This window comes from Bacillus cereus group sp. BfR-BA-01349 (genome assembly GCF_022663795.1).
Taxonomy (GTDB): domain Bacteria; phylum Bacillota; class Bacilli; order Bacillales; family Bacillaceae_G; genus Bacillus_A; species Bacillus_A cereus.
Genome location: NZ_JAKUGE010000031.1, coordinates 1 through 57,671 on the forward strand (window position 1 = coordinate 1; position 57,671 = coordinate 57,671).

Below are 57,671 nucleotides of genomic sequence, written 5' to 3' on the forward strand. Positions count from 1 at the left end.
GCTAGCCCAGCCATTTACGAGCCATTAGCTCAGTTGGTAGAGCATCTGACTTTTAATCAGAGGGTCGAAGGTTCGAGTCCTTCATGGCTCATCATTTTTGCGGAAGTAGTTCAGTGGTAGAATACAACCTTGCCAAGGTTGGGGTCGCGGGTTCGAATCCCGTCTTCCGCTTAATTAATAAGGGGCCTTAGCTCAGCTGGGAGAGCGCCTGCCTTGCACGCAGGAGGTCAGCGGTTCGATCCCGCTAGGCTCCATCTAAATAAAAAAGCTTACATCATACGATGTAAGCTTTTTTTGTGTTTAAAAAGACAACTTTTATACTTGTCGTTTAAAATGAAGAAAACGTAAAAATAAGGGATGGGGAGATAATTGTGAAAGTTGTTATTGCATCTGATTCATATAAAGAAAGCCTAAAAGCTATAGAAGTATGTGGAGCTATTGAAAGAGGTTTTAGAGCAATTTTTCCTAATGCAGAGTATGTGAAAATACCAATTGGAGATGGAGGAGAAGGGACGGTTGAATCACTTGTTGATGCTACAGGGGGGAGAATTATATCAATTAGTGTGACAGGACCGCTTAGAGAAGGTATACAAACTTTTTATGGCATTTCTAAAGATAAAAAGACAGCGTTTATTGAAATGGCAGCAGCATCAGGATTACAGCACGTTCCAGTTGAAAAGCGCAACCCACTTATTACAACGACAAAAGGAACAGGAGAACTTATATTACATGCGTTAGATCAAGGAGTGGAGTACATAATTTTAGGACTTGGAGGAAGTGCTACAAATGATGGTGGGGCAGGTATGTTAGCAGCTTTAGGAGTAAGATTTATAAATGACAAGGGTGAAGTAATAGATCCATCTGGAGGCACATTACATTCGATTGTTGCTATTGATTTTTCACGAATGGACCCACGCTTAAAGGGGGTAAAGATAGAAGCGGCATGTGATGTGGATAATCCATTAGTCGGAATGCAGGGAGCATCTTTCATATTTGGGAGACAAAAGGGTGCAAATGTAGAGATGATGAAAGAGCTAGATGAGAATTTACAACATTATGCGAATATGCTTAAACGATATGTATCTTTTGATGTATCTGAAATACCTGGTGCAGGGGCAGCGGGAGGAATGGGAGCGGCTGTTATTTCAGTGTTAAAGGGAGACTTGCGGAGGGGCATTGAAATTGTATTAGATTATACAAATTTCAATAAACATATAGAAGATGCAAATCTCATTATAACTGGTGAAGGTAGAATAGATAAACAAACTGCATATGGAAAGGCTCCTGTGGGTGTTGCGGGGCGTGCGAAACGTTTTTCGGTGCCTGTAATTGCTATTGGAGGGTCTGTATCATCTGATTATTCAGCTGTGTACGAGAAAGGAATAGATGCGGTATTTAGTATTACAACGAGACCGATGACACTAGAAGAAGCATATAAAGTAGCAGAAGAAAATATCGAAATGACAACAAAAAATATTGCAATAGTATGGAAAATAGCATCAGAAAAACACTTCTAAATGTAGGAGTGTTTTATTATTATTATTATTTAATAATAGTGATTGCGATTGTTTCATTAAGTTAACTTTATACATAGAATAGTCTTGAAATTTGGTTTTCAGCATAAATATAAGTGAATAAATTGTATATCCATACAGAAAAATGTCGAATTGAGTCAGACTATATAAAAGATTTAAAATATTTAGTGAAGGCATAAAAGGGGGATACTATCTATGAAAAAAGAAATCTCAGTTATTGAAGTTCCAATGGATTTAGGACAGATGCGTCGTGGAGTTGATATGGGACCGAGCGCGATCCGTTATGCAGGGGTAATTGAAAGAATTGAAGAAATTGGATATGACGTTAAAGATATGGGAGATATATGTATAGAGAGAGAAAAAGAGATAGATGAAAATACAAAATTAAGAAACCTTACACAAGTTGCAACTGTATGTAATGAATTAGCAAGTAAGGTGGATCATATTATAGAAGAAGGTCGTTTTCCACTTGTATTAGGTGGTGACCATAGTATTGCTATCGGTACATTAGCTGGTGTAGCAAAACATTATAAAAACTTAGGCGTTATTTGGTATGATGCACACGGTGATTTAAATACAGAGGAAACTTCACCATCTGGAAATATTCATGGTATGTCACTTGCAGCAAGTTTAGGTTATGGACATTCTTCACTTGTAGATTTGTACGGAGCATATCCAAAGGTGAAAAAAGAGAATGTCGTAATTATCGGTGCGCGTGCATTGGATGAAGGAGAAAAAGATTTCATTCGCAATGAAGGTATTAAAGTGTTCTCAATGCATGAAATTGATCGTATGGGGATGACGGCTGTTATGGAAGAAACAATCGCATATTTATCTCATACTGATGGTGTACACTTATCATTAGATTTAGACGGTCTTGATCCTCATGATGCACCAGGTGTTGGAACGCCTGTAATTGGCGGTCTATCTTATCGTGAAAGTCATTTGGCGATGGAAATGTTAGCAGAAGCTGATATTATCACATCTGCTGAATTTGTTGAGGTAAATACGATTTTAGATGAGAGAAATAGAACGGCAACAACAGCAGTTGCTTTAATGGGTTCTTTATTCGGTGAAAAACTAAAATAAATGTAAGAAAAGCAACTGAGAAGTTGCTTTTTTTATTTGAAAATAGGCGTATAATAATGATTTATATTATACTGTACAATAAAAATGTTTGACATCTTACCAATTTGAGCTAAAGGGGGTTGTTTGTAATTGTCGTTGGTTTCATGTATGGTATAATTAACTAGTTGTTGGAAATACATACAGATAGAGCATAAAACAATATTTCAATATATGGATAGAATTGCTCGTAAGTAGGAGGAAGGGATAGCATGCCTTTTGAAGATACGACCATTTTGAAATATCTTAGTACGGCATTAGATATTGCCATTGTATGGTTTATTATATATAAGCTAATTCTTATAATCCGAGGGACGAAAGCTGTTCAACTTTTAAAAGGGATTACAGTTATTATCGTCGTTAAGATGATAAGTATTTTCCTTGAATTGCGTACGCTATCTTGGCTAACTGAACAAGTATTAACGTGGGGATTTTTAGCCGTTATTATTATCTTTCAGCCAGAATTGCGAAGAGCACTTGAGCAGCTAGGGCGCGGAAGTTTATTTTCGCGTGTTGGAACAAATGAGGATGATGAACCTGAAATGGTTGCAACTGCGATAGCAAAAGCAACCGAATATATGGGGAAACGTAGAATGGGTGCATTAATTACTTTGTCAAAAGAGACCGGTATGGGTGATTATGTGGAAACGGGTATTCCGCTTAATGCAAACGTATCATCGGAATTACTTATTAATATTTTTATTCCAAATACACCTCTTCATGACGGAGCGGTAATTATGCAAGGAAGTACAATTAAAGCAGCAGCATGCTATCTTCCATTATCAGAAAGTCCGTTTATTTCTAAAGAATTAGGAACTAGACATCGTGCTGCCATGGGAGTTAGTGAAGTTACTGATAGTATTACAGTAGTTGTGTCTGAAGAAACTGGTCAAATTTCTTTAACGAAAAATGGTAAGTTGCATCGTGATTTGAAGACAGAACAGCTGAAGGATATGTTATTAGCTGAATTTAGTGGAAACGAAAAAACGACTTCTTCGTCTTTATGGAATTGGAGGAGAAAGCGTCATGGATAAGTTAATGGAGAATCATTGGTTTTTAAAAGGGATCTCATTACTATTGGCGTGTATGCTTTTTATGTCAGCGACGTTAACTGAAAAAAATACGACATCAGGTATATTACCTTTTGCAAATGATACGAAAGAAACATTAACTAATTATGCTATTAATCTTAAGTATGATGAGGAGAAATATATTGTAAGTGGTATTCCAGCAGAGGGCGTTAAGGTGAAATTAGAAGGCCCAAAAGCATCAGTTGCTACAGCAAAAGCAAAAAAACAATTTGATATACCGATTGATTTGCGAGATAGTCCAAAAGGAACTTATGAGATTTCTTTAAAAACGAACGGGCTTCCAGATGATGTGAAAGGAACAGTTCAGCCATCAACAATTAAAGTTACTCTTCATGAAAAGGCGAGAAAATATGTTCATGTAGATCTGAAATTATCAAATGAGGATCAGATGCCAGCGGGGACTACACTAGAAAAATCAAGCCTTAAACCGGATACTGTTGAGGTAGTTGGGACGAAAGAAGAAATTGAAAGTATTTCATCTGCCAAAGCGTATGTTGATTTAAAAGGTGTTAATAAAACTGTTACAAAAACGCCCGAAGTTACATTATACAATAAAGAAGGAAAACGTTTAAATGTAAGAACAAGTCCATCTAAGATTAGTGTAACGTTGAATGTGGCAACGCAAACTACAGCCAATAATACTGAAAAAACTGTTCCTGTAACGTATACGAAGAAGGGGAGTTTAGCAGAAGGATTGGCAGTTACAAATATCAGTGTTGAGCCGAGAGAAGTAACTATAGTTGGTCCAAAAGATATTTTGGATAATATACAATCGCTAGAGGGGGTCGAAGTAGATCTTAGTCAATTGACAGAGTCTACAACATTCGATGCCTCTGTTTTATTACCCAAGGGTGTAACAAGTGCAAAACCGAATCAAGTGAAGGTTTCGGTGGGAGTGCAAAAAACAAAACAAACGAAAACAAAAACGATTGATGGTATCCCAATCCAGCAAAATGGACTTTCTAAAGATGTTACTGCTCAGCTACTTTCGCCGCAAGATGGAAAGATAAGTGTTGATATTTCAGGAGAAGCAAGTATAGTAGATAAAATAACAGCTGCTCAAATAACAGCGGTAATTAATCTGCAAAATGTATCTCCAGGAACGAAAGATATTTCCATTCAAGTGAGTGGTCCTGGTAATATTTCAATAGAGCCAAAACAAAAAAGTGCTAAAGTTACTATTGTGAAGAAAGAAAAACCAGATAAAGAAGTACAGGGTAACGGTCAACAACCGGATTCAAACACCGATCAAGAAAATCAAAATGAGAAACCAAAAAATCCTGAACCTGATTCAGAAAAAGAACAGGAAAAGAATCAAAACCAAAATCAAAATCAAGATAAAGATAAAGAAACGAGTCAAGAACCAACAGTAGATAATCACAATCAAAAAGAGCAAGAAAAAGGAGCGAATCATAATGGGTAAATATTTTGGTACAGATGGAGTACGCGGAGTTGCAAATAAGGAGTTAACACCTGAATTAGCTTTCAAAATTGGACGTTTTGGTGGTTATGTATTAACAAAAGATACAGATCGTCCAAAAGTAATTATCGGTCGTGATACACGTGTATCTGGCCATATGTTAGAAGGAGCTTTAGTAGCAGGGCTATTATCAACTGGAGCAGAAGTAATGCGCCTTGGCGTTATTTCTACACCGGGCGTTGCTTATTTAACAAAAGCACTAGACGCACAAGCGGGTGTTATGATTTCTGCATCTCATAATCCAGTACAAGATAACGGTATTAAATTCTTTGGTTCAGACGGCTTTAAATTAACAGATGAGCAAGAAGCTGAGATTGAAGCTTTATTAGACAAAGAAGTTGATGAACTACCACGTCCGACAGGTACTAATCTTGGACAAGTGAGTGATTACTTTGAAGGTGGACAAAAATATTTACAGTACATTAAACAAACTGTTGAAGAAGATTTCTCTGGCCTACATATCGCTTTAGATTGTGCACATGGTGCAACTTCTTCTCTAGCTCCATACTTATTTGCAGACCTAGAAGCTGATATTTCAACGATGGGAACTTCTCCAAATGGTATGAATATTAATGAGGGTGTAGGATCTACACATCCAGAAGGCTTAGCTGAATTGGTAAAAGAAAAAGGTGCGGATATCGGACTTGCTTTTGATGGCGATGGCGACCGTTTAATTGCTGTAGACGAAAAAGGAAACATCGTTGACGGTGATCAAATTATGTTCATTTGTGCGAAGTACATGAAAGAAACGGGTCAATTAAAACATAATACAGTTGTTTCAACTGTTATGAGTAACTTAGGTTTCTACAAAGCACTTGAAGCAAATAATATTACAAGTGATAAAACAGCAGTTGGTGACCGCTACGTAATGGAAGAAATGAAGCGCGGAGGTTACAACCTAGGTGGAGAACAATCAGGCCATATTATCTTACTTGATTACATTACAACTGGTGATGGAATGTTAAGTGCACTTCAACTTGTAAACATCATGAAAATGACGAAAAAGCCATTATCTGAGCTTGCAGGAGAAATGACGAAATTCCCACAATTGCTAGTAAACGTTCGTGTAACAGATAAAAAATTAGCATTAGAAAATGAAAAAATTAAAGAAATTATTCGTGTTGTAGAGGAAGAAATGAACGGTGATGGCCGTATTCTTGTTCGCCCATCTGGAACAGAGCCACTTATTCGTGTAATGGCAGAAGCACCAACACAAGAAGTTTGTGATGCATATGTACATCGCATTGTAGAAGTTGTGAAAGCCGAAGTTGGCGCTGAATAATTAGCTGAATTTATATGAAAAAGGAGCACAAAAAGTGCTCCTTTTTCATATGTTTTATAGACGATGAAAAAAATTTCATTGACGGTTTATCCATGTTTGTTATAAGATGGTCTTGTTCTTTTTCTCAAAGGAAATATTGTAAATTATAAAAGCGCCAGAACTACAAATAGTGTAGTTGACGAGGTGGGGTTTATCGAGATTTCGGCGGATGACTCCCGGTTGTTCATCACAACCGCAAGCTTTTACTTAAATCATTAAGGTGACTTAGTGGACAAAGGTGAAAGTGTGATGAGAGAAGAGGAACGGATGAAAACTAGCTGTATAAGTATATACGGACTTAAACCCAATCGAGAGGAAGGTGAAAGCCGTTACAAGCTTACAGGGCTAGCAATATGTAATCCGTTTTTTAGTATAAATAAAAATGGTATCGGACTATGTCGTTACATGTTCGCAGAGCAGTGTAAGCATTTGTAACGGCGACTAAACATGTGTGGAATCGTAGGATTTATTGGAGAGCAAGATGCAAAGGAAATTTTATTAAAAGGTTTAGAAAAGCTAGAATATCGTGGATATGATTCAGCAGGTATTGCAGTACAAGCAGAGAACGGTGTTGTTGTATACAAAGAAAAAGGCCGTATCGCAAAACTTCGTGAAATCGTAGATGAGAACGTAGCAGCAAGCGTAGGTATCGGACACACACGCTGGGCTACACACGGTGTTCCAAGTAAAGTAAACGCGCATCCGCATCAAAGTACATCAAAACGCTTTACATTAGTTCATAACGGTGTAATTGAAAACTATGAATTAGTGAAAAAGGAATATTTACAAGATGTAATGTTCGTAAGTGAAACAGATACAGAGGTTATCGTACAGCTTATGGAACAACAAGTGAGCACAGGATTAAGTGTAGAAGAAGCGTTCCGTAATACGCTATCTCTTTTACATGGCTCTTATGCAATCGGATTACTTGATGCTGAAAATCCAAACATGATTTATGTTGCTAAAAACAAAAGCCCGCTATTAGTAGGTGTTGGTGACAACTTTAATGTTGTGGCAAGCGACGCTATGGCGATGTTACAAGTTACAGATCAATTCATTGAGTTAATGGATAAAGAAATCGTAATCGTAACGAAAGAAAGTATTACAATTAAAAACTTACAAGGTGAAACGATTGAACGTGCACCGTTTACAGCGGAATTAGACGCAAGTGATATTGAAAAGGGAACATATCCTCATTTCATGCTTAAAGAAATCGATGAGCAACCACTTGTAATCCGTAATATAATTCAAAAGTATCAAGATGAAAATGGCGAAATTGAATTAAATCAAGACATCCGCAATGCGATTTTAGATAGCGATCGTATTTACATCATTGCATGTGGAACGAGTTATCATGCAGGTCTTGTTGGAAAACAATTTATCGAGAAGTTTGCAAAAATGCCAGTTGAAGTACACGTGGCAAGTGAATTCTCTTACAACATGCCATTATTAACAGAAAGACCATTCTTCATTTACATTTCACAAAGTGGTGAAACAGCTGATAGCCGTGCAGTACTTGTACAAACAAATGAAATGGGCCATAAAGCATTAACAATTACAAACGTGCCTGGTTCTACGCTTTCTCGTGAAGCTGATTATACACTTCCGTTATACGCTGGACCAGAAATTGCAGTTGCATCAACGAAAGCTTACACAGCACAGCTTGCAGTACTTTCAATTTTAGCGGCTGATATTGCTAAAGCAAAAGGTGAAGTTCTTGATTTCGATTTAACACACGAACTAGGACTTGTAGCAAATGCAATGATAGAATTTTGTGATCAAAAAGAAGAAATGGACGCATTAGCAAAACAATTTTTAGCAACAACGCGTAACTGTTTCTTCATCGGACGTAGCGTAGACTTCTACGTAGGATTAGAAGGTGCGTTAAAACTAAAAGAAATCTCTTACATCCAAGCAGAAGGATTCGCTGGAGGAGAGTTAAAACACGGTACAATCGCTTTAATTGAAAATGGTACACCAGTTATCGCACTTGCTACACAAGAGCACGTAAACCTTGGAATTCGTGGTAACGTGAAAGAAGTAGTAGCACGCGGAGCTAACCCATGTATCATCTCAATGAAAGGCTTAGAAATGGAAGGTGACAGCTTCGTATTACCAGCTGTACACGAAGCACTAGCACCGCTAGTAGCAGTTATTCCATTACAACTTATCTCGTACTACGCAGCACTTCACCGCGAGTGTGACGTTGATAAGCCACGTAACTTAGCTAAGTCTGTTACTGTTGAGTAGGAGATTGGTAGGTTAATAAATATAGTTATGCGTTTGAAATAAATTTTGATAGTTTATAATAAATTAAAACTAAGAAAAGAACTCTGTAAAAATCATTTTACAGAGTTCTTTTAGTTATTTATTTATTGTTTTACATAACAAATTGTTACTTGTTCGTCTATGTGGAAAATCTGTAATGCTTTACCATCTAAATTTTTAACCTCATATGATGAATAAATAGGTCTTTCCAATTTCACTTCTTGACCATTTTGAGTTCCTTTTTCCACCATTAGCGTTAACTGATGGGAAGAAACGTCTGCTTGGTATGTTCCTGTTAAGTAATTATCTTTATTTGGATAAGAACCATTTGCATATGTTTCAAATGTCTTATCTGCTTTTAGGACTAACGTAGTTTTGACTCCGTCTCCGTAATCAATACCCCAATTACCTACAAGCTCTGTACCGTCTTTATAGTTGTTCTGTACATTCTTAAACTTAGCGGAATCCTCGTCTGGTGTATCAATTTTTCCTTTGAATATACCAGTTGTATCTTGGGTACTGTATGTTTTAACTGTATTACCACTAGATAAACTCGGTGAGTTAGAAGAACTAGTACCACTTGTTGTAGAAGTAGTTGTTGAACCACCCTTAGCTTCCGCTTTTAACTTATCAAATACAGGTTTCCAAATGCGTTTTGCTTCATCTAATTTATTGTTTGCTTTATCTATGATTGCATCATCCGTATCTTTAAGTGTTTTAGAGTAATCAAATAACTTCGATACTTCTTTGAAAGATTCTTTTAACTTTTGAACAGCTTTTACAATTTCCTTATGATCTTCCTTGTATTTTCCTGGTGCATCTATACGCTCTATTTTATTAAATACTTTATCTAAGTCTTTAATACTATCTCGTACCTCTTCATTTGACTTACTTCCCTTTTTATTATCCCTCACAGAAGCATCATAGTAATCTAGACGTCTTAATAAGTCTTCTTCAATGTCTACCATAAGTTGTGGGTAATCCTCAGGTAAAACCATAATCATCTTAACATCTTTACTTTCTTCTTTTGAGTTAGTTGATTTTTCCTTTGTTTCAGATGATTTACCTTCTGTCTTAGTTTCTTTACTTTCTTGTTTACCAGATTCAGCATTTGTTTTTTCTTTTTCTCCAAATAAACTAGTTACACTACAAGCTGACATAGAAACTACTAATCCGGATGCTAGTAAAATTTTACCTGTACTCTTTTTGAAATTCTTCATATGATTTTTCAATTCTCCCTCTAAAAACATAAAATAGATGTGCTTTAGCCCCTTTAAAACTAAAAAACATACCCCTTCTATATTTATTTTATAATACCTTTCTATGTATAATATTTTACAATTAATTACAGATGCAGTCAAAATTTATCTTAGTTTAACGATGTTTACAAAAAAGATGCGAAGCTTTATTCTTCAAGTAAAGATTCTAAGTGAGTTTTGATTAAAATTTTTTTATAAAAATCTCATACTTAGTTAAAAAGAGTAATTCTATTTTGATCAATCGCTTTTTCAAAATGGATTTTTTTGTTGTTAAATAAAGATTTATGACTTCATTTTTATCAAATTTTATTCCAAACCAACATATAGTTATAGCTTTAAAATAAATTTACAAATTTGTATCTAAAAGGGGTATTTTTGTGTCGAAAAAGAACATCTAAAATTGATAAGCGGAAAGAGCCCTATAGATTAAAGTTTTACTTTATCGGATTCACTTTTATTTATCTGAATTTTCCGTTACTATTTTAAGTATCCGTGAACAATTTCCTTTATTACGACAAGAAGAGACGGTAGATTCATGGACATTACAAGGGGGCTTATTATATGAAAGTGAAAGCAAAAACATATTTAAGTATAGAAGAGATTATTTCATTACCAACCGTATCAAGTACAAACATAAGTGATGATGGTAAAAACGTATCATTTGTTAAGAAGACGGCTGATTGGAAAGACAATATATATAGGAATCATGTATGGATATATGAAAAAGATAAGAAGCAGAGTTACCCATTATCAAATGGTGATATAGATAGTACACACCCATTATGGTCTCCAGATGCTAGGTGTATCGCATATCTTAGTCCAGTTGGTGATGGGGGAAATCAGATATTTGTTAAGTCACTAGATGATTATAGAGAGGTTCAAATTACTGATGAGAAAGAAGGAGTCAGTACATTCAAATGGGGTCCTACTGGCAAGGGTCTTTATTATGTTACGCAGTCAAAAGAATGTGAAGAGATAAAGAAACGTAAGGACCTATATGGAGATTTTCAACATATAGGTAAGGAACACCAGAATAATTGTTTATATTACATTGAAATAGAAAAGGTGATACAAAGTGATACAGATGAACACGAGAACAGAGTTGTTTATCAATTAACGGATGGTAAGGATTTTCATATCCATGAATTTGATATTTCAAATGATGGTAAAAAGGTTGTATTTATGGCGACACCAAGCTCAAATATGGCAGATTATATAAATGGAGATCTATACATACTCCATATTAAAGCTGGGGAGCTACAAAAGCTGAATGTGGATAAGTTGTTGGGAGGGAGTGTTTGCTTTTCTCCTGACGGCAGTAAAATATGTTACACAGCAAGCATAAGAGAGAAGGATTACTATAGAAACCATATACAAGATAGTACGTTAGAGATATATGATATGAATACTGGAGAGGTAATTCAGCCTCTAACAAACTTTGATAGTACAGTTATGCCATTACAGTGGACAGCTAAAGGAATTTTAATTAGATGGCAGGATAAAACGAATTATCGTATTGGATTACTAGCTGAAGATGGCACTGTGGAAGCATTAAGCGACAAGGTAGATGGCTTTATAATGGATGCCTCTATAACAAAGGATGGAAATCATATAACCTATAATAAGGCTATAACAAATGAAACCTTTGAAATCTATTTAGACGATAAAAAAATAACGGATGAAAATAGCTTTTTCAAAGGGAAACTTAAAAGTAACAGGGAAATCATCTCGTGGAAAAGTAGTGATGGTCTTGAAATAGAAGGTGTTTTATCAACGCCAGTAGAGTTTGACACTAATAAAAAATATCCTTTATTAGTAGTAATTCACGGTGGTCCGGCTTGGGCATCTTTTCCGATATTTTCAGACTGCTTCAATGAGAAATATCCGATTGAACAGTTTGTTGAAAAAGGCTTTATCGTTTTAGAGCCAAATTACAGAGGAAGTTCAGGTTATGGTAATGAATTTTTAAAAGCTAACTATAGAAAACAGGGGATTGCTGACTACGACGATGTTATATCAGGAGTTGATAAACTAGTTGATCAAGGGGTAGTAGATAAAGATAGAGTAGGAGTTATGGGATGGAGCAACGGTGGATATGTATCAGCTTTCTGTTCTACATTTAGTAGAAGGTTTAAAGCTATTTCAGTTGGCGGTGGAATAACTAACTGGAGTACCCATTATGTAAATACAGATATACCTTACTTTATTAGAATGTATTTAGGAAATACTCCATGGAATGATCCAGATATATATACGAAGACATCACCTATGACGTATATTAAATCAGCTTGTACGCCTACCTTAATTCAACATGGGGAAAAGGATGCAAGAATTCCAATTACAAATGCATATGATCTATATCAAGGATTAATGGATATGGAAGTTGATACAGAATTAATTATATTTAAAGGAATGGCATATAGTTCTGACCAACCAGGAGTTCATGTGGCTATTATGAAGCAGAACTTGATGTGGTTTTCACACTATATGCTTGAAGAGAGTATGGAGGGTTTTAGGACTTTGTAATAGATGTTTGTACAAGATATATGATCGAAACGGTCTTCATATTGAGATGATTTATTATAAAATATATACTTAAACTACTATCAGTACATATATCAGGGAGGACTAATATGACAGGAAATAAAAATGACTTATTAGTAGAAAAACGTGAAGAGTTATTGAAAGTATTGCAAGCTCGTTTTGAGAAAAACATGAACCGCCATGAAGGTCTTGAATGGGCTAAAGTTGAAGCGAAGATAGAAGCTAATGCTGAAAAATTATGGTCACTTAACGAAATGGAAGTAACTGGTGGTGAGCCGGATGTTATTGGTTATGATGAAGAAAAGGACGAATATACTTTCTATGATTGTTCAAAGGAGAGTCCTAAAGGCCGCAGAAGTCTTTGTTATGATCTTGAAGCGTTAGAATCAAGAAAAAAGCATAAACCAGAAAATAACGCTATTGATGTGGCGGCCGCTATGGGTATTGAGTTATTAACGGAAGAACAATATCGAGAGTTACAACAACTTGGAGATTTTGATATGAAATCATCGAGTTGGGTACAAACACCTTCAGATATTAGAGAGCTTGGTGGTGCTCTATTTTGCGATTATCGCTTTGGACATGTTTTCGTGTACCACAATGGAGCAGACTCTTACTATGCTGCCAGAGGTTTTCGTGGTTCGTTAAAAGTTTAAATTAGGATAAATAAGAAAAAGAGCCTATATTCAGGCTCTTTTTCTTATTTATATTTTAAAAGTAAATTGTTACTACGCAGTTTTACTTAATTTATATATTCCGTGGTTGTTTTTACGGAAAAGTTTAGGGAAAACATAGCCATCTAATCCAATACGTCCAGCGTTCTGCCCTGCAACTAAAATGAACATAGTCAAAATAAGCAGGTTTGGGTTTACACTAACAGTTCCGCTTAATAAAAATGAAAGATTCATTATGATTCCGAAAAATGCAGCTGTTTTTGTTAATCCGCCTAAAATTAAACCTAGACCTACTAAAATTTCTCCCCATTGAACTAAAAAGCTAAATAGGTCTGCGTTTGGAAGGACAAAATGTTGAAGGAAATCTGCCCACCAACTTTGTACTGCAGGGTGGTCCCCTGATGCTTGAGCAATAGCACCCTTTAGAAAGCCACTTGCGTCAAAAGATTGTCCGAAGACTTTGCCTATCCCAGCAGCGAACCATGTATATCCTATGTAAAGCCGTAAAAGTAATAATATGAAAGTAGCACGTTTATCAGTTCTTAAAAAATTGATAACCATTGAAATCCCTCCAATATTGTATTTACACGTTTATTATATATCCAATGTGAAAAGATTCACAATGGAGAGAATGTGAACAAGGATAGGTTGTGAATAATTGTTTTATTTTTTGTAACATTTTATCTGCTTTGATAAACTAAGAATAGAGATATATGTAAAGGAGACAAAGACTCAATATGTGGATGAACTTGTAATCATTAGAAACTACTAGATAGATAAATTTTGCTCTCATAAGCGAGGGTTTATTTAGTTATCTGTAAATCATTCAAGGAATGCATATTTGGCTTGTACATCCCTTTTATAAGGATAGGTGTCTATTTTATGTATCTGTCTTTTTTGTGGGAAAGTTTATATCTCTTATATAAAATATGCGTCCTTTAAACTTGGAGGAGTATATGATGAACCAATTAAAAAATAAAGTAGCAGTTATTACAGGGGTAAGTCGTCTAGATGGTATAGGGGCAGCGATTTGTAAAGAATTAGCTGAATCAGGATACGATATATTTTTTACGTATTGGACAGCTTACGATAAAGAGATGCCTTGGGGCGTTGATAAAAATGAACAAATACAATTAAAAGAAGAGTTACTAAAAAACGGTGTTAAAGTATCAAGTATGGAGTTAGATTTAACTCAGAATGATGCACCAAAAGAGCTTATAAATAAAGTTACTGAACAATTAGGGTACCCTCATATATTAATTAATAATGCAGCATATTCTACGAATAATGATTTCTCTACGTTGACTGTTGAAGAATTAGATAAGCATTATATGGTAAATGTTCGTGCGAGTACCCTGTTAAGTAGTCAATTTTCTCGGGGATTTGATAAGAAATCTGGTGGTAGAATTGTTAATATTACTTCGGGGCAATTTCAAGGTCCTATGGCAGGAGAACTAGCTTATGCGACAACGAAGGGAGCTATTGATGCTCTTACTAGTACGTTGTCAGCAGAGGTAGCTCATTTAGGAATAACAGTGAATGCAATTAATCCAGGACCAACCGATACAGGATGGATTACTGAAGAGATAAAACAAGGGTTAAAGCCGATGTTTCCTTTTGGCAGAATTGGTGAGCCAAGGGATGCAGCTAGACTCATTAAATTTCTAGTAAGTGAAGAAGCCAAGTGGATTACTGGGCAAGTTATTCATTCAGAAGGTGGATTTAAAAGATAAAAAAGAAGGCATCTCACCAGGGTGAGATGCCTTCTTTTTTAATCTTTCTTCAATCTTCGTGCAACACCATTCCCTAAAGACTGTAATCCTTGAACGAGGATAATTAAAATAAAGACAGTTGCATACATTACTTCAGGCTCGTAGCGTAAATGTCCGAAGCGGTATGCTAAATCCCCTAGCCCGCCAGCACCTACAAGGCCAGCCATTGCTGTTGCGCCGATTAAGCCGATCGTTGCGATTGTTAATCCGAGTACAAGGGAGGGACGTGCTTCTTTCACCATAACGTGCCAAATGATTTTTATAGTAGAAACGCCCATCGCTTGGTAGGCTTCAATGACACCGCGATCGACTTCTAGTAAAGCTGTCTCCATTAAACGTGCGATATAAGGGGCTGTGAAGACGACAAGCGGTACGATAACACCTTGCACGCCAATGGACGTTCCCATTAGAAACTTTGTAAAAGGTAAGATGAAGAATAATAGAATGATAAATGGAAGAGAGCGAATGATATTAATAATTGTATTAAGAATAGGATAGATGATTTTATTTTCACGTTGCCCACCAGGTCTCGTTAAAACAAGTGTGACGCCAAGTGGCAGTGCAATAAGGATCGAGATGAGTAATGAAATAGATGTCATTTGAAATGTTTGGATTGTTGCTTCCCATATGACTTTACCCCATTCATCCAAAAAGGACTTGTTTCCCATAGTCTGTTCTACCTCCTTCTACGATGATTTCTTGCCCTTGTAAAAATGATAAAACACGGTGGATTTCATTTTGTTCCCCTTGCATATGAACGACTAGTTTCCCATATGTTTCATGTTTTAACTGCGTAATATTACCGGATAAAATATTCGGATACACTTGGAAACGTTTTGTGGCAACGGCTAAGGCAGGTTCCCCTGAAGTAGTGCCAATAAATGAAAGTGTTACAATTTCTCCAGTACTTTGTAGTTCTTTCTGTACCTCTTCTGGAATTTTCGCTGCAAATGCGCTATTTACAAATTTCTTCGTTGTTACATGTTGTGGGTTTGTGAAAATATCTTTTACAGTCCCACTTTCGACTACAGATCCATGTTCCATAACAGCAACGCGGTCACATATACGCTGGATGACATTCATTTCATGTGTAATGAGTAAAATCGTAATTCCGATTTCTTCGTTAATCTTTAATAACAAATCAAGGATAGAATCGGTTGTTTCGGGATCTAATGCGCTCGTTGCTTCATCACTTAATAACACTTCAGGTTCATGTGATAGCGCACGAGCAATTGCAACACGCTGTTTTTGACCACCAGAAAGTTCGCTTGGATACGCATCTTTTCGATTAAAAAGATCGACAATGCGTAAATACTTTTCTACTCTTTTTTCAATTTCTGCTTTTGGAATGCCAGCAAGCCGTAACGGTAATGCGATATTTTCATAAACGGTAACAGTTTTAAGTAAATTGAATCCTTGGAAGATCATTCCGATTCTTTGTCTCGCTTTTGCTAGTTCTTTTGTCGATAATGTTGTTAAGTCTTGTTGGTTTACAATGATATTTCCTGTCGTTGGTTTTTCTAATAAATTTACACATCGAATCAATGTACTTTTACCAGCGCCACTATACCCAATGATTCCAAATACCTCGCCTTTTTCTACTTTAAGGGAAGTAGACTTAAGAGCCTCAACATTCCCTTTTTTTGTTGTAAATACTTTGGATATGTTTTGTAATTCAATCATTATCGTCAGCTCCTACCAAGATGGTAAAACTGAACCATCAAATTTTTTCTCGATAAACTCTTTTACTTCCTTAGACTGATAAGCTTTCTTTAATTTATTTACAACGGCATCATCTTTATTTTCAGTACGAACAACGACCCAGTTCACATATGGTGAATCTTTTCCTTCGCGGAAGATAGAATCTTTCGCTGGACTTAATTTTGCACCTAATGCAAAGTTTGTGTTAATAGCAGCTGCTTTCACTTCACTTAGTTGTGTTGGTAATTGAGATGCCTCTAATTCGACAATCTTTAATTTTTTTGGATTTTCAATTACATCTTTTGCAGTCGCTTTTTCTGTAGCCTTCGGATCAACTTTTAAAACCCCTGCTTTTTCAAATAATTTTAAAGCTCGAAGTTCATTCGTTGGGTCATTTGGTACAGCAATTGCGTCGCCCTCTTTTAAGTCTTTTACATCTTTTATATCTTTAGAATATACGCCCATAGGGAATGTTACTGTTGAAAATACTTCAGCTAATTTCATATTGCGTTCAGCTTTAAATACATCTAAATACGATTTCGTTTGGTAGCTATTTACATCAAGGCTTTTTTCATCTAAAGATACGTTTGGCGCTACATAATCATTAAATACTTTTATATCAATTTCGAGACCATCTTTTGCTGCAACTTCTTTTACCTTTTCAAAAATTTGTTCATGTGGTCCACCTGTTACACCGACAGTAATCTTTTTCTCGTCTAATGCTTTTACCTCTTTATCTGAACTCACGCTACATGCGCCTAATAATAATACTGCTCCGCTTACAATGCTTAATAATACCTTTTTCATCTATAAATCCCCCTTCATATACGTTCCAAAATAAAAAGCACCTCCCAAAAATAAGAGAGGTGCCGAATAGACGAAATAGATTCCTCTCTTATCTTCCAAAACGAAAACTCGTTTTGCAGGAATTAGCACCTTAGCTTATACGTCATAAGCTCGGTTGCCGGGCATCATCGGGCCAGTCCCTCCGCCACTCTTGATAAGAGTATGTGTATGTAGTTTTGAATATGGTACTAATAGTAAATCTTACAAAAAGAATTGTCAATAATATTTTCAGAATATATTTTATTTTAAGGTAATCGAAACGTTCCCCTTTTTATGTCCTTTTTCTACATATATATGAGCTTCAGCAATTTCTTCTAATCGGTAAGTTCTATCAATAACAGGTTTTAGCTTTTCTGTTTCAGCTAGTTGTTTTAGCAGGTTCATATCTTCTTTACTGACCTTTGCCATCATTCCGTTCACAGATACATATTTTCCATTAGGCATTAATGCATCTGTACAAAGAGACTTTTTATATTTTCCAACTGCATCAAATATAATATCGTAGTGCTCGCCCCGCTTAGTAAAATCTTCTTTCATATAATCAATTACGTTGTCTGCCCCTAAAGTTGTTACTAAATCGAAATTCGAACTACTACAAATGGCTGTGACAGTCGCCCCGAAGTATTTAGCAAGTTGTATGGCAGCTGTCCCTACTGACCCAGAGGCGCCATATATAAGTACTCGTTGCCCTTTTTTTATCTGTCCTTTTCTAAGGAAGTGCAATGCTGAAGTTCCGCCGAAAGGAATAACGGCAGCTTCTTCATATGTCACATTGGTAGGTTTTAATGCTATTAATCCACTTTCATGCACGCATGTGTATTCCGCATAACCACCAAGGTTTAGTTCTGTTAATGCAAAAACTTGATCTCCTTTTTTAAATTGTGTTACATCTGTTCCAATGTCTTCGATTTCACCGGATAACTCTACGCCAAGTATAGGTTTTCTCGGTTTTCTGAAACCTAATATGATCCGCATAGGAATCCAAAATAAGAGTGGGCTATTAAAGCCACGTATTCTACAATCTCCAGTCGATACACTTGTTGCGTGAATTTTAACTAATACTTCATTTTTTTTAGGTTTAGGCTTTTCTACATTTTGAAGCTGGAGAACATTAGGTGGTCCGTACTTTGTACAAATAATCGCTTTCATAATGACCTCCTGAAATGAGTTGTTATTATTTACATCATATTTAAACTTTTTCTCAAACATGTTGTTATATAGGAAATAAATTTAAAGATAAATATTACGAATTATATAGATTTCATAGGAAAAGAGATGATATTATTTTTGGGAAGGAGGGGACGTTATGAAAAAACTTATTTTAATTTCAAGTTTAGTACTTGCAGTCGGTCTAGGAGTAGGGTGTAGTAATGAGAAAACAAAAAAGACTGACGAACCGAAAAAAGAAGCTGTGCAGAAAGAAAAGGAATTAACAGCGAAGGATGTTTTTAATAAAGCGAATGAAGCTTTTAAAAACGAAGAAAATGTAACGATGACATATGATGTGGGAATAAAGGCTGAAGGAACAGAGATGAATGTAATAAAGGCTAAAATGCAACTAGAGCCGAAGAAAAAAATTCTCGTTCTGAAATGAATGTTTCTGGTACAGAGGTTGTTGTTTATGATGTGGGTGGCAAAATTGCTGGTCAGTTAAAAAATCCTAATACGGGTGAAATTATGTCTGTACCAGAGGAACAATTGAATGCTAACGGAATGAACGCGACTCAAGGAATGGTAGATAATTTAGAGATTCCATCGGAAATTTTAAATAAAGTGAAGATGGAGAAAAGTGGAGATAATTATAAGCTGAAGTTTGCATTAAAAGGGCAAGAGACAGAGAGTATGTTAGCTAGTATGGATGAAAAGCAGAAACAAATGCTACAAGGCCAAAATGCAAAGATAGAAGAAATAGATGGGGAATATATTATTACAAAAGATTTTAAATATGAATCAGCAAAGATAGATATGGTTATGAGTAGCAATGGTGAGGATAAAGCGCACATTATTACGGATGCAAAGTTTACATCGTATGATAAATTTGATCCAATACAATTGCCAGCAGCAAAGTAATCACTGTCAAGAGAGGTACCTGAAAGAACGGGTAGCTCTTTTTGTTGCTAATAAGGAGAGTGTCCTTTGAAAAAAAGAAAGATAGCAGTGGTCATTGTCGCATATACGGTTTTGCTTGCAACGTCTGTACATACGTATAAAAAACAAATTGATCATCCTATTATGAGTGATGTAGGTAAATTGCTTCCGACAAAAATAAAACGTGTTGAAAGTGCTACGGAAGAGCACTCGTTAATAAAATTAGTGCGAGATGCAAAAGTTTCAGGAGAGAAAATTTCCATTGCAGGCATGCAACATAGCCAAGGAGGACAGACATATTATCCGAATGGCACGATGCTCGATATGAAAGGATATAATAAAATATTAGAATTTGATCCAGAGAAGAAGCGGATTACAGTTCAAAGTGGTGTCACCTGGAATGATATTCAGAAGAAAATAAATCCTTATGGCCTTGCGGTACAGGTCATGCAGTCTCAAAATATTTTTACTGTTGGCGGTTCATTAAGTGTAAATGTACACGGGCGTGATATTCGTCATGAGGCACTGATTGATACAGTAGATTCATTTAGATTGTTAATGGCAGATGGCACGGTACGTAATGTAAGTAGAGAAGAAAATGCAGAGTTATTTCCATATGTCATTGGGGGTTACGGTTTATTTGGAGTTATTTTAGATGTGACGCTGAAGTTAACAGATGATGAATTATATGAAATGCACACGAGAATGATAGATTATAAAGAATACGCATCTTATTTCAAAGAGAAAGTGAAAAGAGATGAGAATGTTCGTATGCACTTAGCGCGTATTTCTGTTGCTCCAAATTCATTTTTAAAAGAGATGTATGTGACAGATTATACTTTGGCACAAAATCAAAATATGAGAGAAGAGTACAGTGAATTAAAGGAAGAAAATATTATAGCTGCACCGAAATTTTTACTTGGTTTATCACGTTATAGTGATTGGGGAAAGAATACATTTTGGGATATACAAAGAGGTTATTTTGAACGTACAGATGGAAATTATGAGACGCGTAATAATGTTATGAGATCAGATAGTGCTTTTATGGAATATGAAAATCCAAATAGGACCGAAGTGTTACAAGAATACTTTGTGCCTATAGATGCTTTCACAGAGTATATAGATGATTTACGTAACGTATTAAATGAAGAAGAGTTTAATTTACTCAACATTACGATTCGTTACGTGGAAAAGAATGAAAATGCAGTTTTGTCCTATGCGAAAGATGATATGTTTGCGCTAGTTCTTTTGATTAACCAGGGACGCTCAGAGAGTGAGATAAAGAAAACAGAGGATGTCATTCGAAAGATGATTGATGTTACTTTAAAGCATAATGGTAGTTACTATTTGCCGTATTATTCTTATCCAACGAAAGAGCAGTTAAAGAGGGCATATCCTCGCATTGAAGAATTTCTCAAGAAAAAGAAGGAAGTAGATTCAGAAGAGAGATTTGTGAATTTATTTTATAGGGAGTATACGAAATGACATATAGAAGATTTGTGGCTTCGCAAAGTATCATCATGATGGCAGGAAGTATGGTATTTCCTTTTTATATATTATTGCTTCGAAACGTTGGAAATAGCTTCTCGCAATTTGGCTGGGCGTATGGCTTATTTGCTTTAACATCAGCACTTGTATATCCACTAGTGGGAAAGGTATCTGATCAAGTAGGGGATAAAAAATTATTAATCATATACGCTTGGTCCATGGCAATCTTAATGCTTTGCTTTCCAATTGCCACGGAAGTTTGGCATGTGTATATTCTTCAAATTGTAATGGGCGTTTTAGGTGCTGTGCAGCGTAATACTGAGAAGACTTCGTTAGCACGAAAGGTTGCGCAGGAAAAGGCTGGTTATGAGATTGGAAAATACCATGTGTGGACATCCATTGGCGGAGCAGTAGCGGTTATTGCCACGGGATATTTAGTAGATTTCTTTACAATTGGTACAATTTTTTATATTGCATCTATTTTATATGTAGTGAGCGGGATTGTATTAAGTAGTAAAAAATATAAATATTCCTATTTTCACCTTAATACCCTTTATTTGTTATACTAAAAGGGAATACAAAAGAAAAGGGGACAGTGCCTTTGATGAAATTTGTAGTTTTAGCTATTCTTACTTTGTTTTTGATTCCATGGACAAGAAGTAGTAGTAAGCTTCGAGCAGTGGATAAGAAGGGAGATAAGAAGGTTGTAAAGGGTAAGAAATCATCTATTTTAGTTATTCCTGTTTTATTTTGGATAGGTATTGCAATCTATGAATACTTTTGGCTAATTGATGATCGAGTAGATTCGATTCTTACTCATTATTCTGTTGCAGTAGCAATTTTAATTGGGCTTGTTTTATTTTCACAAGATCAAATAGGGAAATTAGAAGGTACATTAAAAGGACTTCTAATGTTTATTTTACTCGCAAGTTACGGCTACTTTGGTTATTTGCACGATATAGTAATCTCGCAAAAGAAATATGATTCTGTTGTTAAGGTAGAGAAAGATATTTCAGAGCCATTTACTGAAAATGACCAGCCGTTTACAGTGCCGCCAAAGACAGCGGAGAATAAGATGAAAAAAGTATTTGGTGATATTCCAAAAGTAGCTTATTTTGAGCTAGGAGAATTAACGCCACAAATGGTAAACGGCGAAGCTTTATATGTAGCGCCGATTGAAGTTTCAGGTTTTTTTAAAGCACGTAAAGCTGAGACAATTCCAGGGTATGTAACGATGTCAGGTACGAATCCTGATGCGGAAGCGAAACTGCACCTCGGTTATAAAATGAAATATGTGCCAAGCATGTTTTTTGGTAATAATTTAGAGCGTGTGGTAAGGCAAGCAGAACCAAATTTAATCTTTAAAGGAAAACCTAAATTTGAGGTTGATGATAAAGGAAAACCATATTATACAATGACGTATGGTGAATTTATTTCAGGAAGATCTGGATTTGAGGTAGAAGGTGTTGTCGTAGTAGATGCACAAACAGGTGAAGTGAAAAGATATGATAAAGGAAAGGCACCTAAATTTGTTGATGGTGTATTAAATCATGAGACTGCATCTACGTTAAATACGTACTTTGGTAAATATATTCACGGATTTTGGAATACGAAATTTTCACAAACAGATATGAAAATTCCGACTGAGTGGGGAACGAAAGAAGGCGTGACCCCGATTTTTGGTAAAGATGGAACACTGTATTATTTTACAGACTTTACTTCTCCAAAAGAAGGAGTAGATTCAGCTCTAGGTTATTCATTAGTAGATGCACGCACAGGCAAGCTATATTATTATAATGGAAAAGAAGTAAAGGGGATTATGGATGGTTCAGCAGCTACAGAAGTAGTGGATAATTCCTTTAAGAGAGAGAAATGGCATGGGACAATGCCTGTCATTTATAACGTATACGGTAAACCAGCTTGGATTATTCCGGTTGTTGATGACGGAGGCCTAGTACGTGCGCATACAGTTGTATATGCTGCTAATGCAAAAATATTTGCGACAGGTTCTTCGCAGAAAGAAGCGCTTGAGAATTATAAAAACGTAATGAGCGGTAATGGTGATACATTTAGACCAACCTCAACAGGAAAAGAAGCGCAAAAAGAAGGTATTGTACAACGTGTATATAAAGAAAAATCTGGTGAAAATACAATCGTGTACGTACTTTTAGAGAATGAACAAAAGGTATTTATGATACCAGTGAAGAAATTTCCATATGCTATGTTTACAGAAGTAGGAGATCCAATTCAAATTACATATTTAGATACGGGAGAGACGATGGCCTCGGTATCTAAATTTACGAATAGCAATGTGAAAAAGTAAAGCGGTAGAATTTCTATCGCTTTTTTTACATTATGAAAGAGGAAAATGCACTGTACTTGACGTATGTTTATGATGTAACTATAATTGTTACGATTCAGTGTGTATAGGAAAGGGTGAATTGAAAAAGTGAATGAAGTTAATCACGAAATATATAAACCTGTAAAGGCAAACAGGTTGTGGATGATTCTTGTATTAGGGACACTTACGGCAATTGGGCCATTATCTATTGATATGTATTTGCCTTCATTACCGAAGTTAACGGATGACTTGCAAACAGGTGCATCCCTAGCGCAGCTTACATTAACAGCTTGTTTACTTGGGCTTTCAGTAGGGCAATTATTTGTTGGCTCAATTAGTGATATTTACGGAAGACGCAAACCACTTATTATTGCTCTTATTATTTATGTTGCTTCTTCTTTACTTTGTGCTGTTGCGCCATCTATTTGGACATTAGTATTATTGCGCTTCCTACAAGGAGCTTCAGGATCAGCCGGGATTGTTATATCACGTGCGATGGTAAGAGATATGTACTCAGGTTCTGAAATGACGAAGTTTTTCTCACTGCTTATGTTAGTAAACGGAGCAGCACCTATTTTGGCACCGATTATTGGGGGGCAATTGTTACAGTTTACAACGTGGCGCGGTGTTTTCATCGTTCTTGGAGCAATTAGCGTATTCATGTTAATCTCAGCTACTTTTGTATTACGTGAAACATTACCTCCTGAAGAAAGAGAAACGGGTGGTTTGTCAGGGACTTTGGCGACGTACGGAAAATTGTTAAAGGACCGTCTGTTTATGGGATATGCATTGTCACAAGGATTAGTAACAGCGGCAATGTTTGCATACATTTCGGGCTCACCATTTGTGTTGCAGAACATATACGGAGCATCACCACAGCAATTTAGTCTATTCTTTGCGATTAACGGCATCGGTATTATTATTGCTAGTCAGGTAACGGGTCGTTTAGCGGGGAAAGTGAATGAGAAGACATTATTTGTTGCAGGTATTATTATCGCAGCTGTTGGTGGTCTATCTTTACTACTGACAATCGTACTAGGAATAGGTTTAATTGGTGTTTTATGTTCGTTATTCCTTGTTGTATCAAGTGTCGGGGTTGTATCAACAACTGGGTTCTCATTAGCGATGAGAAATCAGAAACAAGCTGCAGGAACAGCATCAGCTTTATTAGGTTTATTACAGTTTATTTCAGGAGCTCTTGTTGCTCCGCTAGTAGGTATCGGTGGAAGTAATACAGCATTACCGATGGGTATTGTTATTGCGCTTTGTGAAGTAGGAGCAGTGTTATGTTATCTATTTATGGCCAGAAGAAGTGAGAAACAGTTTGAACTGCAACAAAAACAAAATCTAGAGGCTTAACAAAAAAGAACTGATTCAAAGGGAATGTTTGAATCAGTTCTTTTTTCATTTCTTTGAAATACCTCATACAGTTTTGTAAGGTGATGTAGTAAAGCATTGCAAAAATTATTTGTATAAAGTGACGATACTGTGACAAACATGTTGGTATATATATTACGGTGTCGTCTTAAGTGTAAAAAGTAGGATGTTCTCGGTATAATAACAAGTGGAGATAAAAGAAACTATAATGAGTAATAGTTGTAGATAAAAGGAGAAGAAGAGATGAAGAAGGTTTTGGGTATTGCCGTAATGGGAGGAATGCTCCTTCTAGCAGGATGTAATGGAAATAAAGATACGAAAGAACCGAAAGAAAAGGTAGAGCAATCTACAGAACAAACAGAAGAGATGAAAGAATACCGTGCAGTACATGAAAAATACGATACGAAAATGAATAAAGAAATTAATAAAGCACTGCAGTTATTTGAAGTAGCAAAAGAAAAGGGCGGTAAGGAAATAACGACTGCTACATATAAAGAAGATGTGCAAAAGGTAACAACGAGCATGTTAGAAGATATTGATCATATACGTAAAGAAATTCGTGTGCCGAAGTCGAAAGAGCAAGAACATGAAGTATATGTTGGTTTCTTGAATGAATCGGAGCAAGCAATGAAAAAATTACAGAAGTTAGCTAAAGAAGAAGATTCATCGTTGATTCGTGATATAGAAATTAATTTTGCAACAGCATCAACATACTATAAACGTTTTCAAGCAGAAATGAAAAAATAACCTTGCCTGTGCAAGGTTATTTTTTCTTCTTACTACCGCCTACCTCTTTATTTTATTTCTCTTTTGTATTCTTTTTTCGTTCCATCAGAGAAGACAACTTCTAAATCAAATTTTTGATAGTCTTTATCAAGTTTGAACACGTTCACTACTTGATCGATTACTTCTTGGTCAGCAGTATTTTTATCAAATTTTAATTCTTGTAAGAGTGGGCTTAATTTTGTGATAGCCTCGTCTCCTGTTAATTTTACATCTGCTTTATGATCTTCAATTTTTGCTTCCATTTTCTTATCAGCTGCTACATTTTTATAGTCTGCTTCGTAGTCTTTCTTTGTATCTTGGTAGTCTGCCTTTAAATCGAATTCATTGAAGTTTAGTTTTAAATCTGCAGGAGCCTCATTTTTTGCTTCTTCAGTCGTCTTTTTATTAGAAGTTGTGTCTTCTTTTGCAGGAGCTTTACATCCTGTTAATGCAGGTACTAGCATAAGAGCTAATAAAACTGATAGTAGAATTCTCATTATAAATTCCTCCTTATGTAAATTCGTTCTATACAAGTTTTTCCCAAAAACATGTAATTATGTATGTGTTGAAAATAAATTATTATTCTGTAGTTGCAAGGGCTAATCCGCAATTTAAATCAAAAAAGATTTGTATGTATATGGTAAATTGAAGTTGTGAGGAGGGGCTAAAATGCATGAAGAATATAAAGAGATAATAAAAAAATCAATTGAATATATAGAGAATCACTTACATGAGGAGCTTACAACAGAAAGAGTGGCATCTCACAGTGCAGTATCGATGTACCATTTTCATCGCATCTTTCAAAGATATGTTGGGATGAGTGTAACAGATTATATTCGAAAGAGAAGGTTAACTCATGCTGCGCAAGTTTTAGTGTCAACGGAGAGAGCTGTTATTGATATTGCAGTGCAATACGGTTTTTCCTTACAAGAGGCATTTACGAGAGCTTTTAAAAGAATGTTTCAATTGCCACCAAAGAAATATCGAAAGTACTTTCAGTCATTTTATATAGAAAGAGAGGGTGTTTCAATGCAAAAAGGTATACCGAAAGGATGGATCTTAAGTGGAAGTCATCCTGCTGAATATGAGATGGGTTTAGATTATGAAGTTGTCCATCAGGGGAAAGTATCTGCATACATAAAAGCAAAAGAGAATGTTACGCACGGAGGATTTTCAACATTAATGCAAATGTTCCGAGCGGATAAATATGTAGGAAAGAGATTACGTTTTACAGCATTTATTAAGAGTGAAAATGTAAGAGATTGGGCAGGATTGTGGATGCGAGTAGATGGAAAAGATACAGAACCGCTCGCTATGGATAATATGCAAAATCGCCCCATTAAAAATACGAATAACTGGCAATCGTACTCGGTTGTATTAGATATAAAAGAAGAAGCACTTGGTATTGCATTTGGTGTTTTATTATCAGGAGAAGGTTGTGTGTGGCTAGATAGTATTCGATTTGATGAAGTAGATGAAAAAATTCCTTCAACAGATTTGGCAGAGAACTTTTATGAAACACTTTTAGAAGAGCCAGTGAATCTACAATTTGAAGAAGTAGAAAAATAAAAAACAAGGAGAAAAGATATGCTCAAATATGTAAAACTAATAAGTATTAGTTTAGTAATATCGTCTTGTATTATGGGAATTAATTATTTAGTTAGCTATCTTTGGTCAGGGCATATACCTTCTTTGACGTGGAGAACATATTTGATGTTTGTGTTTATATTTATGATGAGTTTTGGTTCAATGCAAAAAGAAGGAAAAGAGGATTATTGACAATAGTCTTCTTCGCCTTTCTTTCATTAACACAAATGGTTGTAACTGTTTTTGGAGATGCAGGTATGATTTTCAATATCATCTCACTATCGTTACAACTTGTAAGTTTGGGTGTAATTGTACCACATGAAATGCTTTCTAAAACATATCAAACAATCGGTGAATTATTTCCTGCAATATATGCAGGAAATGGCTATTATACAATAATATTTGGAGGAGTTAGTTTAGAAAGAAATATTATTTCATTATTAGTTATTGTATTGGTTATACAATTAGTAGCAGGTATGATTTTAGCTATAAAAGGAATGGCAAAGGGAAGAGGAAGCTCTGTAGTTAAAGTTGTATAAAAGTAAAAAGGTATCCTTCATGGGATACCTTTTACTTTTGTTACTTTGCAACTTCTGTCCACTTGTAGTTAAACTCACCACCGAAGTCAGTTGTTACAAGTCCTTTAATGAAAGAGCGTTGTAAGTAAGAACGACCTTGTTGGTATAAAGGAGCGACAGCGCCGTCTTGTAATAGAATTTTTTCAGCTTGCTTCATTGCTTCAAAGCGTGCTTTTTCATCGCCAGCTAAATCTGTTTTCACTTTATGAATTAGCTCATCGTACTCTTTGTTAGAGTATTTATCGAAGTTATAAGCACTATCTGTTGTAAATAGATCTAAGAATGTAATTGGATCAGCGAAGTCAGGGCCCCAGCCGTCAATACCAATTTCATAGTCACCACTTAATAGTAGTTTTAGCTGTTGTTTACGTGGTTGTGGTTTTAAATTCACTGTTAATCCGTCTAAGTTTTTTTCTAATTCACCTTTTAAATATTCACCAGTCTTTTTAGCTAAAGCATTGTCACTTGTTAATAGTTCGATTGTTACTTTGTCAGTACCAAGTTCTTGTTTTGCTTTTTTCCAGTTTTCTTTCGCTGTTTTCACATCATCCTTGACTAGATTTCCATTTTCTTTACGGAAGTCGTTGCCTTCTGGGCTCTTTGCGAATTTCGCAGGAACCATTCCTTCAGCTGGAACAGCGCCGTTATTTAAAATTGTTTCTACGTAAGCTTTTTTATTCATTGCGCCGTTAATAGCAAGGCGTGCATGTTGATTTTTTAATGTTTCATTTTTCTGATTTAGTCGTAAGAATTGAATGCCGACTTCAGCGCGTTCCTTGAAGTTTGGATCGCTCTTATATTTATCAACAAACTCTGCAGTTAAAGCAACGCGATCAATTTGTCCTGAATCATATAAGTTCACTTCTGTAGACTTATCTTTAACGACATTGAAGTTGATTTCTTCTAATTTTACCGTTTTAGCATCCCAATAGTTAAGGTTTTTCTTCAATTGGAAGCTTTGTTCATGTTTCCAGTTCTCTAATGTGAAAGCACCGTTGTAAATTAAATGATTTGTTTCCAAACCATATTTATCACCTTGAGATTTTAAGTACTCTTCATTAATTGGTAAGAATGTTGAGAATGTCGTTAAGCTTAAGAAGTAGGGAACAGGACGGTCTAGTTGTACTTCTAACGTTTTGTCATCGACAGCTTTGACCCCTAGTTGATCAATTGGCAATTGTTTTTGGTTTATTTGTTTCGCATTCTTTATATCGAAGAATAAGAATGCGTATTCAGCTGCTGTATCAGGATTTACGGCACGTTGCCAAGCGAAGGCAAAGTCCTTTGCTGTAACAGGAGTACCGTTTGACCATTTTGAATCACGCAGATGGAATGTATATTTTGTTTTATCGGGACTAATGTCAACCGACTCAGCGACACCAGGAACCGGTTTATTATCTTCTCCCATTGCATATAACCCTTCAAAAACATTGCGCATTACGTTCATGGATTCCCCATCCGTTGCTTTTGCAACATCCATTGTTGGAATTTCTGAAGCGAATGATAAGTTAATTGCCTGTTTATCAGGTGCTTTATCGTTTGCTTTCGCTCCGCTTGCATTATCTTTATTTCCCCCGCAAGCAGTTAGTAATAGACTTGCCCCTAAAACAGATGCAACAACAGGTATAACTTTTTTCTTCATTGTTCGTTCCTCCCTAAATGTGTTGTTCGTAACGTCATAATGCCTATGTCTGAAGTAGCTATAGAAGGAGATAAAACCTATTATAAATATTTGTTTATAGGTAATCAGGTGTTCTATATGTATATACATGTTGATCTATAATCTATCGTTATATGTTTCAACGTAGTAGACATTATATTTTGATGGTGAAATATTTCGTTTCTTTGATTATTTAGAATATTAACACTGAAAAGAACTATATGTCAATAATAAAAATAGATTGTTAATTTCTTAGAATAATATATTGAAAAAGCAGATTCTCATGTGTGAGAGAACCTATTTTAAATATATTTTGCTAAAAAAACAATTGGTGTGGGCTAATAATAAGTGGGGATGAAGAACCCCCCACTTATTAAAGTTTCACTTTATTTTTCAATTTTTGCCCACTTGAAGTTTAATTGACCTGCAAAGTCTACTTGCACAATTCCTTTCACATAAGAACGTTCTAAATAAGATTCGCCTTTTTGGTAAAGAGGAGCGATAACAGAGTCTTTAAATAATATTTTCTCGGATGCTAGTAATGCTTCCCAGCGAGCTTTTTCATCACCAGCTAAAGTTGTTTTCACTTTTGCTATTGTTTCATCGAATTCCTTATTAGAGTAATGATCTAAGTTATAAGGGTTATTCGTTGTAAATAGCTCAAGGAATGTAATTGGATCCGCAAAGTCAGGGCTCCAGCCATCAATTCCGATTTCGTAGTCACCTTTTAATAAAAGCGAAACTTGTTGCTTACGCGGTTGCGGTTTTATATTTACTGTTAATCCATCTAGATTCTTTTCTAGTTGTCCTTTTAAGAATTCACCAGTTTTCTTATCAAGGTCAGCATCACTCGTTAATAATTCTAATGCTATCTTTTCAGAACCAAGCTCTTGTTTAGCTTTTTTCCATAACTCTTGTGCAGATTTTGTATCAACTTTTGTTAAATCGCCATTTGCAGTACGGAAGTCTTTTCCTTCAGGTCCTTTTGCAAAGTTTTTTGGAACGAGACCAAATGTTGGTGTAGATCCATCATTTAATAACGTATTTACAAAGGATTTTCTATCAATTGTTTGATCAATTGCTTGGCGTGCAGAAACGTTTTGAAGCACTTTGTTTTGTTGATTCATACGTAAAAATTGTACGCCTACGTTTGGACGTTCTTTAAAGTTAGCATCTTTTTTATATTTATCGACGAAGTCAGATGTTAGTTTTATACGATCTAATTGTTTTGACTCGAATAAATTTACTTCTGTTGATTTTTCTTTTACGACGTTAAAATTGATTTCTTCTAGTTTGACAGTATCTTTATCCCAATAGGTAGGGTTTTTCTTGAATTTAAAGCTTTGTTCGTGCTTCCAATCGCTTAGTGTAAAAGCTCCGTTGTACAAGATTGTATTATCTTCTAAAGCGTACTTATCACCTTGTGCTTTAAAGAATTCCTCGTTAATTGGTAGAAATGTTGGGAACGCTGTTAAGCTAATAAAATACGGAACAGGACGCTCCAATTCTACCTCAAACGTATGGTCATCAACTGCTTTTACACCAAGTTTGTCGGCTGGAAGTTCTTTGTTGTTAATTTTTGTTGCGTTTTTAATATCAAAGAATAGAAATGCATATTCAGAGGCTGTTGCTGGATCTACGGCTCTTTGCCAAGCGAACACAAAATCTTTAGCTGTAACAGGAGTGCCGTTTGACCATTTTGAATCTCGCAAATGGAATGTGTATTTCGTTTTATCGCCACTTACTTCATGAGATTTTGCAACACCAGGAACAGGTTTGTTACCTTCACCAAGATTATACAAACCTTCAAATACGTTTCGCATTACTTGACCAGAATCAGTATCTGTAGCACGAGCCGTATCCATTGTTCGTATTTCAGTAGGTGAAGATAAGTTTAAAACCTGTTTACTAGGTGCCTCGTCTTTTGCATTTGCTCCGCTTGCTTCGTTTTTATAACTACCGCAACCAGTTAATAAAATACTTACTCCTACAACTGATGCAATACCGGGTACAAACTTCTTTTTCATTTGATTTTCCTCCTAAATAATTAAGTTTGGATGATGATGAGGGAAATGAAAAATAAAAAATCCCTCTTTTCATATTGAGAAAGAGGGATTTTTACGTACAAGTTATGCACCCGTATATAAACGAAGTCCCTCATTCTATCTTTCAAGCATAAAGCTTGCAGGAAGTGGCACAGTATTCAAAATGAACCTGTTGCCGAGGTTTCAAAGGGCCAGTCCCTCCACCTCTCTTGATACAATGAGTAAACGAATAAATTTTATTAATTTTTGTGTTTCTTTGATAATTCAAAATCTTACACCTTGAATAATGAAGTGTCAACTAAATGAAATATAGTTTAAATTTTCAGTTTTCTTAAACGAAAAAACCACTGCATAGGGCAGTGGTTTTTCTACTAGAAGTTAAAGTTATCTGGATCTGGACCAACGCGACGATCTTCATTTAAAGCTTGAATTGCTTTCATATCATCAGCATTTAATTCAAAGTCGAAGATGTTTGCATTTTCAATAATGCGATGTTCTTTAATTGATTTGGGAATTGTTACAACTTCGTTTTGTAAATCCCAGCGTAAAATAATTTGCGCAGTTGATTTATTATATTTTGTCGCAATTTCTTGTAACGTTGGATTATCTAGTAGTTGTCCTTGCATTAATGGTGACCAAGCTTCAAGCTGGATATTATGTTCTTTACAGAATGCATGTAACTCTTCTTGTGCTAAACGTGGGTGGTATTCCACTTGGTTGACCATTGGCTTAATTTCAGCAATTTCAAATACGTCTTGTAAGTGGTGAATGTGGAAATTACTCACACCGATAGCGCGAACACGGCCATCTTTATAAAGTTTTTCTAATGCTTTCCATGATTCGGTATATTTCCCTTTTACAGGCCAATGTACTAAATATAAATCTAAATATTCTAGACCTAATTTCTCTAATGTAGTTTCAAATGCTTGAAGTGTTGTTTCATATCCTTGATCGCTATTCCATACTTTTGAGGTAATAAATAATTCTTCGCGTGAAACACCGGATTCACGAATCGCTTGTCCAACGCCTTCTTCATTTTGATAGATTGCTGCAGTATCGATGCTGCGGTAGCCATTTTTAATTGCTGCTTTTACAGAATCAATTACTTCTGAACCATCTTCTACTTTAAAAACACCTAAACCAAACCAAGGCATTTTTACACCGTTATGTAATGTTGTATAGTCTTTTAAACTTGTTAAAATCATATTATTTCCCCCTAGCTTTTTTGTTTGTTGCTTCTACTGCTTTTTGAATTGCCGCTGAAAAATTATATTCGTATAAAGTTTTGAGACCCTCAGCTGTGGAACCACCTGGCGTTGTTACTTGTTCGCGGAGGTTAGCTGGATTTTGCGTTTGTTCGAGCATAGAAGCAGAGCCAGAAATCATTTGAATGACAAGATGTTTTGCGGTTTCTTCATCGACTCCATAACTTTTTGTTGTTTCAATTAAGCTTTCAGCAAAGTAATAAAGGAAGGCTGGTGCACTTCCAGTAACTGCAGTAAGCTGATGAACTTCTTCCTCAGTACAAAGTTGCGAAGTACCAATACCTTTTAAAAGCAGTTGCAGGGTTTCTTGATGCATCGCGTTTACTGATTGTCCCATTGTATATAAGGAGATAGATTTTCCAATTTCAGCAGCTGTATTAGGCATAATCCAAGCAACAGGCGTGCCCTTTGGGAGTCTAGCTTCTAAATAAGATGGTCCAATGCCGGCTGCGACTGTTACGACTAGTTGATTTGATAGTAACGGAGATAGCTCAGCTAATAACTCTTCATGAGCAGAAGGTGGCATTGCTAAAACAACCGTATCAACAGATGTAACATGCTGTTTCCAATCTGTTGCAGTAGACACATTATATCGATGTTGTAACTGTTTTAGCTTTTCTACGTTGCTTCGGTTAGAGACGATAATTTCTTCGATGTACTCTTTGCTTGTTTTAAGTAATCCGGAAAATATAGCTTCTGCCATACGACCGGCACCAATAAATAAAATTCGATGTTTAGTTAGCATATCCGTTATTCCTTTCTAGTAGAGATATGTTATAAAAACGATATCATCTTTAAGAGAATTTTGTAAAAAGAAAAGACTTACTGTAGATGGAATGGATAATGAGAAGGCGGAAATTCATGCTAATATTAGCTGTTATTAATCTCTTTATATGTGTAGCTGGTTTGCTAGAGTGGAAGAGCAATTATAAGGGGCAAGAACATACAAATAATTATATCTAGAAAATAATTAGAATTGAAAAACCCCTGAGGCATATATGCTTCAGGGGTTTACTAATAGAATATAAGATTATGCTTTTGTCATACCAAGTAATACAGCGCCGCCGATAATTAAAACACTACCGAGTGCAATAAAGATCAATTGGCGTTTTGTTTTCTTTTCACCTAAGAATACAATCGCACCGAATGTTGAGATAACGATTCCAGTTTGAGATAATGGGAAGCTTGTTGCTACTCCAACACGTGGTAATGAAAGAAGTAAGAATAAGTTTCCAGTTCCCCATAGTAAACCAGACAAAGCATTACGGATTGCATATTTGTTAAATGGTTTATGTTTAGACGTCAGTACAACTGCACCAACAAACATACCAACTGCTTGTGGTAAAATAGCAGACCAACCATCGATATTATACCAACGAATAATAATTACATATACAAGATAGCCGAAAGTAGAAACAATTAAAGTAAGAAGTCCTTTTTTCAATTGTCCAGGTGGCTGAGCATTTTCTTTATCATCTAATGATGTGAATACAACACCAACTACGATTAATAGGATTGCAATCGTTCCCAGAATGATCGTTGTAGTAGTAGTCCACTCACGGAAAGCGATAACCCCAAAGATAGAAGTTGCAACAAGTTGCATACCAGTAGAAATCGTTACAGTAGTTGAAACACCTAGTTTTTCAACTGTTTTTAATTGGTTTACTTGTCCTAAAGCCCAGAATAAACCTGAAATAAAACCAACAATTAAGATTGTCATTGTTAAAGCTGGTTGAGTAAATACATACATAATTGTTGCGAAGAATAGAGCACCGATTGTCATACCTACCGTTTGGCTATATGCACCACCGCCCATTTTTACGCTTACTAATAAGATGTTTCCCCATGCAATTGCAGGAAGAAGCGCTAATAAAATGTCCATTACAAGACTCCCTTCGGTTTGCTATACCAATATAGTTACATATCGTTCTAACGATCGGTAATGCCCCACTAATAGAGTAGAAGATTACCGATCGCTAAAACAGGATGAAGAATTCACGATATAAATGCGTTTTCATTTCTTCATTTTTTGAAACACCTCCATATAATAACAGGAAATTGCCTATTTTAGAAAGTGAATTCAAATAAAATGTATATTTTGATAAGAGGTAAAATTCAGTTATTTCCCAGTGGTATATTTTATTTCCTAAGAAATAAAGAAGCAGCTTCGGAAAAAGCTGCTTTAAGAGTTAGTAATTCTTTTATTAATAAGTTGAATACATAGTAGAAATAAGAGTGACATAACGATAGTAATAACTACAAGTGTCCAGGCGAGTTGCATATTACTTGCATCAATAGCCATGTAAATTGCAGTTGGGATTGTCTGTGTTTTACCAGGAATGTTCCCGGCAAACATAAGTGTAGCACCAAACTCACCGAGCGCGCGGACAAAGCTCAAAATCATCCCGCTTAGTAAGGCAGGAAATGCGAGTGGAAGTGTAACGTGCAGAAAAACTTGATATTCACTTGCGCCAAGGTCACGAGCACTTTCTTCAATTTGTACATTTGCGATAGAAAATCCCGTTTTCGCTGATTGGTACATAAGCGGAAATGCAACAACTGTAGAAGCGATGATCGCAGCAGTAGATGTGAACATAATAGACTGCTGAAATAATGATTCAACCCACTTTCCGATCGGGCTGTTGTTTCCAAAGATGATAATGAGAAAGAAGCCGATAACAGTTGGTGGAAGTACCATTGGTAATAAAAATATGGTTTCTAATAGTACTTTATATCGCCATGAGGAGCGAGCTAGTGCTCGCCCGACAATTGTCCCTAAAATTGTAACGAGAATAGTGGCGCACGCAGCTACTCTTAAAGATAGAAAGACAGGCGATAAAATAGCATCAATGCTCATAGTAATTACGACAGAACTGTAAATCCATATTTCTTAAAGATAGATTGTGCATCTTTTGACTGCAAATACTCATAAAATGAAGTCGCCTCTTTCTTATGTTTAGATTCCTTTATAACACCTAAAGGATAGTGGATTGGCTCATGAGAAGTAGCTGCTGCTGTCTCACCAATCTTTACTTTATCCGAAATGAGAGCATCTGTTTTGTATACGATACCAGCATCGACATTCCCTGTTTCTACATATGTTAACACTTGGCGAACATCTTTTGTAAATACGACTTTATTTTGAACATCATTCCAAAGGTTTTCGTGTGTTAGAGAAGCCTTTGCATATTTGCCAGCAGGTACAGATTCAGGTGTACCAAGTGCAATTTTTTGATTTTCTCATCTTTTAAATCTTGAAATTTTGTAAGAGAACTATCTTTAGGGATGACTAGAACTAGTTCATTTCCAAGAAGATTTTTCCCTTCTTTTTCATTAATGAATCCTTTCTTTACAAGGGTTTGGAATTTATCTTCTGCTGCTGAGAAGAATAAATCAGCAGGTGCACCTTGTTCAATTTGTTGTTGAAGTGCTCCAGAAGCACCGAAGTTAAAAGAAAGTTTGATATTTGGCTCTTTTTCTTTATATTGTTTTTCGATTTCTTTTAATGCATCTTGTAAGCTTGCAGCAGCTGAGATAGTCAGTTCAACTGTTTTATCCTCTTTAGCAGTTGACTTTGTATGCTTTTCCCCACTTGTACAAGCAGCGCTAAATATAAGAAGGAAAGAAAGTATAAGTGCCCCGATGGAACGTAATGTAAATTTATTCATAAAAAAATCCCCTTTCATTTTGATACATCTAATTATAACTAAATATAACTAATTATAACTAGTTATAATTGAATATAATTTGAACATATATCTATTTTTAAAAAATAGGAGAAATATTCTTTTCTTTGTTACAATGAAAGGAGAAAGTGAGGAATCGTCTATGGATCATCATTCCTACACAACGGAAGAAGTAGCAAAGCGATTAAAAGTATCAAAATTAACTGTATACGACTTAATTAAAAAAGGAGAACTTCCTTCTTATAGAGTTGGTAGACAGATGCGCATTGATGCAGCAGATTTAGATCAATATATAAAGCAAATGAAAACAGGAAAAGTACAAGTTAATCCTGTAAAAAACGATGGTAGTAGTATCTTGAACACGTGTATTATTAGTGGTCAAGAACTAACGTTAGATATGTTAGCTAAACGTATAGAAAATCGTTTGCCAAGTTCTAATGTTTTAAGAGCGTATCAAGGTAGCTTAACGAGTTTAGTGAAAATGTATCAAGGAGAAGGAAGTATCGTTAGTTTGCATTTGTTTGATGGTGAAACGGGTACATATAATATTCCTTACGTAAAACGTATTTTAGTAGGACAGCCATGTCTTATGATTAATTTATTGTCCAGAAATGTAGGGTTTTATGTTCAAAAAGGAAATCCGAAGAAAATAAAGACATTGGCTGACATATCCGGGTCCACTATAAAGTTTGTGAATCGAGAAAAGGGTTCTGGTATTAGAGTGTTAGTGGATGAACAATTACGAATCCAAAAATTAAATAAAGCTGATATTAGTGGATATGAATGGGAAGAATCGAATCATCTTGGTGTTGCCACTCAAGTTGCAAATGGAAAAGCTGATGTAGGAGTAGGTTCAGAAAAGTTTTCGCAAATTGTAAATGTGGACTTTATTCCAATCATGAAAGAACAGTATGATTTAGTAATTTTGAAGAATAAAGAAAATGAAGAGTTGATTGAAGTTGTGAAAGACATTCTGCAATCGAAAGAATTTCATAATGAATTAAATGCGATTGGCGGATATGATATTACGAAAACAGGTCAAATTGTATATGAAACAAACTAAAAAGCTGCTTGTCTATAAGACGAGCAGCTTTTTCTATATAAAGGGGGTTGGGGAAACAAAGTGTTAAACAAGACCTTGAGCAAGTGTATAAATGAAAGCCGTAAGAAGAGTAGCTCCACTTGCAAGTCCGATAAAGTCTGATTTGTTGAAAGTAATGTTGTTCATTATAATCTCTCCTTATTTGTTTAATGTAGTTGCAACAGCTTTTGCATCGACAAGTGCGGATAGCACCATGCCCATTGTATTTAAAAGTTTATTTGATTTCATATTGTTCATCATGCGTATCCGCTCCTTTTCGAATTGTTGTTGCCCTGCTTATGTCTTAATTATAGGAAATATGTCTACTTGCAACTATCGAATTAGCTTACGAAAGACTTACACTTTTGTAAGAAAAAAAGACATTCGTGTAAGAATGTCTTTCATAGCATATTGATATGATGATGTTCTTCAATTGTTTTTAAAAAACTACGCATTGAATTCGTCATATAGCTATCTTTACGGCGTATGAAAACCGTTGAAATACTGCCGTACTTTTCAGGGATTGCATGACAATGTACCTTACCTGCTTTAGAAAGATGATGGACAGCAGACTGTGGTACGAGTGTAATTCCGAGACCGAGTGCAACACTGTTTAATATTGTCTCTAATATATTGAATTTCATAATTCTTTTTGGTAGCAAACCTTCATCTTTAAGCCAACGTTCTAGTTTGGAGCGGTATCCACATCCTTGGTTAAAAACGAGTAGAGGAGTTGTTGTAAATTCTTCTATATGAAAGGCTTTATTTTGTGTTATAAGCATTAATTTCTCTGTACTAACATCGTATTGTTCGATTAGTGGATGTTTAATAGGACCTGATATAAAGGCACCATCTAATTGGTGATCAAGTACTTCTCTAATTAATTCTTCTGTTAGACCCGCTTGTAATGATAAATCGACATTCGGATAGCTTTTATAGTAAGAAGATAAAATGGTAGGCAGTGTACTTACTGTTTCGACTGTACCGATTTTTAATATACCGGAGGGTGTTTCGCTATCTAAAAATACTTGTTTTAGTTCATCGACATCTTGCAAAATTTTACTAACATAAACGAGCATTTTTCTTCCTTCAGCTGTTAAAGTCATTCCTCGTTTATGGCGGTAAAAGAGTGGGGTTTTTAATTCGTTTTCTAGTTGTTTAATACGTGCAGTTACATTTGATTGTACATAATTTAATTCCTTTGCTGCGCTACTTACACTACCCTGATCGGCAACGCTTTTAAAGATTTGTAAGTCTCGTAATTCCATTTTGTAATCCCCCTTGATGTTAACTATCATTATAAATGATAGTTAACATCATTTTGAATCATTTTACGTGATATATTTTTTCTTTTACAATTCTCTTTGTGCAAATAGAAAGAAACGGGGGATTGCGGTGAGAAGAGGTCAAATGATAATAGGGGCTTTAGCGTGTTTAATTGCGAGTATGTCATGGGGAGCGATGTTTCCAGTTGCTGATCATGCGCTAGAATACATAGATCCATTTTATTTTTCGCTTATTCGCTATGGAGCAGTGGCGATAATGCTGATTGTATTGTTGTTAATGAAAGAAGGAAAACAGGCATTTCGTTTAGAGGGAAGAGGAAAGTTACTCGTCTTTTTTGGAACGATGGCATTTACAGTATATAATGTCCTCATATTTTTAGGGCAAATGTTGATGGGTAAGTCGGGTGTAATGGTAGCTTCCATTATGGAAGCACTTATGCCGATGATTTCTATTTGTATTTTATGGGGATATAAGCATATAAAACCGAAGAAGTATATGATAACGAGTATGGTTATTGCTTTTGTAGGAGCTGTGTTTGTTATTACAAAAGGTGACATGAGTTTCTTTGTAACATTGAAAGATAATATGTTCCCATTAGCATTTATATTTATTGGTGTTGTAGGCTGGGTTATTTATACGATGGGTGGTCAAACTTGTAGTGATTGGTCAACATTACGTTATTCTACGTTGACGTGTGTATTCGGTACGACTGTTACAGCGATTATAACGGTAATTATTACGTCGCTTGGATATATTTCAGTTCCGAGTATGGGAACGATTTCTATTGTGAAATATGATTTGTTATTTATGATGACATTGCCAGGTATTGTAGCGCTACTTGCTTGGAACTATGGTGGGAAAATTTTATCATCCATTAATGGGATTTTATTTATTAATTTTGTACCAATTACGACTTTAGCTATTATGATGATGCAAGGGTATCAAATCACAATGTTTGATATTATAGGGACTGTACTTGTTATTGCAGCGCTTATTCGCAATAACGTTTGTCAGAGAAAAGAAGAAAATATAAATAAGAGAGTTTTACAAGAAGAACAATTACGTCAAGCTGTTTAATAGGCAAATGGAGGATTTCACATGTTAGAAAGTTTATTGTTTTTCTTCGCCGTCGGAGTTGCCTGTGAGCTTGCAGCAATTAATCGAAATGGTCGTAAAAAGATAAAACAACAAGCTGAGCTGATACAGCTTTTAAAAGAATTGAAAGAAAGAAAAAATTAAAAAGACGACCGGGCATAGACGGTCGTCTTTTTCTATATAAAGGGGAAAGGGGACACAAAGTTATACAAGCGTAGCAGCGTAAATAAAAGCAGTAAGAAGAAGAGAGCCGCTAGCTAATCCTAAAAAGTCTAATTTGTTAAAAGTGATGTTATTCATAATACATTCTCCTTACTTGTTTAATGTAGAAGCAACAGCTTTTGCATCGAAAAGAGCCGATAATACCATGCCCATTGTATGTAAGAAATTGTTCGTTTTCATTTTGTTCATCATATTAATCGACTCCTTTTCGAATAATTGTTGCCCTGTTTCTGACTTAATTGTATGAAATATAGTAAGAAGTAACTATCGAATTAGCTTACAAGAAAATTACACTTTTGTAAGAATTAAAATGTAACAATTCATACTCATTTTTATTACCAACTCCTAAAACTTAGTGTTATAATTGTTGTAAGAATATGATTATACTTCGGATGTTTAGAAAGGAACGAAATAAATGTATAAACCAATTATATTTTTGTTGAAATATATATTTAAAACAGCTGGGAAAGTAGACGTGCAAGGAAGAGAAAAGCTACCAGAAGGTGGTCCGTATGTTGTTGCGTGTACACATACAAGGTTTATGGATGTATTAATGTTAGCTACAGGGATGTACCCAACTCAAATTCATTACATGGCAAAAAAAGAATTATTTGAAGGGAAATTCAAAAATTGGTTCTTTAAAAATGTAAATGCATTCCCTGTAGATCGCGCGAATCCGGGACCGAGTACACTTAAAATTCCATCACGTTTATTAAAAGAAGGAAAGGTAGTAGGGATTTTTCCGAGTGGAACGAGATCAGCGGAAGATGTTTCATTAAAAGCGGGTGCTGTGACAATTGCGATGCGTTCTAATGTACCTTTAGTGCCGGCAGCTTATGTTGGTCCATCAAGTGTAAAAGAATTAATAAAGGGGAAAAAGGCACAATTGATTTTTGGAGATCCGATTCAAATTGAGGCTGGAGAACAAATAGATCGAAAAACTGCTATGAAAATGATGACAGATCAATTAAATGAGAAATTTGAGGAGTTAAAAGAAGCTTTGCAATCAAATCAAAAATAAGAAAAGACGACCGGGCATAGACGGTCGTCTTTTCTATTACTATTTATAATAAAGGGGAAAGGGGACACAAAGTTATACAAGCGTAGCGGCGTAAATAAAAGCAGTAAGAAGAAGCGAGCCACTAGCTAGTCCTAAAAAATCTAATTTGTTAAAAGTGATGTTATTCATAATATATTCTCCTTACTTGTTTAATGTAGAAGCAACAGCTTTTGGGTCGATAAGAGCGGAAAATACCATGCCCATTGTATGTAAGAAATTGTTCGTTTTCATTTTGTTCATCATATTAATCCGCTCCTTTTCGAATGGTTGTTACCTTGTTTCTGACTTAATTGTATGAAATGTTGCCGAAAGTCACTATCGAATTAGCTTACAAAAAAATTACACTTTTGTAAGAGAAATGAATGAAGGTGTAATGATAAGAAGATTTGACATATGTTCATGAGATTCATTAACTTAAAGATAGAGGTGAGTGTATGGCTAATATTAAAGATATCGCAAAGATGGCGGGAGTTTCAGTTACGACTGTTTCGAGAGTGTTGAATGATCACCCATATGTAAGTGAAGAAAAAAGAAAAGCGGTTATAGAGATAGTTGAGAAATTGAATTACTCGCAAAACGCAAATGCTGTTCATTTATCAAAAGGAAAGACGAATATTGTTGGTGTGATTTTACCGTATATTAATCATCCGTGTTTTGATGCGATGGTGAGCGGAATGATGGAGATTGCGTTAACTCATAATTACAGAGTGTTACTTTGCCAAACGAATTATAATAAAAAAGAAGAAATGAAAAGTTTACATATGTTAAAAACAAAACAATTGGATGGTCTTATTATTTGTTCCCGTGCAAATGATTGGGAAACGATAGAACCGTATGCTTCTTACGGCACAATAATTGCTTGTGAAGACAATGATATTTCAAACATCTCAAGTGTATATACGAATCATTCAGCGGCCTTTCAATTAGGAATGGATTATTTGATTGAGAAAGGTTATAAAAAAATTGGTTATTGTACGGGAAGAAAATTAGGACCGAGTAGTCAAAAGCGTTTTGATGTTTATAAACAGCAATTGCAATCTATAGACGAAGAGGTTAATGAAGAATGGATTTTTACAGAATGTTTTACACTAGAAGATGGTGTAAAAGTGGCTCATAAGTTAAAAGAGATGCAGGATCTTCCTGAAGCATTAATAGTAGCAGGTGATGAAGTTGCGATTGGGGTTATGACAGAGGTTGAAAAATTAGGGATTCAAGTTCCTGAGGATTTAGCGATTATTGGCTTTGATAATCAACCTATCTCGCAAGTGTTACAATTGACAACTATTGATCAAAATTTAAAGGAGATAGGGAAAACTGCTTTTGAAATGTTGCATAGAAAAGTGAATGACGAGAGTTCTGAACAAGAAAAGCTGGAAATTCCATACGAACTTGTGGAACGCTCTACGGTTTAATTTTAATCCGTTATGTGTATAATCGCATAACGGATTATTTTTTTGAAATATCTTTGACAGGAAACGCGTTTCATACTTTATAAAGGAGTTAAACCGGTCTGTAATATCCATGGATTCTTTTCAAGTGTTAAAGCAGTGAATAGAATTTGGAGGAATATGCATGAATGAACTTTTATCGAGTATGAAAAAGTATGTAGATGATGATGAAAAGATTTTGGTTTTTGTGGTAGGGATATTTGAGAAGGATAATTTTATATTATCGTATCAACATGGGGTTTTTGTTGCCACTACTAGACGTCTCCTTTTTTACGGGGAATTTCCGTACTATCCTTCAACATTTAAAGAGTACTCATATTTGCATATAGATAGCATAGATTTTCATCCGTACTTTGAGTTTACTTGTAATCATGAAACCATTCGCGCTAAGTATATTCAGAAAGGGAATGTGGAGCAATTTGTCCGTGCAGTTAGAGCAAATATGAATAATTAATCAACCCTCTGTTTAAACATAATATTTCAATTTTTAAGAGGGGAAATGCGGAATAAAAACCACTTCTAAACCTCTAGGAGATAGTGATACAATGTCAAATGGGGGGAGGGGATGAACTATGGTTAATCAACGTATAAAGGAAATAACACTAATTACAATTGGTTCATTATTATTCGCAATTGGTATTAATTACTTTGCAATTCCAAACCGTTTATCGGAAGGTGGAATTATTGGTTTAACGGTTGTTACGTACTACTTATTTGATTGGTCACCAGGAATTGTGAACTTTGCCATAAATGCAATTTTACTAGCTGTTGGTTATAAATTTTTTGATAAGAAAACAATGATTTATACAATTTTAGGGATTGTAGAAACATCTTTGTTTTTATACGTTACAGAACATATTGAGTATCATGTAAATAGTGATACATTATTAGCAGCTTTATTTGCTGGTTTATTTGTGGGTATTGGATTAGGCTGTATGTTCAAAGCCGGAGGTACATCGGGAGGATCAGCAATCTTAGCTCGGTTAGCAAATCAATATTTAGGTTGGAGCGTAGGTAAAGGCGTACTAATTATTGATATTGTTGTAATTGCTGGTTCTGTATTTATAATAGGGCAAGAAAAGGCAATGTATACACTTGTAGCTGTGTTCATCGGAGCGAAGGTGATTGATTTCATTGTAGAAGGAATGGATACAAAAACGGCTGTTACGATTATTTCGAATCAACCAGATTTAATTCGTGAAGCTATTACGAAAAATATGACACGCGGTGTTACTGTATTAGAAGGGCGCGGCGGATATACTGGTAAAAATAAAGAAGTTTTATATGTTGTTATTAATAAACAAGAGCTTGTTAAGTTAAAACAAGTTATTAGCCGGGTAGATGAAGATGCTTTCGTTGTTATACATGATGTACGTGATGTACTTGGCGGTGGCTTTAAAGCAAGCTAAAAGGTGAACGAGTAAATTCGTTCACCTTTTTTAATTATTACAAAAATGTAAGTGTAATGTAATGAGATTCAATAGTAGATTTTATTCCCCCTTTTTAAAATGGATGTATATATATCCTGCAGAGGAGGAATGTTTATTATGAAGAAAAAAATGATCACTACTATAATAGCGATGATAGTGATAGTAGTAATGTTACTACCTACGAAACTTGGACCGGTTATCGATAAATATAATCCATTTTATAAGACGAAAGAATACTATACGGTTGTGAATACAATTGGTCAGCATATTGGTGATGAGTGGTATGAATATGAATTTATTGCATTCGATGAACGTGGTAGAGAGCAGAAAATAAAGAAAACGGTTAAGCATATGTTAAAGAGAGATGAAGCATTAAAGGTGTATGCAAAAGGACGTTACGGTGAATCGATTGAAGAGATTGAGGTTGCAAATATTCCTATAAATGCGAAGAGTAAACTTTTAACGATGAGATAGTAAAATATACCCCTAGCTATTTTTTGTCGAAAATAAAAATACTAGGTAAGGGTATTTTAAAGGTTGGCAAAAAAGCCTTAGTCCATATAGACTAAGGCTTTTTTATTATATAAAGGGGAAGGGGGTACATTGTAGTAGCATGGGTGAAAGGTATAAGAAGAGTAGCTACTAGCAATGCAATTTGGTTATGTGATTGTTCTTCTTATTTGGCTTACTTTCTAACTTTATTGTACGAAATATAAGTAAGGGGAACTATCGAATTACATTACACATAACTTACAAACATGTAAGCCTTCTGTAATGTAATTCGATAGTTAAAAGATAGTAATTTTCATATAGTGTAACTAGAAAGTCTTAATGTATTACTTTCTGTTTGTAATGAAGAATGAAAAACCAACTAATTTTTAATAATCCTCATCTGAATAAAGATGAGGATCCTTTTTTAAACCTTACAACATTGTAAGGTTTACGTAAGTTAATTCGATAGTAAATTTGTCATATTTTTTGCATAATAGATACAGATAGAAAAATAATTAGGGATCTAGTAAGAAGGGAGAAAAATGGGATGCGTAAAGAAGAAGTAGTGAAGTTACCAATTAAAGATTTCTGTAGCTACTTTACTGTTGCCGTAGTGTGTATTGGATTATTTGATATCATAACAAACTTAATTGTTAAATAATATAGATGATAAAACAAGAAAGGAAGTCCTTTCTTGTTTTTTTTATGGGGGCATAAAGATGAAATGGATTGATAGTCATATACATGTTGATCAATATAAGGATGAAGAGAAGAACAGATTACTGAAAGAGGTGGAAAATAGTAATGAAATAAAGGGGCTTATTGCTGTATCTATGAATTATCAATCTTGTAAGGAAACGTTATCTTTAGCGAAGAAGTATCCCTTTATATATCCAGCGATAGGGTTTCATCCAGAGCAACAGATTCATAAAGAAGAGTGTGAACAGATTTATAAACTTATTGAACAGAACGCAGAGGAAATTGTTGCGATTGGTGAAGTAGGTTTGCCCTATTATTTGAGGAAAGAAGATGAAAGCATTGCTGTAGATTCATACATAGCTGTATTAAAAAAATTTATAGAACTAGCTAGTAAGTATAATTTGCCGATTATATTACACGCAGTTTATGAAGATGCTGACACTGTATGTGATTTGCTAGAGAAATATAAAGTTTCACGTGCACATTTCCATTGGTTTAAAGGAAGTGATGAAACAATGAAACGGATGATGAAGAATGGTTATTATATTTCGATTACACCGGATGTTTTACATAAGGAGAAGATTAGAAAAATTGTTTCGTATTATCCGCTTGAATATATGATGGTAGAAACAGATGGACCGTGGGAATTTCAAGACGATGTTATGACGCACCCGAGAATGATTCGAGATGTATTAAAGGAAATTAGTGTTATAAAAAACATATCTGTTGATCAGGTTGCAGAAACAATATATGAAAATACCATTCGATTTTATTTGAAAGGATAGGAGAATTATAATTTTCATAATGTAACGGAAAAAGTAAAAGTTGAATTTATTTAATAAAATGCCACGGTTTGATATATGAAAAAAACCACCAAGCGTTCCGCTCGGTGGTTTTTTATTAGGATTCTAATTTTTTAGCACGTTTTAATAATAAAAGAAAGACAATGATAACGAACCCCAGTATAAGGAAGAAGCCATATTGCTTTATATAATCAATTATGTCATTCGCACTGGTTGGTTTTTCAACGTGAATGCCGTCTTTATTCGTCGTAATATGAATATCTTTCATTTTTACTTCATTTTTTTCCTTTTGTAAATCAATCCATTCTATATTTGGAATACTTTCTAGATCCTTTAATACTTCTTTTAATGGTTTCACACCTAAGTAAGGATGATAAAATGCCCCAATAATCCCATCGGATAATTTAGCAACAGATAAAGCATTTGCTTTCATTTTAGCGATAGCTTGTGGCTTGTCTTCTTCAATAAAACCGACTGTTTCAGGCATTAATTTCATTCCATGTAGAAATGATGGTGTACTTCTATATGCTGGAGAGTGCATGGATTTCCAAGTTATATCACTTAACTGTAGTTGTCCTACATAAGTTGAAAAGTATCTTGATAATATTTCATACCCTTTTTGAGACATCGTGTAATGGGGTGCTTCAAATGCGACGGGATATAGTTTAGCATCTACAAGTTCTTGAATGCCTTTTTCAATATGCTCAGTTGTATATTTTTCTTCAAATTCTTCCCCTTTTTTTACGTATGCATTATATGCTTCTATATTAGGAAAGGCATCTTTTGTTTTTGGTTTTTCATGTTTCGGTTGGCGAATTGGTTGATCTGACTTTACGTCCCAAAATTCAAAACCTTCCCCAGTTTCACTATCATAAAATTGGTGCGTATAACCGTGCATAATAATTGCTGCACCCTCATCTTGCATAGAGCGTAAAAGATCGACTAGTTCGGGTTTATCTTTTAAATGTAGTGGTTTTCCTGTCTCTGGATCTGTATATACAGGAATAACAGTGATCATGTAAGGAATCTTTTTCTCTTTTAGTAATGTAGCAATTTCTTTTAATTGATTTATATCTGCGGCTGGATGGACGTCCTCAAGACGTAAATAAGCTTCTACCTTATTGTTCGTTGGCTTTTGTCCGAAGTAAGAAAATAACACTTCACCGATGTAATGAGACATCCAGTCAAAGAGATTTGGCGTTGCAACGTAATAAGAATTATTTTGTTGCACAATTAATGGATAAGGATTCTTCCCTTTTAAAGCGTGGGCAAGAATTGTTCCAGTTGTATCAAGATGTTTAATTGATCGTTCTTCCTCTAATGTATTCTTTATTTTACGTGTTGGATATTCAATTGTATCAGAGTTTATATCTTCATTTTTAAGTGTGATAAACGAAAAACGATTGGATAATTGTTCTATATTTTGACCTAAAAATAGTAGTGGCCCTGAGAAACTTTCTAGAAATTCTTTTGTTTCAGTAGAAAGTTCTTCTTGTTTTTCACCTAAGTAAATAATATGTGTATATGAAGATTTATCAGTTATTTCAGCTAACTGTTTTATGTTTTTTATTGTTATGTTATTAGTAAAATGTCCTACTTGTGTATTAAGTATTTGGGTATCACTTGTAATTTGATCATCGTTCGAACTGTATAAAATAAGGGCTTTTGGATTTGCGTTTTTTTGTGCGGAAATAGGGACAGGAATTAATAGTAGTAAACTAAATAAGAGTAGCAACCATTTTTTCATATTATTATTCTCCTAGTTTATATTTAGAATTCAATTTACAATTATATACAAAAAATGCGTTATAGTCTATGAAAGTTACATTTTTGCACGTATTTACCAGCTGTTTTTTCACAAAATCGGTCTAAAGCATGATGATAATACGTATAGTTATTTGCTATGATAAAAGAGTAAGAGAATGATGAAATTTGGGTAATTGTAAAGGGAAGAAGGCTGAAAGGGGACAAATTTCAGCGGAGAAAGAGGTAGAGGTAGTGAAGAAATTCTTTGTAGGATTTTTAGTTGTTCTTGGAGTATATTTATATTTCCAAGGAAAGTCTGAAGGAATGGATAAGCTAGTGAATGGAACAAGCTATGTTGATTCAGAAGAAGCAAAACAGATGAAACAAATCATTATAGAGGAAGCGAAGAAAGTAAATCTTCCGGAATGGATACCTCTTGCAATTGCCGAGCATGAAAGTCGATTAAATCCAAGAAGTGTTGGAGATAATGGAACTTCATTTGGATTGTTTCAACTACACCGCGGCGGCGGGCTTGCACCAGAACATTTAACTGATGATGAGCTGAAAGATCCACGTACAAATGCGCAAATTGCAATGCCGCATTTAATGAAAGGATATAAGCGTGGGGTGCAAAAAGGTTTGACTGATTTTGCATTACTGAAATATATAGCGAATACATCTGGATGGCCAGGGAATTTAGGGCCAGAGTGGACGGATAATAACATGAAGTATAACATCGGACTAGAAGATGTGTACTATCGAAATAAAGGTGTAATTAAAGAGTAGGTTTTCTATACCTACTCTGTTTTTTTATGAATAATTTCATCCTTTTCTTTCGTGAAATACTGCGTGAGTTGTATTTTCACCTCTTCTAGTTTTGTAGAAACTTGCGGTATTTTATATCCTACATACAATGGTGAAACGACAAATCTAGGTACAACTTTACAAATGATTTTTCCATTTAAGTAATAGAAGAATAAGTTATAACTACTGCATCCTTTATGGAAATCTATCAGTATGTAACGTACAGTTTGCTGAATGTAATTTGCCATTTCATCTATATATGAAATATTATCAATGATTATATTGAATTCAGTGAAGCCAATAATGGGATGCTCTGAAATATTAAGCTCAATGCGTTCATTTTTTTGAACAATTACCCCTTGGAAATTTTCTTCTTCAATATTTTCAAGATAATTTACATATTTCATTCCGATAATTTGCATGTGTGCATGATGCAAACTTCCACCTGAAAATGGACCGTGATTTTTGTATAAAATTACAGATGCAAATTCTTCGTTCTTCTGTAAGTGTAACTAATGTTGAATAGAAAATTGCATTAATTTTCGCATATGTTCTTCTGTATATGTTGCGATATGATTTTCGCAATTATCCGTTTCAATCAGCACCGTTTGAAATGTATCTTGTAATGTAGGAAATTTATTTTTTAACCAAATAATAGAACCATCAGTTGCTAAAATATCCGTTAAATGTTCTTTATCGCAAAATGGACATGCAGCGCTTCTATTCCGAATACTTTCTGGTTTTTGTTTACCGATATCGTTTAAAAAATATAGTTGTTGTGTATCCATTTGTATATATGCCCCTTTAAAATATGTGTAAAAATCCCGCTTAATACATTCGGGAAAAGGAGAAGGAAATCCTCTAAAGACAATATGGAAAAAATAAAAGACAAGATATCCTCATTACGATAGGGTACCTTGTCTTTTATTTTTTCTCTAATAGTGTGTATGGATAATATAGAACATTTTCATTATTTTTCTTTTTTCTATTTTTTATTGTGTATAAAGTAATTGCTGTGCTTGCAATTATAATAATGGCTTTCTTCATATTCATATACCCCTTTTTATTGTTGGTTTAATTCTTGGCTAACTGCTTTTGCATCGACTAAAGCGTGTAAAATCATTTTCACCATGTTCATCATATTTCTTCACTCCTTTTTATAGTTCATTTAATTCTTTTACAACTGCTTGTCCGTTCACTAATACCTCAAAGATTGCTTTTACGATTTCTTTCATCATGTTTGTTTCCTCCTTGTGTTTGTCTCTCTTGTTTTACATCTTTATTGTATAGGGAGGCATCTTTTCGTACTATCGCTTTCCATTACGTGAACATAACAGTTTTGTAAGATTTGATGTCACTTATTGAAATGTTTAGTCTATCTTCATTATTTTCAGAAAAATGACTATTCAAACATGAAATTGGAAAGTATAATAAAGAAGTAAGTATTAAATTCCGTACGAAAGGGGTGCATGAGATGAAACGTTCTTTAGCTGCGCGTGCCAAATTTTTAGATTTTATCTATTTTTGTCGTGCGATTTTTCATGATGTAGTTGTTAACGGGATACGTATGCCCTTTTTTAACAATTGCATAGTGACTATTGAACGATAGAAATCTCTTCACCCATTTTTAATAAACGTGTGAAAAGGGAGCTATTTGGCTTCCTTTTTCTATGCCGAAAACCATGGGGAATGTTTCTTTCTCATGGTTTTTTATATTGAAAGGAGTACGGAAAATGACTATTTGTAGTGTAAATAATGTAACGAAATCTTTTGGTGGAAACATCATATTTGAAAATATATCGCTTGAAATAAAGAATGGTGAACGTGTTGGGTTAGTTGGTCGTAACGGTAGTGGGAAGACAACAATCTTTGGGCTTCTAACGGGAATGGAGAGTTTGGATGCAGGAGCCATTCATATGAAGAAAGGTACACGTATTGGTCATGTCGCACAAATTCCGAAGTTTGATGAGGCCATGACTGTATATGATGTATTGAGTTCCGCTTTTAAAGTAGAAAAGGAATTAGAAAAAGAAATGCATGCTCTAGAAAAAAATATGGCGGAGGAGCAGGAACAATCTGCTTTGCAAAAGCTAATGGAGAGGTACGGAGTAATTCAAGAAAAATTTGCATTTCTCGGTGGTTATGAAATAGAGGCAAATATAATGAAGGTAGCAAATGGCTTACAAGTCACAAACTTATTTCCAAGAGTATTTACGGAATTAAGTGGAGGAGAACAGACGAAAATAAGCCTTGCATATATGCTATTGCAGAAACCAGATTTACTTCTATTAGATGAACCAACAAATCATTTAGATTTGTTTGCAGTTGAATGGTTAGAGAAGTTTTTAAAAGAATATACTGGAACAGTTATGGTTATTTCACACGATCGCTATTTCCTTGATGAAGTTGTAAAGAAAATTTTGGATTTGGAAGATGGAGAGATTCACGTGTACCATACGAATTATTCTCAGTTCGTTGAGGAGAAGGAAGAAAGGTTACTTCAAGAGTTTCAAGCTTATCAAGAGCAGCAAAAGAAAATAAAGAAAATGAAAGAAGCAATTAAGCGCCTACGTGAATGGGCAAATCAAGCGAATCCTCCGAATGAAGGATTGCATAAAAGAGCGAGGAATATGGAACGTGCGTTAGAGCGTATAGAGAAATTAAAGAGGCCGATTTTAGAAAGAAAACAGATGGGTCTTCAGTTTGAAGGGCAAGAGAGAAGCGGAAAAGATGTTGTTGTAATGAAAGAAGTGAGTAAAGGTTTTGCTGGCCGACCTTTATTTGAACAAGCGAATTTACATGTTCGTTTTCAAGAGCGTGCTGCTATCGTTGGTCGTAATGGTACAGGAAAGACTACATTATTAAAACTACTATTAGAAGAAATAAATCCAGACGTTGGTGAAATTCGCATTGGTAGTAGTGTCAAAATTGGTTATTTATCACAGCATACGTATGGAAATGTGAAGAGTAATGTATTGGAAGCGTTTAGAGAGTATGTGGCTGTAACAGAAGGAGAAGCAAGACATATATTAGCTAAGTTTTTATTTTATGGTCCATCGGTGTTTAAGAAAGTAACACAACTGAGCGGTGGAGAAAAAATGAGATTAAGACTTGCGCAACTTATGTATCAAGACATCAATTTTCTAATTTTAGATGAGCCGACAAACCATCTTGATATTGAATCAAGGGAAGTTTTAGAGGAAGCCCTTGAGCAATATAACGGGACGATTTTAGCTGTTTCACACGATCGATATTTTTTAAATAAGTTATTTGAAAAGACGTACTGGATTGATAGATGCAAATTATTTGAGTTTGCAGGAAATTATGCATGGGCTCGTCAAAAGTGGGAGGAAAAGCTTGAGAAGCAAGTAATAAAGCAGAAACGCCAAGGGAGAAAAAGTGTTGAAACGGTTCCTGTAAAAGAGAAAGAAGCTAGGAATCTTGAAGAGATTGAAAATGAGTTAATGCATGTAGAAGAAGATATATATGCAATAGAATGTGGAATGGAACATGTAGCTAATGTTGAAAAACTTGAAAAATTATATGAGGAAAAAACGAAGAAAGAGTTGTTACGAGCAGATTTATATAATGAATTAGAGAATATTGTGGAGTAATGAGTAGAAAGCCACTTCCTTTCAGTTTTGCTGGAGGAAGTGGCTTTCTTCATAATGATATTTTACTTTAAAGGTTAAATGAAGCGATGTGTTTCACGTGAAACAGTAACTTAGATAAATCCATTTTCCTCAATTTGCATAGTTTGTGAAACATATGAAAATGATAAGGTGAAAAATAAATGTCATTAGTGGTTTTTCGATAGGAGTAATTACAAAAACAAAGGCTAATTATTTCCCGAGAGATAAAGTGAGGGCTTTTACGGGCACCCCGACCCTGACCTAACTTCTTTTGCTTTCGCTGAATTTTGAGGTGGGGGTCTTACTGCACGGCAAATAGCGGGATAAATATGTGTAACAGAGACTAGTGAATGAAAACAAAAAGAGAGCAAAGTTACAGCTTTACGCGCTGAACTCTGCTCTCTTTTTGCGTGGCATCTTCTCTCGTTGAAATTATAATAGCGATCCCGAGCATGATAAAAAAAGCTAAAAAGAGGACGAACTTTGGGAAGAACGGGAATAGTAATAGCGCTCCGACTATCATAATTGTTAATAATACGTAGTGCAGGACGTATTGGAATAGGTTGTCCATATTTTCGCCCCCTTTTTGGTAATTGGTTATTAGTATTCTATGTTTCATGCTGAACGAATAGAAGTGAATTTTTAATTTTTTTATAAGAAATAAAAGAGAGCGATTGAAGAGTTTATTTCAACAAGTAAACGAAATTATGATGGATATTATAATCAGAAAGTAGATGAATTAGCTAAGCAAGCATTAGAAACGTTGGATATTGAAAAGCGAAAGGAAATTTATAAAAAATTATATCAAGAGTTAAGCGAAGCCCCGCCTGTAATCTTCTTGAATAATAGCAAAATGGTGTCTACACATCATGCACGAATTCAAGGATTATAAGAAGGTGACTATAACGGAGTTTTATTAAGTTTACCTAAATTAAAGATAGAATAATAATTTTAAAAAAATTCTTGAAATATTTATTTAGAAAGAATTGACAAAATATAACTGAAGATATAAGCTAATAACCATAAAGTCTACCGGAAAGGTCGGAATAAGATTGTTACCCCTCAAAAACATCTATTTTTTTACGATTAAAACCGACTTTTCCGATTGGCTATAAAATGTTGCTGTGGGAGGCATACATAAGGCAAGCAGTTCATAAGGTTTAATTATTAAAAAAAGAAAAGTTAGGGTGGGGACAATGAAGAAAAAGACAAAAAATGGGCTGGTGTATTTTCGGTATTACTGAGTAGTTCGCTTGTGTTATCTGCTTGTGGGGGACAGGAGGATGCGGCTTCTACAGAGCCGGTTAAACAGCAGGATTTAAAAAGTGTGAAAATTGAAAAGATTGCTGCGACAGATAAAACGAAAGTGCCAGACAAAGCGAAGAATAGAAAAGATACGTTAGTAGTTGGTATTAGTAAGCCAGGCGGCGTATTTTTACCATACTTTCAACAAAATGGTTGGGATGGAAACGTAACTTCAGTTATTTTTGCATCTCTCGTATCAACCGATAAACAAGGGAAACCAATTCCAGAATTAGCTGAGAAGTGGGACGTTTCTTCTGATCAGTTAACATATACATTCCATTTACGTAAAGATTTGAAATTTAGTGATGGATCGCCATTAACGGCGGATGATGTAGCTTTCACATTGACGCTTTTACATGATAAGGCATATGAAGGTGAAGTAGATATCTCTCAATATGCCGTTAAAGGTGGTAAAGAATATAAAGAAGGAAAAGCAACTTCAATTGAAGGTATTCAAGTTGTTGATTAACAAACAATTAAAATTACAACTGAAAAAGTGAATTCACAAGCTATATTTGTTTTAGGAGGTACAGTACTATCAAAAGCTTATTATGGAAAAGATTATAAGCAAAATACAAGCTTAGATTACTTAAAAGATTTATATGGAAAGCCATTAGCTGCGGGTCTATATAAATTTGAAAAGTATATTCCAGGTCAAGAAGTTCGTTTTGTAGCAAACGAAAATTATTATGCGGGTAAACCAAAAATTCAAAACTTTATTTATAAAATTACTTCTGGTGATACGAAGCTTCAGTTATTCCAAACAGGAGAAGTTGACCATACTGGCTTAGGTACCGGTGATGAGGTTCTTGAACAGGCTAAGGCTTTAGAATTCGCAAATATCCAAATCGAAACAGCGCCGTCATTTAGTTATATTTATATGAATAATAATAAGCCTTACTTAAAGGATAAAAAGGTTCGCCAAGCACTTATTTACGGATTAGACCGCAAAAAATATGTTGATACAGCGTTAAAAGGATACGGTACAGTAGCCAATGTACCAATTCATCCAACTTCTTGGGCTTATACGGAAGAAGGAGTTAATAAATACGAATACGATAAAGAAAAAGCGAAAAAATTATTAGATGAAGCAGGGTGGAAAGTTGGTTCGGATGGAATTCGTGAAAAAGATGGTCAAAAATTAAAACTTTCTTATTTCGGTCCAAGTTCGGCTAAAGATAGTGATTTATTAATTCCGATTGCGAAAGAGAATTATAAAGAAATAGGTGTAGAGTTTAATCCTGAATTTATGGACTTTAATACGATGCTTTCTAAGGTAAACAAAGGAGATTATGATTTAGCTTCTGTTTCGACACCGATTACAAGTGACCCGAGTGAAACAGCTGGTGAATATTTGTCTACTGCAAATGAAACTAGTCTTGGTTATAAGAATGCAAAAGTAGATGAGCTAATTCAAAAAGGTATTGAAACTGTAGATATCGAAAAGCGTAAACCTATTTATAAAGAATTGTATAAAGAATTAAGTGATGATCCACCAGTAATTCTATTAAACTACCGTAGAACAATTACTGGTTATAACGGGAATATAAAAGGAATTGATCCTGAAAAGTACAACAGTATTAGTGCAAACTTACCGGTATTATCATTTGAAAAATAACGATAAGAATGTATAAGTAGAAGACATTTTTTCATTCGGTTAGTAATGTGCCGCTTTGAAAAAATGTTCTTCTATTTTAAGCATAAGATTGGAGAGAAAAAGGGTGAAAACATATATTGTTCGTAGGTTGTTACAAATGATTCCTACACTGCTTGGTACATCAATTATTATCTTCGTCCTGTTCGCACTTCTTCCTGGGGATTATATTGATTCAAACCCGAAAATTACACCGGAAAGAGCAGCTGAACTGAGGGAATTATATGGGTTGAACAAACCGATTGTTGAGCGTTATTTTCATTGGTTAGGTAATGCATTGCAAGGGGACTTTGGCTTCTCGCTTCAATATCAAGAGCCTGTAACGTCATTATTAAATAAATTTATTTGGAATTCTTTTAGTGTAGCAATTATTGCATTGTTTTTTATTTGGCTAATTGCACTTATTATCGGTGTATTCTCGGCGACGAAACAACATTCTTTATTCGATAAACTTGTAACAATCAGTGTTTTTGCAGCAATGTCATTCCCTTCATTCTTTATCGGCTTGTTTTTAATTAAGGTGTTTGCGGTTGACTTTAAGTTATTACCGATAGGTGGAATGATTGATGTTGGCAGTAATTCAACAGGATTTGCTTACGTGATAGAAGTTGCAAAACATATGATTTTACCAGTATTTATTTTGACACTTCTTGGGGTCGGCTCGCTAACTCGGTATTTTAGAACAAGTATGTTAGAGGTTGTAAGACAAGATTACATACGAACAGCAAGAGCGAAAGGTTTGAAGGAGAAGACGGTTATTTATAAGCATGCATTAAAAAATGCAATATTACCAGCAATTACGTTATTAGCATTTGAATTACCGGGATTGTTTTCTGGGGCAATTATTATTGAACAAATTTTTAACTGGCCAGGGATTGGTAATATTCAATTAGAAGCATTAAATTTCCGTGACTATACAGTATTGATGGCATTTACGATGTTTCTTTCTTGTTTAACAATCGTTTCAAACTTTTTAGCAGATATCGTATATGCAGTTGTTGATCCAAGAATTCGGTTGAAGTAAGGGGGGAAAGAAATGGAGACTGTTACAGTAATTACAGAAAAAAAAGAAAAAAAGAGCAGAAGCGAATCATCACCATGGCGACAAGCTTTTAAAAAGATAAAGAAAAATAAGATGGCACTTGTAGGGTTTTATGCATTAATTTTTATGTTTTTATTTTGTTTTATCGGTCCGTTCTTTTCTCCATATGCATCAGGGAAAATACAAGTTGCGCTCATTAACAAACCACCTAGTGTTTCTCATTGGCTTGGTACAGATCAATTAGGAAGAGATATTTTAACAAGGCTTATGCAAGCGGGACGTATTTCATTAACCATTGGTTTAGCTTCAATGGTTTTATCGGTTATACTTGGAGCTTTATTAGGAGCGATTGCAGGTTTTTATCGTGGGATTGTGGACAATATTATTATGCGGCTTGCAGATATTTTAATGTCAATGCCAGGATTACCGTTACTTATTATAATGGGTGCGATTTTATCAGAGTGGAAAGTACCGTCTGATTATCGTTTGTATGTCATTATGATTATTTTAAGTCTAGTAGGTTGGCCAGGGCTTGCACGCCTTGTAAGAGGGCAAATTTTATCACTTAGGGAGCAAGCATTTATGCAAGCTGCGGATGTGTTAGGAATAAAAGATTACCGGAAAATTATATATCACTTAATACCTAATGTTTTACCCATTTTAATTGTTGTATCCACATTAGGTGTTGCAGGTTCTATTTTGGGAGAATCCGCACTAAGTTACTTAGGCCTCGGAGTCGTTCCACCTACACCATCATGGGGGAACATGATTAGCGCAGCTAACTCATTAATCGATTTCCAAAAGCGTCCATGGTTATGGATTCCGCCCGGTTTTGCAATCTTTATAACAGTTGTATCAATTAATTTACTTGGTGATGCACTTCGTGATGCGTTAGATCCAAAGATGAGACGGTAGGTGAGAAGATATGAGTAAAGCGGTAGTAGAGCTGAAAGACTTACAAACACATTTTCAAACTGACGAGGGGACAGTAAAGGCTGTGAACCATGTTAGCTTTGCGGTTCGAGAAGGGGAAACAGTTTGTGTAGTAGGAGAATCAGGTTGCGGGAAGAGTGTAACAGCTTTATCTATTATGGGGCTTATTGCTGAATCAGGCAGTGTAGTGGGTGGAGACATTTTATATGAAGGAAAAAGTCTTTTAGGAATGAAAGAGAAAGAACTTCGTAGTTTACGAGGTAATGATATTGCAATGATTTTCCAAGAACCAATGACATCGCTAAACCCCGTCTTCACTGTAGGAGAGCAAATTGTAGAAACGTTAAGGGAGCATGAATTACTTAGTAAAAATGAAGCATATAAGAAGGCAATTGAGTTAATTCGTAAAGTTGGCATAGCCCGCGCTGATGAAATCGCCCAT

At 35.1% G+C, this 57,671-nt stretch carries 53 protein-coding genes, 3 tRNA genes, 5 pseudogenes and 2 riboswitches (1 of these 63 running past the window's edge); of the genes and pseudogenes, 39 read left to right on the plus strand and 22 right to left on the minus strand.

Going from position 1 to position 57,671, the window contains the following annotated elements; translation table 11 throughout:
* Window positions 1-18 precede the first annotated feature (18 nt).
* The 10 genes from MR169_RS17425 to glmS all read left to right on the plus strand — a co-directional run bounded on the left by MR169_RS17425 (window position 19) and on the right by glmS (window position 8,802).
* A tRNA-Lys gene (locus tag MR169_RS17425) sits at window positions 19-91 on the plus strand.
* Between the two features lie 8 nt (window positions 92-99).
* Window positions 100-171: transfer RNA gene (locus MR169_RS17430), tRNA-Gly, on the plus strand.
* A 10-nt stretch (window positions 172-181) separates the two neighbouring features.
* Window positions 182-254, plus strand: a tRNA-Ala gene (locus tag MR169_RS17435).
* Between the two features lie 117 nt (window positions 255-371).
* Window positions 372-1,517, plus strand: a complete 1,146-nt coding sequence (locus MR169_RS17440) for a glycerate kinase (protein WP_242319753.1) — start codon at window positions 372-374, stop codon at window positions 1,515-1,517.
* 213 nt (window positions 1,518-1,730) lie between these two features.
* Complete coding sequence (gene rocF, locus MR169_RS17445; RefSeq protein WP_242319754.1) at window positions 1,731-2,624, plus strand: arginase; 894 nt, start codon at window positions 1,731-1,733, stop codon at window positions 2,622-2,624.
* 248 nt (window positions 2,625-2,872) lie between these two features.
* Window positions 2,873-3,694: a diadenylate cyclase CdaA gene (gene cdaA / locus MR169_RS17450; protein WP_242319755.1), complete on the plus strand. Its 822-nt coding sequence runs from the start codon at window positions 2,873-2,875 to the stop codon at window positions 3,692-3,694.
* Complete coding sequence (locus MR169_RS17455) at window positions 3,687-5,174, plus strand: CdaR family protein (protein ID WP_044797174.1); 1,488 nt, start codon at window positions 3,687-3,689, stop codon at window positions 5,172-5,174. Before cdaA ends, MR169_RS17455 begins: the two co-directional genes overlap by 8 nt.
* Window positions 5,167-6,513, plus strand: coding sequence for a phosphoglucosamine mutase (gene glmM, locus MR169_RS17460; RefSeq protein WP_000521476.1), 1,347 nt, complete (start codon window positions 5,167-5,169; stop codon window positions 6,511-6,513). Before MR169_RS17455 ends, glmM begins: the two co-directional genes overlap by 8 nt.
* Window positions 6,514-6,801: 288 nt before the next feature.
* Complete coding sequence (locus MR169_RS17465) at window positions 6,802-6,987, plus strand: hypothetical protein (RefSeq protein WP_001206405.1); 186 nt, start codon at window positions 6,802-6,804, stop codon at window positions 6,985-6,987.
* 12 nt (window positions 6,988-6,999) lie between these two features.
* Window positions 7,000-8,802 carry a glutamine--fructose-6-phosphate transaminase (isomerizing) gene (glmS, locus tag MR169_RS17470; protein ID WP_242319756.1) on the plus strand — a complete coding sequence of 601 codons (1,803 nt, stop codon included), beginning with the start codon at window positions 7,000-7,002 and terminating at the stop codon, window positions 8,800-8,802.
* Window positions 8,803-8,924: 122 nt separating this feature from the next.
* On the opposite strand, the gene MR169_RS17475 is transcribed toward glmS, so the two are convergent.
* Window positions 8,925-10,052 (minus strand): DUF3994 domain-containing protein, encoded by a 1,128-nt coding sequence (locus MR169_RS17475; protein WP_016118993.1) that lies wholly within the window; start codon window positions 10,050-10,052, stop codon window positions 8,925-8,927.
* Window positions 10,053-10,640: 588 nt separating this feature from the next.
* Here MR169_RS17475 and MR169_RS17480 point away from each other — a divergent pair.
* Window positions 10,641-12,605 (plus strand): S9 family peptidase, encoded by a 1,965-nt coding sequence (locus MR169_RS17480; RefSeq protein WP_000864891.1) that lies wholly within the window; start codon window positions 10,641-10,643, stop codon window positions 12,603-12,605.
* A 107-nt stretch (window positions 12,606-12,712) separates the two neighbouring features.
* Entirely contained in the window at window positions 12,713-13,279 is a 567-nt protein-coding gene (locus MR169_RS17485) for a DUF4256 domain-containing protein (RefSeq protein WP_000147388.1), read from the plus strand.
* Window positions 13,280-13,351: 72 nt separating this feature from the next.
* Here MR169_RS17485 and MR169_RS17490 read toward each other — a convergent pair whose 3' ends face one another.
* Window positions 13,352-13,858 carry a DoxX family membrane protein gene (locus MR169_RS17490; RefSeq protein ID WP_000236358.1) on the minus strand — a complete coding sequence of 169 codons (507 nt, stop codon included), beginning with the start codon at window positions 13,856-13,858 and terminating at the stop codon, window positions 13,352-13,354.
* 395 nt (window positions 13,859-14,253) lie between these two features.
* On the opposite strand from MR169_RS17490, the gene MR169_RS17495 reads away from it, so the two are divergent.
* Entirely contained in the window at window positions 14,254-15,030 is a 777-nt protein-coding gene (locus MR169_RS17495; RefSeq protein WP_242319757.1) for an SDR family oxidoreductase, read from the plus strand.
* A 38-nt stretch (window positions 15,031-15,068) separates the two neighbouring features.
* On the opposite strand, the gene MR169_RS17500 is transcribed toward MR169_RS17495, so the two are convergent.
* From MR169_RS17500 to MR169_RS17515, 4 genes are all read right to left on the minus strand, one after another.
* Window positions 15,069-15,737: a methionine ABC transporter permease gene (locus MR169_RS17500; protein ID WP_000527151.1), complete on the minus strand. Its 669-nt coding sequence runs from the start codon at window positions 15,735-15,737 to the stop codon at window positions 15,069-15,071.
* Window positions 15,712-16,752 carry a methionine ABC transporter ATP-binding protein gene (locus tag MR169_RS17505; protein WP_061663588.1) on the minus strand — a complete coding sequence of 347 codons (1,041 nt, stop codon included), beginning with the start codon at window positions 16,750-16,752 and terminating at the stop codon, window positions 15,712-15,714. Before MR169_RS17505 ends, MR169_RS17500 begins: the two co-directional genes overlap by 26 nt.
* A gap of 12 nt (window positions 16,753-16,764) precedes the next feature.
* Entirely contained in the window at window positions 16,765-17,577 is an 813-nt protein-coding gene (locus tag MR169_RS17510) for a MetQ/NlpA family ABC transporter substrate-binding protein (RefSeq protein ID WP_000756992.1), read from the minus strand.
* 85 nt (window positions 17,578-17,662) lie between these two features.
* Window positions 17,663-17,777: riboswitch (SAM riboswitch) on the minus strand.
* A 79-nt stretch (window positions 17,778-17,856) separates the two neighbouring features.
* A complete protein-coding gene (locus tag MR169_RS17515) occupies window positions 17,857-18,765 on the minus strand; it encodes an NAD(P)-dependent alcohol dehydrogenase (RefSeq protein WP_000643864.1) in 909 nt (302 codons plus the stop codon).
* 157 nt (window positions 18,766-18,922) lie between these two features.
* Between MR169_RS17515 and MR169_RS17520 the strand changes: the two are divergent.
* The 6 genes and pseudogenes from MR169_RS17520 (at window position 18,923) to MR169_RS17545 (ending at window position 25,657) form a co-directional block, all read left to right on the plus strand.
* Window positions 18,923-19,686, plus strand: a pseudogene (locus MR169_RS17520) (hypothetical protein).
* 66 nt (window positions 19,687-19,752) lie between these two features.
* Window positions 19,753-21,189: an FAD-binding oxidoreductase gene (locus MR169_RS17525; RefSeq protein WP_061663589.1), complete on the plus strand. Its 1,437-nt coding sequence runs from the start codon at window positions 19,753-19,755 to the stop codon at window positions 21,187-21,189.
* On the plus strand, window positions 21,186-21,761 hold the full coding sequence (locus MR169_RS17530) for an MFS transporter (protein WP_242319758.1): 576 nt from the start codon (window positions 21,186-21,188) through the stop codon (window positions 21,759-21,761). Before MR169_RS17525 ends, MR169_RS17530 begins: the two co-directional genes overlap by 4 nt.
* A 35-nt stretch (window positions 21,762-21,796) precedes the next feature.
* Window positions 21,797-23,515: a DUF3981 domain-containing protein gene (locus MR169_RS17535; RefSeq protein ID WP_000674048.1), complete on the plus strand. Its 1,719-nt coding sequence runs from the start codon at window positions 21,797-21,799 to the stop codon at window positions 23,513-23,515.
* Window positions 23,516-23,632: 117 nt separating this feature from the next.
* Entirely contained in the window at window positions 23,633-24,892 is a 1,260-nt protein-coding gene (locus MR169_RS17540) for a multidrug effflux MFS transporter (protein WP_223153447.1), read from the plus strand.
* A gap of 261 nt (window positions 24,893-25,153) precedes the next feature.
* Complete coding sequence (locus MR169_RS17545; RefSeq protein ID WP_000756518.1) at window positions 25,154-25,657, plus strand: hypothetical protein; 504 nt, start codon at window positions 25,154-25,156, stop codon at window positions 25,655-25,657.
* 47 nt (window positions 25,658-25,704) lie between these two features.
* Here MR169_RS17545 and MR169_RS17550 read toward each other — a convergent pair whose 3' ends face one another.
* Complete coding sequence (locus tag MR169_RS17550) at window positions 25,705-26,172, minus strand: YusW family protein (protein WP_001221553.1); 468 nt, start codon at window positions 26,170-26,172, stop codon at window positions 25,705-25,707.
* 172 nt (window positions 26,173-26,344) lie between these two features.
* Between MR169_RS17550 and MR169_RS17555 the strand changes: the two genes are divergently transcribed.
* From MR169_RS17555 to MR169_RS17565, 3 genes are read left to right on the plus strand one after another with little or no spacing between them, the layout of a single operon-like run.
* Entirely contained in the window at window positions 26,345-27,244 is a 900-nt protein-coding gene (locus MR169_RS17555; protein ID WP_242319759.1) for a helix-turn-helix transcriptional regulator, read from the plus strand.
* A gap of 18 nt (window positions 27,245-27,262) precedes the next feature.
* Window positions 27,263-27,454, plus strand: coding sequence for a hypothetical protein (locus MR169_RS17560; protein ID WP_000922547.1), 192 nt, complete (start codon window positions 27,263-27,265; stop codon window positions 27,452-27,454).
* Complete coding sequence (locus MR169_RS17565; protein WP_000156941.1) at window positions 27,451-27,801, plus strand: ABC-2 transporter permease; 351 nt, start codon at window positions 27,451-27,453, stop codon at window positions 27,799-27,801. Before MR169_RS17560 ends, MR169_RS17565 begins: the two co-directional genes overlap by 4 nt.
* A 40-nt stretch (window positions 27,802-27,841) precedes the next feature.
* On the opposite strand, the gene MR169_RS17570 is transcribed toward MR169_RS17565, so the two are convergent.
* From MR169_RS17570 to modA, 7 genes and pseudogenes are all read right to left on the minus strand, one after another.
* Entirely contained in the window at window positions 27,842-29,482 is a 1,641-nt protein-coding gene (locus MR169_RS17570; RefSeq protein WP_023520842.1) for a peptide ABC transporter substrate-binding protein, read from the minus strand.
* Window positions 29,483-29,886: 404 nt separating this feature from the next.
* Window positions 29,887-31,527: a peptide ABC transporter substrate-binding protein gene (locus tag MR169_RS17575; RefSeq protein WP_044797184.1), complete on the minus strand. Its 1,641-nt coding sequence runs from the start codon at window positions 31,525-31,527 to the stop codon at window positions 29,887-29,889.
* Window positions 31,528-31,659: 132 nt separating this feature from the next.
* Window positions 31,660-31,764: riboswitch (SAM riboswitch) on the minus strand.
* 152 nt (window positions 31,765-31,916) lie between these two features.
* A complete protein-coding gene (locus tag MR169_RS17580) occupies window positions 31,917-32,750 on the minus strand; it encodes an aldo/keto reductase (RefSeq protein ID WP_016118999.1) in 834 nt (277 codons plus the stop codon).
* A 1-nt stretch (window position 32,751) separates the two neighbouring features.
* Window positions 32,752-33,555 carry a pyrroline-5-carboxylate reductase gene (gene proC / locus MR169_RS17585; RefSeq protein ID WP_242319760.1) on the minus strand — a complete coding sequence of 268 codons (804 nt, stop codon included), beginning with the start codon at window positions 33,553-33,555 and terminating at the stop codon, window positions 32,752-32,754.
* A 285-nt stretch (window positions 33,556-33,840) separates the two neighbouring features.
* Window positions 33,841-34,692, minus strand: a complete 852-nt coding sequence (locus MR169_RS17590; RefSeq protein WP_000353544.1) for a GRP family sugar transporter — start codon at window positions 34,690-34,692, stop codon at window positions 33,841-33,843.
* A gap of 300 nt (window positions 34,693-34,992) precedes the next feature.
* Window positions 34,993-35,667 (minus strand): molybdate ABC transporter permease subunit, encoded by a 675-nt coding sequence (gene modB, locus MR169_RS17595; protein WP_016119001.1) that lies wholly within the window; start codon window positions 35,665-35,667, stop codon window positions 34,993-34,995.
* 5 nt (window positions 35,668-35,672) lie between these two features.
* Window positions 35,673-36,478, minus strand: a pseudogene (modA, locus tag MR169_RS17600) (molybdate ABC transporter substrate-binding protein).
* A gap of 160 nt (window positions 36,479-36,638) precedes the next feature.
* On the opposite strand from modA, the gene MR169_RS17605 reads away from it, so the two are divergent.
* Window positions 36,639-37,559, plus strand: coding sequence for a substrate-binding domain-containing protein (locus MR169_RS17605; protein WP_137070165.1), 921 nt, complete (start codon window positions 36,639-36,641; stop codon window positions 37,557-37,559).
* Between the two features lie 63 nt (window positions 37,560-37,622).
* Here the strand turns inward: MR169_RS17605 and MR169_RS17610 are convergent, their stop codons facing one another.
* A complete protein-coding gene (locus tag MR169_RS17610) occupies window positions 37,623-37,724 on the minus strand; it encodes a DUF3948 family protein (RefSeq protein ID WP_001060018.1) in 102 nt (33 codons plus the stop codon).
* A 254-nt stretch (window positions 37,725-37,978) separates the two neighbouring features.
* A complete protein-coding gene (locus MR169_RS17615; RefSeq protein ID WP_242319761.1) occupies window positions 37,979-38,845 on the minus strand; it encodes a LysR family transcriptional regulator in 867 nt (288 codons plus the stop codon).
* A 127-nt stretch (window positions 38,846-38,972) separates the two neighbouring features.
* Here MR169_RS17615 and MR169_RS17620 point away from each other — a divergent pair, with 127 nt between their 5' ends.
* Both MR169_RS17620 and MR169_RS17625 read left to right on the plus strand, forming a co-directional pair.
* Window positions 38,973-39,941 (plus strand): DMT family transporter, encoded by a 969-nt coding sequence (locus MR169_RS17620; RefSeq protein ID WP_242319762.1) that lies wholly within the window; start codon window positions 38,973-38,975, stop codon window positions 39,939-39,941.
* Between the two features lie 21 nt (window positions 39,942-39,962).
* The gene (locus MR169_RS17625; RefSeq protein WP_000894065.1) at window positions 39,963-40,103 is read left to right on the plus strand and encodes a YrzO family protein; all 141 of its coding nucleotides are present in this window, start codon (window positions 39,963-39,965) and stop codon (window positions 40,101-40,103) included.
* A 60-nt stretch (window positions 40,104-40,163) separates the two neighbouring features.
* On the opposite strand, the gene MR169_RS17630 is transcribed toward MR169_RS17625, so the two are convergent.
* Window positions 40,164-40,259, minus strand: a complete 96-nt coding sequence (locus MR169_RS17630; protein WP_001060007.1) for a DUF3948 family protein — start codon at window positions 40,257-40,259, stop codon at window positions 40,164-40,166.
* A 337-nt stretch (window positions 40,260-40,596) separates the two neighbouring features.
* On the opposite strand from MR169_RS17630, the gene MR169_RS17635 reads away from it, so the two are divergent.
* The gene (locus tag MR169_RS17635) at window positions 40,597-41,202 is read left to right on the plus strand and encodes a lysophospholipid acyltransferase family protein (protein WP_242319763.1); all 606 of its coding nucleotides are present in this window, start codon (window positions 40,597-40,599) and stop codon (window positions 41,200-41,202) included.
* A 72-nt stretch (window positions 41,203-41,274) separates the two neighbouring features.
* Here MR169_RS17635 and MR169_RS17640 read toward each other — a convergent pair whose 3' ends face one another.
* The gene (locus MR169_RS17640) at window positions 41,275-41,370 is read right to left on the minus strand and encodes a DUF3948 family protein (RefSeq protein WP_001060007.1); all 96 of its coding nucleotides are present in this window, start codon (window positions 41,368-41,370) and stop codon (window positions 41,275-41,277) included.
* Between the two features lie 305 nt (window positions 41,371-41,675).
* Between MR169_RS17640 and MR169_RS17645 the strand changes: the two genes are divergently transcribed.
* The 5 genes from MR169_RS17645 to MR169_RS17665 all read left to right on the plus strand — a co-directional run bounded on the left by MR169_RS17645 (window position 41,676) and on the right by MR169_RS17665 (window position 46,095).
* Window positions 41,676-42,653, plus strand: coding sequence for a LacI family DNA-binding transcriptional regulator (locus MR169_RS17645; RefSeq protein ID WP_001273898.1), 978 nt, complete (start codon window positions 41,676-41,678; stop codon window positions 42,651-42,653).
* Window positions 42,654-42,813: 160 nt separating this feature from the next.
* Window positions 42,814-43,143, plus strand: a complete 330-nt coding sequence (locus MR169_RS17650; protein WP_001004249.1) for a PH domain-containing protein — start codon at window positions 42,814-42,816, stop codon at window positions 43,141-43,143.
* A 118-nt stretch (window positions 43,144-43,261) separates the two neighbouring features.
* Window positions 43,262-44,098 carry a YitT family protein gene (locus MR169_RS17655; protein WP_000248046.1) on the plus strand — a complete coding sequence of 279 codons (837 nt, stop codon included), beginning with the start codon at window positions 43,262-43,264 and terminating at the stop codon, window positions 44,096-44,098.
* Window positions 44,099-44,236: 138 nt separating this feature from the next.
* Window positions 44,237-44,593 (plus strand): YxeA family protein, encoded by a 357-nt coding sequence (locus tag MR169_RS17660; RefSeq protein ID WP_061663594.1) that lies wholly within the window; start codon window positions 44,237-44,239, stop codon window positions 44,591-44,593.
* A gap of 737 nt (window positions 44,594-45,330) precedes the next feature.
* Entirely contained in the window at window positions 45,331-46,095 is a 765-nt protein-coding gene (locus MR169_RS17665; RefSeq protein ID WP_044795056.1) for a TatD family hydrolase, read from the plus strand.
* 115 nt (window positions 46,096-46,210) lie between these two features.
* Here the strand turns inward: MR169_RS17665 and MR169_RS17670 are convergent, their stop codons facing one another.
* Window positions 46,211-47,860, minus strand: a complete 1,650-nt coding sequence (locus MR169_RS17670) for a DUF2334 domain-containing protein (protein WP_242319764.1) — start codon at window positions 47,858-47,860, stop codon at window positions 46,211-46,213.
* 251 nt (window positions 47,861-48,111) lie between these two features.
* On the opposite strand from MR169_RS17670, the gene MR169_RS17675 reads away from it, so the two are divergent.
* Window positions 48,112-48,645 (plus strand): transglycosylase SLT domain-containing protein, encoded by a 534-nt coding sequence (locus tag MR169_RS17675; protein ID WP_000713249.1) that lies wholly within the window; start codon window positions 48,112-48,114, stop codon window positions 48,643-48,645.
* Window positions 48,646-48,656: 11 nt separating this feature from the next.
* Here MR169_RS17675 and MR169_RS17680 read toward each other — a convergent pair.
* Window positions 48,657-49,451 (minus strand): annotated as a pseudogene (locus MR169_RS17680) (DUF4931 domain-containing protein).
* 136 nt (window positions 49,452-49,587) lie between these two features.
* Entirely contained in the window at window positions 49,588-49,716 is a 129-nt protein-coding gene (locus MR169_RS17685; protein WP_001998915.1) for a hypothetical protein, read from the minus strand.
* 421 nt (window positions 49,717-50,137) lie between these two features.
* On the opposite strand from MR169_RS17685, the gene MR169_RS28265 reads away from it, so the two are divergent.
* Both MR169_RS28265 and abc-f read left to right on the plus strand, forming a co-directional pair.
* On the plus strand, window positions 50,138-50,272 hold the full coding sequence (locus tag MR169_RS28265; protein WP_000830643.1) for an RAxF-45 family protein: 135 nt from the start codon (window positions 50,138-50,140) through the stop codon (window positions 50,270-50,272).
* Between the two features lie 124 nt (window positions 50,273-50,396).
* Window positions 50,397-52,277 carry a ribosomal protection-like ABC-F family protein gene (gene abc-f, locus MR169_RS17695; protein ID WP_242319765.1) on the plus strand — a complete coding sequence of 627 codons (1,881 nt, stop codon included), beginning with the start codon at window positions 50,397-50,399 and terminating at the stop codon, window positions 52,275-52,277.
* A gap of 391 nt (window positions 52,278-52,668) precedes the next feature.
* Here abc-f and MR169_RS17700 read toward each other — a convergent pair whose 3' ends face one another.
* The gene (locus MR169_RS17700; protein ID WP_000369254.1) at window positions 52,669-52,866 is read right to left on the minus strand and encodes a hypothetical protein; all 198 of its coding nucleotides are present in this window, start codon (window positions 52,864-52,866) and stop codon (window positions 52,669-52,671) included.
* Between the two features lie 102 nt (window positions 52,867-52,968).
* Here MR169_RS17700 and MR169_RS17705 point away from each other — a divergent pair.
* The 5 genes and pseudogenes from MR169_RS17705 to MR169_RS17725 all read left to right on the plus strand — a co-directional run.
* Window positions 52,969-53,187, plus strand: a pseudogene (locus MR169_RS17705) (ABC transporter substrate-binding protein); the annotation flags it as partial.
* Window positions 53,188-53,550: 363 nt separating this feature from the next.
* A pseudogene (locus MR169_RS17710) lies at window positions 53,551-55,218 on the plus strand (ABC transporter substrate-binding protein).
* A 103-nt stretch (window positions 55,219-55,321) separates the two neighbouring features.
* On the plus strand, window positions 55,322-56,278 hold the full coding sequence (locus MR169_RS17715) for an ABC transporter permease (protein ID WP_242319766.1): 957 nt from the start codon (window positions 55,322-55,324) through the stop codon (window positions 56,276-56,278).
* A 12-nt stretch (window positions 56,279-56,290) separates the two neighbouring features.
* Window positions 56,291-57,211: an oligopeptide ABC transporter permease gene (opp4C, locus tag MR169_RS17720; protein ID WP_000451080.1), complete on the plus strand. Its 921-nt coding sequence runs from the start codon at window positions 56,291-56,293 to the stop codon at window positions 57,209-57,211.
* Window positions 57,212-57,221: 10 nt separating this feature from the next.
* Window positions 57,222-57,671, plus strand: partial view of an ABC transporter ATP-binding protein gene (locus MR169_RS17725; protein WP_242319767.1) — the 5' end (the start) only. The gene runs 531 nt beyond the window's last position; 450 of the gene's 981 nt are visible here — the first part of the coding sequence; it begins with the start codon at window positions 57,222-57,224; the stop codon falls past the right edge of the window.

Coding starts and splice junctions, on each gene's coding strand:
- rocF (WP_242319754.1), top strand. CDS start 1,731: ATGAAAAAAGAAATCTCAGTTATTGAAGTTCCAATGGATTTAGGACAG.
- cdaA (WP_242319755.1), top strand. CDS start 2,873: ATGCCTTTTGAAGATACGACCATTTTGAAATATCTTAGTACGGCATTA.
- MR169_RS17455 (WP_044797174.1), top strand. CDS start 3,687: ATGGATAAGTTAATGGAGAATCATTGGTTTTTAAAAGGGATCTCATTA.
- glmM (WP_000521476.1), top strand. CDS start 5,167: ATGGGTAAATATTTTGGTACAGATGGAGTACGCGGAGTTGCAAATAAG.
- MR169_RS17465 (WP_001206405.1), top strand. CDS start 6,802: ATGAGAGAAGAGGAACGGATGAAAACTAGCTGTATAAGTATATACGGA.
- glmS (WP_242319756.1), top strand. CDS start 7,000: ATGTGTGGAATCGTAGGATTTATTGGAGAGCAAGATGCAAAGGAAATT.
- MR169_RS17480 (WP_000864891.1), top strand. CDS start 10,641: ATGAAAGTGAAAGCAAAAACATATTTAAGTATAGAAGAGATTATTTCA.
- MR169_RS17485 (WP_000147388.1), top strand. CDS start 12,713: ATGACAGGAAATAAAAATGACTTATTAGTAGAAAAACGTGAAGAGTTA.
- MR169_RS17490 (WP_000236358.1), bottom strand. CDS start 13,858: ATGGTTATCAATTTTTTAAGAACTGATAAACGTGCTACTTTCATATTA.
- MR169_RS17495 (WP_242319757.1), top strand. CDS start 14,254: ATGATGAACCAATTAAAAAATAAAGTAGCAGTTATTACAGGGGTAAGT.
- MR169_RS17500 (WP_000527151.1), bottom strand. CDS start 15,737: ATGGGAAACAAGTCCTTTTTGGATGAATGGGGTAAAGTCATATGGGAA.
- MR169_RS17505 (WP_061663588.1), bottom strand. CDS start 16,752: ATGATTGAATTACAAAACATATCCAAAGTATTTACAACAAAAAAAGGG.
- MR169_RS17510 (WP_000756992.1), bottom strand. CDS start 17,577: ATGAAAAAGGTATTATTAAGCATTGTAAGCGGAGCAGTATTATTATTA.
- MR169_RS17515 (WP_000643864.1), bottom strand. CDS start 18,765: ATGAAAGCGATTATTTGTACAAAGTACGGACCACCTAATGTTCTCCAG.
- MR169_RS17530 (WP_242319758.1), top strand. CDS start 21,186: ATGACATATAGAAGATTTGTGGCTTCGCAAAGTATCATCATGATGGCA.
- MR169_RS17535 (WP_000674048.1), top strand. CDS start 21,797: ATGAAATTTGTAGTTTTAGCTATTCTTACTTTGTTTTTGATTCCATGG.
- MR169_RS17545 (WP_000756518.1), top strand. CDS start 25,154: ATGAAGAAGGTTTTGGGTATTGCCGTAATGGGAGGAATGCTCCTTCTA.
- MR169_RS17550 (WP_001221553.1), bottom strand. CDS start 26,172: ATGAGAATTCTACTATCAGTTTTATTAGCTCTTATGCTAGTACCTGCA.
- MR169_RS17555 (WP_242319759.1), top strand. CDS start 26,345: ATGCATGAAGAATATAAAGAGATAATAAAAAAATCAATTGAATATATA.
- MR169_RS17560 (WP_000922547.1), top strand. CDS start 27,263: ATGCTCAAATATGTAAAACTAATAAGTATTAGTTTAGTAATATCGTCT.
- MR169_RS17570 (WP_023520842.1), bottom strand. CDS start 29,482: ATGAAGAAAAAAGTTATACCTGTTGTTGCATCTGTTTTAGGGGCAAGT.
- MR169_RS17575 (WP_044797184.1), bottom strand. CDS start 31,527: ATGAAAAAGAAGTTTGTACCCGGTATTGCATCAGTTGTAGGAGTAAGT.
- MR169_RS17580 (WP_016118999.1), bottom strand. CDS start 32,750: ATGATTTTAACAAGTTTAAAAGACTATACAACATTACATAACGGTGTA.
- proC (WP_242319760.1), bottom strand. CDS start 33,555: ATGCTAACTAAACATCGAATTTTATTTATTGGTGCCGGTCGTATGGCA.
- MR169_RS17590 (WP_000353544.1), bottom strand. CDS start 34,692: ATGGACATTTTATTAGCGCTTCTTCCTGCAATTGCATGGGGAAACATC.
- modB (WP_016119001.1), bottom strand. CDS start 35,667: ATGAGCATTGATGCTATTTTATCGCCTGTCTTTCTATCTTTAAGAGTA.
- MR169_RS17605 (WP_137070165.1), top strand. CDS start 36,639: ATGGATCATCATTCCTACACAACGGAAGAAGTAGCAAAGCGATTAAAA.
- MR169_RS17610 (WP_001060018.1), bottom strand. CDS start 37,724: ATGAACAACATTACTTTCAACAAATCAGACTTTATCGGACTTGCAAGT.
- MR169_RS17615 (WP_242319761.1), bottom strand. CDS start 38,845: ATGGAATTACGAGACTTACAAATCTTTAAAAGCGTTGCCGATCAGGGT.
- MR169_RS17625 (WP_000894065.1), top strand. CDS start 39,963: ATGTTAGAAAGTTTATTGTTTTTCTTCGCCGTCGGAGTTGCCTGTGAG.
- MR169_RS17630 (WP_001060007.1), bottom strand. CDS start 40,259: ATGAATAACATCACTTTTAACAAATTAGACTTTTTAGGATTAGCTAGC.
- MR169_RS17635 (WP_242319763.1), top strand. CDS start 40,597: ATGTATAAACCAATTATATTTTTGTTGAAATATATATTTAAAACAGCT.
- MR169_RS17640 (WP_001060007.1), bottom strand. CDS start 41,370: ATGAATAACATCACTTTTAACAAATTAGATTTTTTAGGACTAGCTAGT.
- MR169_RS17645 (WP_001273898.1), top strand. CDS start 41,676: ATGGCTAATATTAAAGATATCGCAAAGATGGCGGGAGTTTCAGTTACG.
- MR169_RS17650 (WP_001004249.1), top strand. CDS start 42,814: ATGAATGAACTTTTATCGAGTATGAAAAAGTATGTAGATGATGATGAA.
- MR169_RS17655 (WP_000248046.1), top strand. CDS start 43,262: ATGGTTAATCAACGTATAAAGGAAATAACACTAATTACAATTGGTTCA.
- MR169_RS17660 (WP_061663594.1), top strand. CDS start 44,237: ATGAAGAAAAAAATGATCACTACTATAATAGCGATGATAGTGATAGTA.
- MR169_RS17665 (WP_044795056.1), top strand. CDS start 45,331: ATGAAATGGATTGATAGTCATATACATGTTGATCAATATAAGGATGAA.
- MR169_RS17670 (WP_242319764.1), bottom strand. CDS start 47,860: ATGAAAAAATGGTTGCTACTCTTATTTAGTTTACTACTATTAATTCCT.
- MR169_RS17685 (WP_001998915.1), bottom strand. CDS start 49,716: ATGAATATGAAGAAAGCCATTATTATAATTGCAAGCACAGCAATTACT.
- MR169_RS28265 (WP_000830643.1), top strand. CDS start 50,138: ATGAAACGTTCTTTAGCTGCGCGTGCCAAATTTTTAGATTTTATCTAT.
- abc-f (WP_242319765.1), top strand. CDS start 50,397: ATGACTATTTGTAGTGTAAATAATGTAACGAAATCTTTTGGTGGAAAC.
- MR169_RS17700 (WP_000369254.1), bottom strand. CDS start 52,866: ATGGACAACCTATTCCAATACGTCCTGCACTACGTATTATTAACAATT.
- opp4C (WP_000451080.1), top strand. CDS start 56,291: ATGGAGACTGTTACAGTAATTACAGAAAAAAAAGAAAAAAAGAGCAGA.